55 protein-coding genes and 2 pseudogenes (1 of these 57 running past the window's edge) are annotated in these 55,940 nt (G+C 67.8%); 25 read left to right on the plus strand and 32 right to left on the minus strand.

All coding sequences use genetic code 11. The features are described from left to right. Window positions 1–224: pseudogene (locus ACN675_RS06795) on the minus strand (translation initiation factor); the annotation flags it as partial. A gap of 224 nt (window positions 225–448) precedes the next feature. On the opposite strand from ACN675_RS06795, the gene ACN675_RS06800 reads away from it, so the two are divergent. Continuing rightward, window positions 449–1,480: an adenylate/guanylate cyclase domain-containing protein gene (locus ACN675_RS06800; protein WP_420750193.1), complete on the plus strand. Its 1,032-nt coding sequence runs from the start codon at window positions 449–451 to the stop codon at window positions 1,478–1,480. On the opposite strand, the gene ACN675_RS06805 is transcribed toward ACN675_RS06800, so the two are convergent. Further along, window positions 1,428–2,132, minus strand: coding sequence for a TetR/AcrR family transcriptional regulator (locus ACN675_RS06805; RefSeq protein ID WP_420750194.1), 705 nt, complete (start codon window positions 2,130–2,132; stop codon window positions 1,428–1,430). The two genes, ACN675_RS06800 and ACN675_RS06805, sit on opposite strands and share 53 nt — an antisense overlap. A gap of 186 nt (window positions 2,133–2,318) precedes the next feature. On the opposite strand from ACN675_RS06805, the gene ACN675_RS06810 reads away from it, so the two are divergent. Then, window positions 2,319–3,827, plus strand: coding sequence for an MFS transporter (locus ACN675_RS06810; protein WP_420750195.1), 1,509 nt, complete (start codon window positions 2,319–2,321; stop codon window positions 3,825–3,827). A gap of 21 nt (window positions 3,828–3,848) precedes the next feature. Here the strand turns inward: ACN675_RS06810 and ACN675_RS06815 are convergent, their stop codons facing one another. Next, a complete protein-coding gene (locus ACN675_RS06815) occupies window positions 3,849–3,986 on the minus strand; it encodes a hypothetical protein (RefSeq protein WP_420750134.1) in 138 nt (45 codons plus the stop codon). 166 nt (window positions 3,987–4,152) lie between these two features. Between ACN675_RS06815 and ACN675_RS06820 the strand changes: the two genes are divergently transcribed. The 4 genes from ACN675_RS06820 (at window position 4,153) to ACN675_RS06835 (ending at window position 9,317) form a co-directional block, all read left to right on the plus strand. Further along, window positions 4,153–5,106 carry an AurF N-oxygenase family protein gene (locus tag ACN675_RS06820; RefSeq protein ID WP_420750135.1) on the plus strand — a complete coding sequence of 318 codons (954 nt, stop codon included), beginning with the start codon at window positions 4,153–4,155 and terminating at the stop codon, window positions 5,104–5,106. A gap of 218 nt (window positions 5,107–5,324) precedes the next feature. Continuing rightward, window positions 5,325–5,840 carry an OsmC family protein gene (locus ACN675_RS06825; protein ID WP_420750136.1) on the plus strand — a complete coding sequence of 172 codons (516 nt, stop codon included), beginning with the start codon at window positions 5,325–5,327 and terminating at the stop codon, window positions 5,838–5,840. A gap of 325 nt (window positions 5,841–6,165) precedes the next feature. Further along, the gene (locus ACN675_RS06830) at window positions 6,166–7,479 is read left to right on the plus strand and encodes a bifunctional o-acetylhomoserine/o-acetylserine sulfhydrylase (protein ID WP_420750137.1); all 1,314 of its coding nucleotides are present in this window, start codon (window positions 6,166–6,168) and stop codon (window positions 7,477–7,479) included. Window positions 7,480–7,652: 173 nt separating this feature from the next. Next, window positions 7,653–9,317, plus strand: coding sequence for a class I adenylate-forming enzyme family protein (locus ACN675_RS06835; protein ID WP_420750138.1), 1,665 nt, complete (start codon window positions 7,653–7,655; stop codon window positions 9,315–9,317). 41 nt (window positions 9,318–9,358) lie between these two features. On the opposite strand, the gene ACN675_RS06840 is transcribed toward ACN675_RS06835, so the two are convergent. Together ACN675_RS06840 and ACN675_RS06845 are read right to left on the minus strand one after the other, a co-directional pair. Further along, the gene (locus ACN675_RS06840; protein ID WP_420750139.1) at window positions 9,359–10,099 is read right to left on the minus strand and encodes an IclR family transcriptional regulator; all 741 of its coding nucleotides are present in this window, start codon (window positions 10,097–10,099) and stop codon (window positions 9,359–9,361) included. Between the two features lie 202 nt (window positions 10,100–10,301). Further along, window positions 10,302–11,177: an amidohydrolase family protein gene (locus ACN675_RS06845; protein ID WP_420750140.1), complete on the minus strand. Its 876-nt coding sequence runs from the start codon at window positions 11,175–11,177 to the stop codon at window positions 10,302–10,304. Between the two features lie 188 nt (window positions 11,178–11,365). Between ACN675_RS06845 and ACN675_RS06850 the strand changes: the two genes are divergently transcribed. From ACN675_RS06850 to ACN675_RS06865, 4 genes are all read left to right on the plus strand, one after another. Beyond that, window positions 11,366–12,361: a siderophore ABC transporter substrate-binding protein gene (locus ACN675_RS06850; protein WP_420750141.1), complete on the plus strand. Its 996-nt coding sequence runs from the start codon at window positions 11,366–11,368 to the stop codon at window positions 12,359–12,361. Between the two features lie 79 nt (window positions 12,362–12,440). Next, the gene (locus ACN675_RS06855; RefSeq protein WP_420750142.1) at window positions 12,441–13,421 is read left to right on the plus strand and encodes an ABC transporter permease; all 981 of its coding nucleotides are present in this window, start codon (window positions 12,441–12,443) and stop codon (window positions 13,419–13,421) included. Further along, window positions 13,414–14,472, plus strand: coding sequence for an iron chelate uptake ABC transporter family permease subunit (locus tag ACN675_RS06860; protein ID WP_420750143.1), 1,059 nt, complete (start codon window positions 13,414–13,416; stop codon window positions 14,470–14,472). Before ACN675_RS06855 ends, ACN675_RS06860 begins: the two co-directional genes overlap by 8 nt. Continuing rightward, window positions 14,469–15,227, plus strand: a complete 759-nt coding sequence (locus tag ACN675_RS06865; protein WP_420750144.1) for an ABC transporter ATP-binding protein — start codon at window positions 14,469–14,471, stop codon at window positions 15,225–15,227. The genes ACN675_RS06860 and ACN675_RS06865 overlap by 4 nt, the downstream gene beginning before the upstream one ends. 190 nt (window positions 15,228–15,417) lie before the next feature. Here the strand turns inward: ACN675_RS06865 and ACN675_RS06870 are convergent, their stop codons facing one another. Continuing rightward, the gene (locus ACN675_RS06870) at window positions 15,418–15,942 is read right to left on the minus strand and encodes a ribonuclease H family protein (protein WP_420750145.1); all 525 of its coding nucleotides are present in this window, start codon (window positions 15,940–15,942) and stop codon (window positions 15,418–15,420) included. Between the two features lie 72 nt (window positions 15,943–16,014). Here ACN675_RS06870 and ACN675_RS06875 point away from each other — a divergent pair, with 72 nt between their 5' ends. The 3 genes from ACN675_RS06875 to ACN675_RS06885 are packed head-to-tail and all read left to right on the plus strand — an operon-like array spanning window position 16,015 to window position 18,050. After that, complete coding sequence (locus tag ACN675_RS06875; RefSeq protein ID WP_420750146.1) at window positions 16,015–16,950, plus strand: DNA-3-methyladenine glycosylase family protein; 936 nt, start codon at window positions 16,015–16,017, stop codon at window positions 16,948–16,950. 39 nt (window positions 16,951–16,989) lie between these two features. Beyond that, a complete protein-coding gene (locus ACN675_RS06880) occupies window positions 16,990–17,484 on the plus strand; it encodes a MarR family winged helix-turn-helix transcriptional regulator (RefSeq protein WP_420750147.1) in 495 nt (164 codons plus the stop codon). Between the two features lie 56 nt (window positions 17,485–17,540). Then, window positions 17,541–18,050, plus strand: coding sequence for an acyl-CoA thioesterase (locus ACN675_RS06885; protein WP_197252812.1), 510 nt, complete (start codon window positions 17,541–17,543; stop codon window positions 18,048–18,050). A gap of 54 nt (window positions 18,051–18,104) precedes the next feature. On the opposite strand, the gene ACN675_RS06890 is transcribed toward ACN675_RS06885, so the two are convergent. The 4 genes from ACN675_RS06890 to ACN675_RS06905 form a co-directional block, all read right to left on the minus strand. Further along, window positions 18,105–19,256: an acyl-CoA dehydrogenase family protein gene (locus tag ACN675_RS06890; protein WP_420750148.1), complete on the minus strand. Its 1,152-nt coding sequence runs from the start codon at window positions 19,254–19,256 to the stop codon at window positions 18,105–18,107. A 64-nt stretch (window positions 19,257–19,320) separates the two neighbouring features. After that, on the minus strand, window positions 19,321–20,838 hold the full coding sequence (locus tag ACN675_RS06895) for an acyl-CoA synthetase (protein ID WP_420750149.1): 1,518 nt from the start codon (window positions 20,836–20,838) through the stop codon (window positions 19,321–19,323). 66 nt (window positions 20,839–20,904) lie between these two features. Further along, window positions 20,905–21,690 (minus strand): enoyl-CoA hydratase, encoded by a 786-nt coding sequence (locus tag ACN675_RS06900; RefSeq protein WP_420750150.1) that lies wholly within the window; start codon window positions 21,688–21,690, stop codon window positions 20,905–20,907. 52 nt (window positions 21,691–21,742) lie between these two features. Further along, window positions 21,743–22,633, minus strand: a complete 891-nt coding sequence (locus ACN675_RS06905) for a nuclear transport factor 2 family protein (RefSeq protein ID WP_420750151.1) — start codon at window positions 22,631–22,633, stop codon at window positions 21,743–21,745. A 133-nt stretch (window positions 22,634–22,766) separates the two neighbouring features. Between ACN675_RS06905 and ACN675_RS06910 the strand changes: the two genes are divergently transcribed. Beyond that, the gene (locus ACN675_RS06910; protein ID WP_420750152.1) at window positions 22,767–23,228 is read left to right on the plus strand and encodes a DUF6098 family protein; all 462 of its coding nucleotides are present in this window, start codon (window positions 22,767–22,769) and stop codon (window positions 23,226–23,228) included. On the opposite strand, the gene ACN675_RS06915 is transcribed toward ACN675_RS06910, so the two are convergent. The 3 genes from ACN675_RS06915 to ACN675_RS06925 form a co-directional block, all read right to left on the minus strand. Next, entirely contained in the window at window positions 23,229–24,155 is a 927-nt protein-coding gene (locus ACN675_RS06915) for an alpha/beta fold hydrolase (protein WP_420750153.1), read from the minus strand. A 77-nt stretch (window positions 24,156–24,232) separates the two neighbouring features. Next, complete coding sequence (locus ACN675_RS06920; RefSeq protein ID WP_420750154.1) at window positions 24,233–24,841, minus strand: pentapeptide repeat-containing protein; 609 nt, start codon at window positions 24,839–24,841, stop codon at window positions 24,233–24,235. Window positions 24,842–24,904: 63 nt separating this feature from the next. Next, window positions 24,905–25,798, minus strand: a complete 894-nt coding sequence (locus ACN675_RS06925) for a manganese catalase family protein (RefSeq protein WP_420750155.1) — start codon at window positions 25,796–25,798, stop codon at window positions 24,905–24,907. Between the two features lie 156 nt (window positions 25,799–25,954). On the opposite strand from ACN675_RS06925, the gene ACN675_RS06930 reads away from it, so the two are divergent. Continuing rightward, window positions 25,955–26,533 (plus strand): hemerythrin domain-containing protein, encoded by a 579-nt coding sequence (locus tag ACN675_RS06930; RefSeq protein ID WP_420750196.1) that lies wholly within the window; start codon window positions 25,955–25,957, stop codon window positions 26,531–26,533. Window positions 26,534–26,551: 18 nt separating this feature from the next. On the opposite strand, the gene ACN675_RS06935 is transcribed toward ACN675_RS06930, so the two are convergent. Next, a complete protein-coding gene (locus ACN675_RS06935; protein WP_420750156.1) occupies window positions 26,552–27,520 on the minus strand; it encodes an LLM class F420-dependent oxidoreductase in 969 nt (322 codons plus the stop codon). A 105-nt stretch (window positions 27,521–27,625) separates the two neighbouring features. Here ACN675_RS06935 and ACN675_RS06940 point away from each other — a divergent pair, with 105 nt between their 5' ends. Next, window positions 27,626–29,095, plus strand: a complete 1,470-nt coding sequence (locus ACN675_RS06940) for an Hsp70 family protein (protein WP_420750157.1) — start codon at window positions 27,626–27,628, stop codon at window positions 29,093–29,095. Window positions 29,096–29,280: 185 nt separating this feature from the next. On the opposite strand, the gene fahA is transcribed toward ACN675_RS06940, so the two are convergent. From fahA to ACN675_RS06960, 4 genes are all read right to left on the minus strand, one after another. Then, window positions 29,281–30,471 (minus strand): fumarylacetoacetase, encoded by a 1,191-nt coding sequence (gene fahA / locus ACN675_RS06945; protein WP_420750158.1) that lies wholly within the window; start codon window positions 30,469–30,471, stop codon window positions 29,281–29,283. After that, window positions 30,468–31,352, minus strand: a complete 885-nt coding sequence (locus ACN675_RS06950; protein WP_420750159.1) for a hypothetical protein — start codon at window positions 31,350–31,352, stop codon at window positions 30,468–30,470. Before ACN675_RS06950 ends, fahA begins: the two co-directional genes overlap by 4 nt. Then, window positions 31,349–32,557, minus strand: coding sequence for a homogentisate 1,2-dioxygenase (locus ACN675_RS06955; protein WP_420750160.1), 1,209 nt, complete (start codon window positions 32,555–32,557; stop codon window positions 31,349–31,351). The genes ACN675_RS06950 and ACN675_RS06955 overlap by 4 nt, the downstream gene beginning before the upstream one ends. A gap of 165 nt (window positions 32,558–32,722) precedes the next feature. Beyond that, window positions 32,723–33,274, minus strand: a complete 552-nt coding sequence (locus ACN675_RS06960) for a MarR family winged helix-turn-helix transcriptional regulator (RefSeq protein WP_420750161.1) — start codon at window positions 33,272–33,274, stop codon at window positions 32,723–32,725. A 227-nt stretch (window positions 33,275–33,501) separates the two neighbouring features. Here ACN675_RS06960 and ACN675_RS06965 point away from each other — a divergent pair, with 227 nt between their 5' ends. From ACN675_RS06965 to ACN675_RS06975, 3 genes are all read left to right on the plus strand, one after another. Continuing rightward, window positions 33,502–34,185, plus strand: coding sequence for an IclR family transcriptional regulator (locus ACN675_RS06965; RefSeq protein WP_420750162.1), 684 nt, complete (start codon window positions 33,502–33,504; stop codon window positions 34,183–34,185). 229 nt (window positions 34,186–34,414) lie between these two features. Then, complete coding sequence (locus tag ACN675_RS06970; protein WP_420750163.1) at window positions 34,415–36,721, plus strand: cytochrome P450/oxidoreductase; 2,307 nt, start codon at window positions 34,415–34,417, stop codon at window positions 36,719–36,721. A 38-nt stretch (window positions 36,722–36,759) separates the two neighbouring features. After that, complete coding sequence (locus tag ACN675_RS06975) at window positions 36,760–38,109, plus strand: MFS transporter (RefSeq protein ID WP_420750164.1); 1,350 nt, start codon at window positions 36,760–36,762, stop codon at window positions 38,107–38,109. A gap of 869 nt (window positions 38,110–38,978) precedes the next feature. Here the strand turns inward: ACN675_RS06975 and ACN675_RS06980 are convergent. The 7 genes and pseudogenes from ACN675_RS06980 to ACN675_RS07010 form a co-directional block, all read right to left on the minus strand. After that, window positions 38,979–39,239 (minus strand): annotated as a pseudogene (locus tag ACN675_RS06980) (permease prefix domain 1-containing protein); the annotation flags it as partial. Beyond that, entirely contained in the window at window positions 39,161–39,526 is a 366-nt protein-coding gene (locus ACN675_RS06985; RefSeq protein ID WP_420750165.1) for a PadR family transcriptional regulator, read from the minus strand. The pseudogene ACN675_RS06980 and the gene ACN675_RS06985, both read right to left, overlap by 79 nt. Window positions 39,527–39,594: 68 nt before the next feature. Next, window positions 39,595–41,151 (minus strand): polyamine aminopropyltransferase, encoded by a 1,557-nt coding sequence (locus ACN675_RS06990; RefSeq protein WP_420750197.1) that lies wholly within the window; start codon window positions 41,149–41,151, stop codon window positions 39,595–39,597. Window positions 41,152–41,153: 2 nt separating this feature from the next. Continuing rightward, window positions 41,154–41,624: a DUF350 domain-containing protein gene (locus tag ACN675_RS06995; RefSeq protein ID WP_420750198.1), complete on the minus strand. Its 471-nt coding sequence runs from the start codon at window positions 41,622–41,624 to the stop codon at window positions 41,154–41,156. A 29-nt stretch (window positions 41,625–41,653) separates the two neighbouring features. Continuing rightward, window positions 41,654–42,064, minus strand: coding sequence for a DUF4247 domain-containing protein (locus ACN675_RS07000; RefSeq protein WP_420750166.1), 411 nt, complete (start codon window positions 42,062–42,064; stop codon window positions 41,654–41,656). Next, window positions 42,052–42,558, minus strand: a complete 507-nt coding sequence (locus tag ACN675_RS07005; RefSeq protein WP_420750167.1) for a DUF2617 family protein — start codon at window positions 42,556–42,558, stop codon at window positions 42,052–42,054. Before ACN675_RS07005 ends, ACN675_RS07000 begins: the two co-directional genes overlap by 13 nt. Beyond that, complete coding sequence (locus ACN675_RS07010; protein ID WP_420750168.1) at window positions 42,555–43,145, minus strand: DUF4178 domain-containing protein; 591 nt, start codon at window positions 43,143–43,145, stop codon at window positions 42,555–42,557. Before ACN675_RS07010 ends, ACN675_RS07005 begins: the two co-directional genes overlap by 4 nt. A 225-nt stretch (window positions 43,146–43,370) precedes the next feature. Here ACN675_RS07010 and ACN675_RS07015 point away from each other — a divergent pair, with 225 nt between their 5' ends. The 3 genes from ACN675_RS07015 (at window position 43,371) to ACN675_RS07025 (ending at window position 48,656) form a co-directional block, all read left to right on the plus strand. Next, the gene (locus ACN675_RS07015) at window positions 43,371–44,690 is read left to right on the plus strand and encodes a YhgE/Pip domain-containing protein (RefSeq protein ID WP_420750169.1); all 1,320 of its coding nucleotides are present in this window, start codon (window positions 43,371–43,373) and stop codon (window positions 44,688–44,690) included. Between the two features lie 75 nt (window positions 44,691–44,765). Further along, entirely contained in the window at window positions 44,766–46,997 is a 2,232-nt protein-coding gene (locus ACN675_RS07020) for an MMPL family transporter (protein WP_420750170.1), read from the plus strand. A 69-nt stretch (window positions 46,998–47,066) separates the two neighbouring features. Further along, complete coding sequence (locus ACN675_RS07025; RefSeq protein WP_420750171.1) at window positions 47,067–48,656, plus strand: bifunctional 3'-5' exonuclease/DNA polymerase; 1,590 nt, start codon at window positions 47,067–47,069, stop codon at window positions 48,654–48,656. Here the strand turns inward: ACN675_RS07025 and ACN675_RS07030 are convergent. The 4 genes from ACN675_RS07030 to ACN675_RS07045 are packed head-to-tail and all read right to left on the minus strand — an operon-like array spanning window position 48,605 to window position 51,060. After that, window positions 48,605–49,495: a DNA-3-methyladenine glycosylase family protein gene (locus ACN675_RS07030; protein ID WP_420750172.1), complete on the minus strand. Its 891-nt coding sequence runs from the start codon at window positions 49,493–49,495 to the stop codon at window positions 48,605–48,607. The two genes, ACN675_RS07025 and ACN675_RS07030, sit on opposite strands and share 52 nt — an antisense overlap. Next, window positions 49,492–50,079 carry a methylated-DNA--[protein]-cysteine S-methyltransferase gene (locus ACN675_RS07035; RefSeq protein ID WP_420750173.1) on the minus strand — a complete coding sequence of 196 codons (588 nt, stop codon included), beginning with the start codon at window positions 50,077–50,079 and terminating at the stop codon, window positions 49,492–49,494. Before ACN675_RS07035 ends, ACN675_RS07030 begins: the two co-directional genes overlap by 4 nt. Beyond that, entirely contained in the window at window positions 50,076–50,576 is a 501-nt protein-coding gene (locus ACN675_RS07040) for an RNA polymerase sigma factor (protein ID WP_420750174.1), read from the minus strand. Before ACN675_RS07040 ends, ACN675_RS07035 begins: the two co-directional genes overlap by 4 nt. Then, entirely contained in the window at window positions 50,563–51,060 is a 498-nt protein-coding gene (locus ACN675_RS07045; protein ID WP_420750175.1) for a methylated-DNA--[protein]-cysteine S-methyltransferase, read from the minus strand. Before ACN675_RS07045 ends, ACN675_RS07040 begins: the two co-directional genes overlap by 14 nt. Window positions 51,061–51,367: 307 nt before the next feature. On the opposite strand from ACN675_RS07045, the gene ACN675_RS07050 reads away from it, so the two are divergent. The 3 genes from ACN675_RS07050 (at window position 51,368) to ACN675_RS07060 (ending at window position 53,507) form a co-directional block, all read left to right on the plus strand. After that, entirely contained in the window at window positions 51,368–52,129 is a 762-nt protein-coding gene (locus ACN675_RS07050) for a GNAT family N-acetyltransferase (protein WP_420750176.1), read from the plus strand. A 55-nt stretch (window positions 52,130–52,184) separates the two neighbouring features. Then, window positions 52,185–52,799, plus strand: a complete 615-nt coding sequence (locus ACN675_RS07055; protein WP_420750177.1) for a maleylpyruvate isomerase N-terminal domain-containing protein — start codon at window positions 52,185–52,187, stop codon at window positions 52,797–52,799. A 75-nt stretch (window positions 52,800–52,874) separates the two neighbouring features. Next, on the plus strand, window positions 52,875–53,507 hold the full coding sequence (locus ACN675_RS07060) for a ribulose 1,5-bisphosphate carboxylase large subunit (protein ID WP_420750178.1): 633 nt from the start codon (window positions 52,875–52,877) through the stop codon (window positions 53,505–53,507). Between the two features lie 48 nt (window positions 53,508–53,555). Here ACN675_RS07060 and ACN675_RS07065 read toward each other — a convergent pair whose 3' ends face one another. The 3 genes in view from ACN675_RS07065 to ACN675_RS07075 are tightly spaced (at most 14 nt apart) and all read right to left on the minus strand, a layout consistent with a single transcriptional unit that may run on beyond the window. After that, the gene (locus tag ACN675_RS07065; protein WP_420750199.1) at window positions 53,556–54,293 is read right to left on the minus strand and encodes an SDR family NAD(P)-dependent oxidoreductase; all 738 of its coding nucleotides are present in this window, start codon (window positions 54,291–54,293) and stop codon (window positions 53,556–53,558) included. A gap of 14 nt (window positions 54,294–54,307) precedes the next feature. Then, window positions 54,308–55,339 (minus strand): phosphotransferase family protein, encoded by a 1,032-nt coding sequence (locus ACN675_RS07070; protein WP_420750179.1) that lies wholly within the window; start codon window positions 55,337–55,339, stop codon window positions 54,308–54,310. Next, window positions 55,336–55,940: the 3' portion of an acyl-CoA dehydrogenase family protein gene (locus ACN675_RS07075; RefSeq protein WP_420750180.1), read on the minus strand. Its footprint extends 613 nt past the window's final position; the window shows 605 of its 1,218 coding nt (coding positions 614–1,218); its start codon lies off the right edge, out of view; its stop codon occupies window positions 55,336–55,338. Before ACN675_RS07075 ends, ACN675_RS07070 begins: the two co-directional genes overlap by 4 nt.

Here is a 55,940-nt window from a genome sequence, read left to right on the forward strand (position 1 = left end):
TCGTATTCGAAGGGCAGCTCGTCGTTGACGCCCTTGGGCCGGACCGTGACGGTGCGCCCGTCGATACCGATGACCTTCGCCGACGTCCCCGGCTCGATGCCCAAACTCGGAATACCCTCGATGAGATAGACGGTCGCGCGCCGGTCCTCAGCAAGTGCGGTGGTCAGCTCGGCAAGCTGTTCGTCGCTGAGGTGGTCTGCTCCGGCTCGTCTGCGGGGCGGCATGCCACGTCCTTCCTGGATTCGGGTGATTCGGTCCCGGGGTGGGTGGATCGCGAACACTGTCGCACACAGGTACGACATGCCCATGTGCGACTCTTCGAAGGTCACGTCGCGTCCGCGGCGTGAACGGTGGGTGTTCGCCGAGCAGGTGGTCGATCACGCCGGCGGCGGTGAGGAGGGCAGGCGTGGAGGCTTCGGATCGGCAGTCGGACGACCGCGGTTCGGCGGTGTCGGAGGCGGCGACGTCGCTCGACCCGGAGTTGCTGACCGGGGTGCAGCGCGCGTTCGAACGTTCCCTGCTCGGAGGCGACCGCCGCTACACCCAGCGACAGGCCGCGGAACTCGCCGGGGTTTCGACCGAGCGGGCCCAACGCCTTTGGCAGGCATTGGGTTTCGCCGTCGACCCGGATCCGGGTGCGGTGATGTTCACCGACGGGGACGTGCAGGCACTGCGGAACATCTCGGCGCTCGTCTCCAGCGGCGCGGTCTCCCCCGACATGGAGGTGCCCGCCGCGCGGTCGCTCGGCCAGTCGATGTCCCGCCTCGCCGAATGGCAGGTCTCGCTGCTCAACACCCATCTCCTCGACCGGCTCGACACGGCCTATGCGGGAACCGCCCCGGCACCCGCGGAGATCGACGAATTCGTCGGCACCCTGCTGCGCGACATCCTGCAACTCGTCGAGGAAACCCAGATGTTCGTGTGGCGCCGCCACCTGGTCGCGACGACCGAACGCAACATCGTGCGGGCCCGCGAGGAAGCGACGAGCCGCGATCTCGTCGTGGGTTTCGCCGACATGGTCGGCTACACGCGCCTGACGAGCCGCATCGAAGCCGACGAACTCAGCGACCTGCTCGAGGAATTCGAGTCCGCGGTCACCACCGTCATCGCACAAGGCCACGGATGGGTGATCAAGACCGTCGGCGACGAGGTGATGTTCGCAGCGGAGGATCCGGTCGACGGAGCCCGGATCGCGCTGGCCCTGCAGGAGTCGTTCGGGGCACGACCGGACGCCCCGGATCTACGGGTCGGACTGGCGTGGGGTCCGGCCCTGGCACGGTTCGGCGACCTGTTCGGCTCGGTCGTCAACATCGCGGCGCGCTTGACCGGTGTGGCCCGTCCCGGCACGATCCTCGTCGATTCGGCACTGGCCGACCGGCTCCACTCGTCCGACGAGTTCGAGGTGCGTTCGATCCGGAACCTGCGCGTCAAGGACTTTCATCGGTTGCGGCCCTCGGTACTGCGCGCGGCCCGTTCCTGACCGGGCGGCATCCCCGCGCGGCTAGGAAGTCGTCGACGATGCGCTCGCACGCCGCGTGATCGAGCGACGGCAGGGTCGCGAGTTTCGTGAACACGACAGGCCCGATCAGCTGCGCGAGCGCGAGGTCGTAGTCGAAGTCGCCGAGCTGTTCCCGCGCGGTCGGAGTGACGAAGACGCGGTCGAACGCCTCGCGGTACCGCTCGACGAGACGCTCGCGCAACGAGAGCAGTTCCGGGCGGTCGTGGCTCAGCGCCTCGGCGCTCGAGTAGTCCCCGAGCCCCGGTCCGAGTCCCATCCAGCACATCGCCGTCAGCGGGATCGGGATCTCGTCGAGGATCCGGGCCTGCGCGACGACCAGCGCCACCAGCTGATCGCGCAGGTCACCGTCCGGCACGGGCGGGATCGGGGGCAGCATTCGCGCGAAGGCCGCCGCGACGAGTTCCTCGCCGTTGGCGAAATGCCGGTAGAGGGTGGCCCGCGCGACGCGCGCCAGTCCGGTCACCGCGTCGATGGTGACCGCTTCCGCTCCGCCCTTCGCGAGCAGTGCGGTCGCGGCGTCGAGCAGCCGTGCCCGCGACCTCGCCTTGCGGGGGTCCTCGTCGCCGCGTCCTCCGGCAGCGGGGTCGGGACCGTCGTCGTGGGGGACGGGCAGGGGCTGGGTACTCACGTCCACAGTTGTATCCGTTCGGTTTCGCCCTTGCCTGTGATACCGACGGTTCGGTTACGATACCAACAGTCTCGTTTCTTCGTGACCCCGCTCCGGGAAGGCCGGCTCGTGTCCGAAACATCGGAAAAAAGCTCGACCAGCACCACCGCAACACTCGAACCCCCGTCACGCCTGACGCGGGCGCAGTGGTGGTTGCTGATCGTCGCCTGCGCGGCCGTGGCCCTCGTCGTCGCGGCGATGGCGTCGCTGAACATGGCGTTGCCCGACATCGCCGTCGACATCGGTGCGACCCAGAGCCAGCTGACCTGGATCGTGGACAGCTACACGCTCGTGCTCGCGGCGTTCCTGCTGCCGGCCGGCGCTCTCGGCGACCGCTACGGCCGCCGCGGCGTGCTGGTCGCGGGCCTGGCGGTCGTCGCCGTGTCGTCGGCATTGCCCCTCGTGCTCGACAGTCCGACATGGATCATCGCCGCGCGCGGCCTCGCCGGACTGGGTGCGGCCCTGGTCATGCCCGCGACCCTGTCGGTGATCACCGCCGGATTCCCGGAGGAGCGGCGCGCACGGGCGGTCGGCGTCTGGGCCGGTACCGCGGGCGCGGGATGCATCGCCGGCCTGCTCGTTTCCGGCGTCATCCTCGAATACAGCTCGTGGATCATGATTTTCGTGAGCTTCGCGGGGGCCGCCGTGGTGCTGCTCGTGGCGTCGCTGACGATCGCGTCGTCGCGGGCCCACGAACACTTCCCACCGGACCTGGTCGGCAGTGCGCTGTCGATCATCGCGGTGGGACTGTTCGTGTTCGGGCTCATGGAGGGACCGCACCGCGGCTGGACCGACGCGATGGTCCTCGCCTGCATCATCCTGGGTCTCGCTGCCGCAACGGGTTTCGTGCTCACCGAACTGCGGACGCCCGCTCCCCTGCTCGACGTCCGGTTGTTCACCGACCGCGCATTCGGTTCCGGGGCACTGACACTGCTGTTCCAGTTCGTCGCGATGTTCGGCGTCTTCTTCATCGTCGTGCAGTACCTGCAGCTGGTACTCGGCTACTCGCCGCTCGGCTCGTCGATCCAGTTGATCCCGCTCATCCTGCTGGTGATGACGGTGTCGGTGCTCATCCCACCGCTCGTCCCGCGAGTCGGGCTGCGTTTCCTCTTCACCGGCGGCCTCGCCGTCCTCACGGGCGCGTTCGTGCTGATCGGGGAACTCGATCCGCACTCGTCGACCGTTCTCATCAACGTGGCCCTGTTACTGCCGGGCGTCGGCCTGGGCATGGTCTCGGCGCCGGCGACACACGCGATCGTGTCGAGCACGCCCGACGACAAGCAGGGAGTGGCGTCCGCGGTCAACGACGCCACCCGCGAGCTCGGCGCGGCGATCGGCGTGGCGGTCGCGGGCAGCATGCTCGCCGCGATGTACGGACGGAAGATCGAACCGGTCGCGGCCGCGATTCCGGACCCGGCCGCCAGTACCGCCGTCTCGGATTCACTGGCGTCGGCACTGAAGGTTGCGGAGGCCGCGGGACCGCGCGGGGAGGAACTCGCCGACCTGGCCCGGTCGGCGTTCCTCGCCGGCATGCAGCAGGCGTCGTGGACGATCGCGGTGATCCTCGCGATCGGCGCCGTGGTCGCGGCGTTCCTCTCCCCGGGCCGCTCCCGGGTCACGAAGGTCCGCGAACCGCGCTGAACCCGGTTCGCGGCGCCGGCGTCAGCGTCCCGCGCCTGCCTGGTCGGCACACGTGCACCGCTCGGCGGCCGGGACGTCGCGCATCACGTCGTCGACGTGCTGGCCGCATCCTTCCCAGCCGGTCTTGCCACACACCGGGCAGGTCACGGGATAACACATGGCGATGTACCTCCAGATACTTCGGGTCTGTCGATTGTGCATGCGCGTCGGCGAGCCCGCTGCAGCGGCCCGGGGCCGCTCGACTGCACTTCACCCATTGTGCCGTGAGGACACTGACTGTAGCCTCGGGTTAACAGTTACTGTCCGTCACACTAAAGGTGGAGACATGACCGCATCGCTCACGCACTCCCAGGATGTTGCCGATACCGCCACCACCAGGGGATTCGTGCCGAACGTGGCCCTGTCGGACCGCGAGGACACGGCTCGGCGCCTGCTCGCATCGGTCGCCCGGAAGTCGTACGACCCGATGATCGAGGTCGACTGGGAGGCACCCATCCCCGCCGACAAGTACGGCATGACCCCCGAGTGGAGCACGCTGTACGGCACCGCCCTGTGGGACGAGATGACCGAAGAACAGCGCATCGAACTGACCAAGCACGAGGCCGCGAGCGTCTCCAGCGTCGGCCTGTGGTTCGAGATCCTGCTCATGCAGATGCTTCTGCGCGACGTGTACAACCGCAACAAGCACTCGCGTCACGTGCAGTTCGCGCTCACCGAGGTGGCCGACGAGTGCCGCCACTCGGTGATGTTCGCCCGTGCCGGCGAGCGCCTCGGCATGCCCGGCTACGGACCCGCGCCGTACATCCACCGCCTCGGCCGGCTGTGGGGTGGTTTCTTCCGCGGCGCGAACGCCTACGCCAGCGTCATGGCAGCCGAGGAGATCCTCGACATGATGCAGCGCGACTTCATGCGCGACGAACGCGTGCAACCGGTCACCCGTACGGTCAGCAAGATCCACGTCCTCGAAGAGGCCCGGCACATCCGGTTCGCCCGCGAGGAGGTCGCACGGCGACTGACCGGCGCGAGCAAGCTGCGCCTGCAGATCGAGCGGATCAATACGGCCGTAACGGTCTACTTCGTGGTCAAGAGCATGATCCGCGAAGAGGTCTACGCCAACGCCGGGCTGGACCGCGACCGCGCGGTGGCCGAGGCGAAGGCCAACACGCACTACCACGACCGGGTCCGCAAGTCCGGCGCGAAGCTCATGACGTTCCTCGACGGCGTCGGGCTGATCGGTGGACCGTCGAAGATCCTGTACAAGAAGGTCCACCTGCTCTGACCCCGGAGGCGGATCCGAAACACACTGCCGAGCAAACAGATTCACCCATATTCGCAACTCTCGCGCCGAGCGTCGATCCGTACGCTCGGCGCGAGGCGCGTCGGTGGCACCCCAACCTTCCGGCAGCGCAAATTCGTCCGCGCAATTACCTAGCGTATTGGTCGGAAATATGGTTCCGTCGCGATGTTCCAACCGGATTCACGCTTCGAAGGACCCCCATGACCACTGCACCCGTCTCCCACCTGCAGGCCGTCGTCGCGGCCAACCACGACGCCGTGAGCGAGGACCCGGCCAAGGCCGCGGTCGTGTTCCGCGCCGAGGCCCGAGCCCATTCCGCGGTCGCGAGCACCGTGGCCCTCGGCCGGTTCGAGGTCGAGGTCGACGAACCCCCGGCGCTCGGCGGCGAGAACACCGCCCCGAACCCCGTCGAGTACTACCTCGCCTCGCTGTTGTCCTGCCAGGTCGTGACGTACCGGGTATGGGCCGACAAGCTCGGCATCACCGTCGACGGAATCAGCGCCCGCGCCGAGGGCGATCTGGACGTGCGCGGCTTCTTCGGCTTCGACGACTCCGTCCGTGCGGGATTCGGCGAGGTCCGCGTCGTCGTGACCCTCACCGGACCGGAATCGCGGGAACGGTACCTGGAACTGCAGGAAGCGGTCGACGCACACTGCCCGGTGCTCGACCTGACCCGCAACGCGACGCCGGTCCGCACAGTCCTCGAAACTGCCTGATCCGCGCCCGCCGGGCCGACGCGACGCGCCCGCGAAGACCGGCGAGAACAGTGGTCGGGATCAGGTTCACGGGTTATTGTCGGGTCCGTGAGCAACACACGAGCATGGTCGACGGGTCGCCTGTCGATGCGTCGTCGTGCGCAGTACATGTGTATGTGCGGGTGTTCGGGTCGCTGAGCGTCCCCGCCCGATCCTCCCCAGCGTGGTGTCCGCGCCGGCCGACGAGTCGGCCGCAGCCGTCTGCCCGAACGCGGCGGCGTGCCGGAACACCACCGAGTTCCTTCCCCGAAATCCCAGAAATATCGAGTAGTACGGAGCAGCACCGATGAGCGAGACCACCCCCGACGCCGTCGATCCCACGGCGAGCTGGAGTTTCGAAACCAAGCAGATCCACGTCGGCCAGCCCGCCGGTGGCGACACCAAGGCCCGCGCCCTGCCGATCTACCAGACCACCAGCTACACCTTCGACAGCACCGATCACGCTGCCGCACTGTTCGGTCTCGCCGAGCCCGGCAACATCTACACGCGCATCATGAACCCCACCCAGGACGCGGTGGAGCAGCGCATCGCCGCGCTCGAGGGTGGCGTCGCGGCGCTGCTGCTGTCGTCCGGCCAGGCCGCCGAGACCTTCGCGATCCTCAACCTCGCCGAGGCAGGCGACCACATCGTCGCCAGCCCCTACCTGTACGGCGGCACCTACAACCTGCTGCACTACACGCTGCCGAAGCTCGGCATCGAGGTCACCTTCGTCGAGGATCCCGACGACCTCGAGCAGTGGGCCGCGGCGATCCGCCCGAACACCAAGGCGTTCTACGGCGAGACCATCGCGAACCCGAAGAACCACATCCTCGACATCCCCGGCATCTCGGGGGTCGCGCACGACAACGGCCTGCCGCTGATCGTCGACAACACGGTCGCCACCCCCTACCTGCTGCGTCCGCTCGAGCACGGCGCCGACATCGTCGTGCACTCGGCCACCAAGTACCTCGGCGGCCACGGCACCGCGATCGCCGGTGTGATCGTCGACGGCGGCAAGTTCGACTGGACGCAGGGACGTCACACCAACTTCACCACGCCCGATCCGAGCTACCACGGCGTCGTCTTCGCCGACCTCGGCGCGCCGGCCTACGCACTCAAGGCCCGCGTCCAGCTGCTGCGCGACCTCGGTTCCGCCGTCGCACCGTTCAACGCGTTCCTGATCGCCCAGGGCCTCGAGACCCTGTCGCTGCGCGTCGAGCGGCACGTCGCCAACGCCCAGCGCGTCGCCGAGTTCCTCGAGGCCCGGCCGGAGGTCGAGTCGGTGTCGTATGCCGGTCTGCCGTCGTCCCCGTGGTTCGAGCGCGGCAAGCAGCTCGCACCGCGCGGCACCGGCGCGATCGTCGTGTTCGAACTCGCGGGCGGTGTCGACGCCGGCAAGAAGTTCGTCGACGCCCTGACGCTGCACAGCCACGTCGCCAACATCGGTGACGTCCGTTCGCTGGTCATCCACCCCGCGTCGACGACGCATTCGCAGCTCACGGCCGAGGAGCAGCTCGCCGCGGGTGTTACGCCCGGCCTGGTGCGTCTGGCGGTCGGCATCGAGCACATCGACGACATCCTCGCCGATATCGAAAGCGGTCTGGCCGCAGCCGCCAACTGACGGCAGGTCCATCGCGAGGCCCGCTCCCGATTCCCCGGGGGGCGGGCCTCGTTGCCTGTTCACGCGCCGTCGCATGCACTCCCGTTCAGTGGTACAAGCCACATTTCGTACCGGTTCCGATGAGATGTTGTCAGCCGGCAACCGGGGCAGGTACTCGTCGGAAGGGCACGTCCATGTCAGCACCAGCAGATCTGCAGCAGATGGTTCAGCAGGTCGTCGCGACACTCACCGGGCCGGGAGGTCGCTTCGAGATCGCCCCGGAGGATGTGCGCGGCAATCGAATTCCCGTGGTGCGCAACCGCGACCGTCGGGTCGGCGACCTTGTTGCCGCATCGAAGGCCTGGGGCGACCGCGACTATCTCGTCACCGCGGACCGCCGCCTGTCCTTCGCCGAGCACGCCGATGCGGTCGCCGCCGTGGCCACCGTACTGCGCGAGGACCACGGCGTCGGCAAGGGTGACCGGGTCGGGATCCTCGCCGCGAACTCGCCCGAGTGGGTCGTCACGTTCTGGGCGGCACAGTGCCTGGGCGCGATCGCGGTCGGTCTCAACTCGTGGTGGACGCCGAAGGAGATCGAGTACGGCGTCGGCCTGGTACGACCGAAGGTGATCGTCGCCGACGCCAAACGCACTGCACTGCTTGCCAATTCGGGACTGTCCGGATTCACGTTGCTCACCGTCGAGGACGACCTGCCGCGCATCGTGGCCGACGGCGCCGGCGCGGAACTGCCCACGGCCGACGTGGACGAGGACGACCCGGCGGTCATCCTGTTCACCAGCGGCACGAGCGGACGTCCCAAGGGTGCCGTGCACTCGCAGCGGAATCTGCTGGCCGTCGTCGACTACCACCGGTTCTCCGACGCGCTGGTCGCGCACATGTACGGGCGCACCTACGACGACGCCGTGCCGAGCGACAGCCGCTACCTGCTGACGTCCCCGCTGTTCCACATCGCGAGCCTGCACAATCTCGCGGTCCCGCGGCTGGCGACGGGCAGCGCCGTGATCATGACCGAGGGCGGGTTCGACGTCGACAAGGTCTTCGGCCTGATCGAACGCGAACGGGTCACCAACTGGGGCGCGGTTCCGACGATGGCCGCGCGCATGCTCGAACACCAGGACACCGACCGTTACGACCTGTCGTCGCTGACCGCGTTCGCGCTGGCGTCGGCGCCGTCGTCGCCGGAGTTCAAGCAGCGACTCCGCGCGAAGTTCCCGTTCGCGCAGCAGGCACTGGTGGACAGCTACGGCCTGACCGAGTGCAGCACCGCCATCGCGGTCGCCACCGCACCCGAACTCGAGGCATTCCCAGGCACATTGGGCCGCCCGATCATGACCGTCGCACTCGAGATCCGCGATCCCTTCGGGGAGGTGGTGCCCGACGGTGTCGAGGGCGAGATCTGTGTCCGCAGCCCGTTCGTGATGCTGGGGTACTGGGAGGACGAGTCGGCGACCGCCGCCGCCCTCACGTCCGACGGATGGTTGCGCACCGGCGACTACGGCGTCGTCGAGGACGGCCGGTTGCGTTTGGCCGGCCGGCGTTCGGATCTGATCCTGCGCGGCGGAGAGAACGTGTATCCCACCGAGGTCGAACAGTGCCTCGAAGAACATCCCGCGGTGCACGAATGCGCGGTCATCGGTATCGATCACGAGGATCTGGGCCAGGAGGTCGCCGCGGTCGTGGTGCTGCGAGCCGGCCACGATGCGAGCGAGGACGACCTGCGCGAGTTCTGCCGCGAGCGCCTCTCCTACTACAAGGTTCCCTCGCAGTGGCGGATCACTCGTGACCTGCTGCCCCGCAACGCGACCGGAAAGGTCCTGCGTCGCAACGTGACCGCCTGACCGCCCCTCCCCTCGTGCGCGTTTTCGGTAGCCCCCGCTACCTACCGGAACCGCGCACGGCGGGCGGGGTCGCCCGACATCGGATACAGCGCTCGGGTGATCTCCCGGGCCGCCGCGGCCACGAGCGGACCGAGCCGGTCGGGATCGACGGCCTGCTCCGCGCCGCACAGCGAGATGCCCGCGACCGGACCGTCCGTACCGAGTACCGCGGCACCGACACACGCGACACCCGGCACCGCTTCACCGCTCTCGAACGCCAGTCCGCCCCGCTCCCGGATTCGCTCGAGTTCGCGGCGCAGAGCATCCGGATCCGTGATCGTGCGGTCCGTGCACGATCGGATCCCGCCCTCGAACAAACCGGCCAGGGATTCGTCGGGCAGCCACGCGAGTATCGCTTTCCCGCCGGCGTTGGCGTGGGCCGGCCGACGACCGCCGACGCGGGTCGGGAGGGCAGCGGCGAGCCGGCCGCCGACCTTGTCGAGGTAGACGCTGTCGGCTCCGTCGAGGACCGTCAGGTGCGCGACGTTACCGGTCTGCAGCGCCATGCGGTGCAACACCGGTGCCGCCGCGGCGCGGAGCCGATCGTGCCCCGGTACGACGTCGGTGCGTGTACTACGACGCCCGAGCCGGTAGCCGAGAGGGGCCCGGTCGACCCACTCGAGCCGGACGAGCTGGTCGAGAATGCGGTGCACGGTCGATCGCGGCAGCCCGGTACGCAGCTCCAGGTCTTCGAGGGACAGCTGGGCGGTCCGGCTGTCGAACGCGTCGAGGATCCACGTCATGCGCGCGATCATCGACTGGGGTCCGTCTCGCCTCGGCGCTGTCGACGACCCGACGGGCCGATCCACGACGGTCACACCCCCACCTCGCCTTCTGTGTTCCCCACCACACTGAAATTGATTCCTGCACGGTAGCGGGTGCGGCGGCGAAAGGGAATAGCGCCCGGTCGGGACCACTGCTCCCCGGTACCGGGCGGGACCGGCGTCAGACGGTGTCGAACAGGGCGGCCGCGTTGTCGTGACACACCGCGCGCAACCACGCGGAATCCGGGGCCACCCGCTCGAGCGATTCGAGCTGGTGCACGTACCCGTACGGGATGTTCGGAAAGTCGCTGCCCAGCAGAATCTTCGAACGCAACTCGCCGAGTCGCGGCAGCTCGTCCACCGGGAAGGGGGCGTCCTCCTCGGCGAAGTCGGTGAACGCCATGGTCGTATCCAGATACACCCGCGGATACCGCTCCGCGAGGTCGAGGAAATCGCCGTACTCGGGCATCCCCATGTGCGCGATGATCAGGGACAGATCCGGGAACCGTTGCAGCAGAGACACAATCGGTTTCGGTCCGGTGTGGGTTCCCGGCGCGGGGCCGGATCCGCAGTGGATGACCGTCGGCACACCCGAGTCGGCGAGCATCCCCCACACCTGGTCGAGCAGCGGGTCGTTCGGGTCGTAGTCGCCGACCTGGATGTGCGACTTGAACACCCGGACGCCGTCGGCGAGCGCGGCGGCTACGTAGTCCGCGGCACCCGGCTCCGGATAGAACGTCGCCGTGTGCAGGCAGTCGGGGGTACGGGCGGCGAACTGCGCGGACCACGCGTTGAGCCACGCCGCCATCTCCGGGCGATGCGGATACAGCATCGAGGTGAACCGGGAGACGCCGAACGACCGCAGTGTCGCCACCCGCTCGTCCTCGTCGTGCCGGTAGGTGATCGGCCAGGGACGGCCCACGAGCGGACCGGCCGCGTCGAAGTACTTCCACACCTTGTCCATCACGTTCGCAGGCATGAAGTGGGTGTGCACGTCGATGAGAGAGGCCAGCCCGTGTTCGCCCCGGAATCGACCGATCCGTTCCGCTTCGTCCATCCCCCGACCGTACCGATCCGCCGGGAACCGGCCGCGCGCACGCCCCACCGGGGAGACGGCGCCCGGAAAAATACAAGGTTGAACTTTTACTTGTAGTGTCCTGAACAAACAGATAGGTAAGCCTAGGGTAAACTCCCGTCCGCTGCGGCGCCCTGCCGCTCGCTGAAGCAGAATTCGAGGATGACCGAATGAAAGCCACCCGCATGTATCGGCGCGCCGCTGTCGGCGCGTTGGCTGTAGTCGCTCTGGCCGGCTGCTCGACCTCCACCACGGACTCGTCCGAGGACACCGCCTCGGCGACGACGATCACGGTCGAGGACAACTTCGGTGAGCAGACCGTGACCGTGCCGCCGAAGTCGGTCGTGGCCACCGACAACAGCACGTTCGAGACCCTCGACACCTGGGGTGTGAAGCTCTCGGCGGGCGCCGTGAGCCTGATGCCCAACACCATCGGCTTCACGCAGGACGAGAGCATCGTCAACCTGGGCAGCCACCGCGAGCCGAATCTCGAGGCCATCGTCGCCGTCGAGCCCGACCTGATCATCAACGGCGGTCGTTTCGCTCAGTTCCGCGAGGACTTCCAGCGGCTGGCACCGGACGCCGCAATCGTCGAGGTCGCCCCGCGCGACGACCAGCCCTTCGACGCCGAGCTCAAGCGCGGCACTACCGTGCTCGGCGAGATCTTCGGCAAGGAGTCCGAGGCGCAGGCCCTCAACGACGCATTCGACGCCTCGATCGCACGGGTGAAGGCCGCCTACTCCCCCGACACGAAGGTCATGGGCCTGATCACCTCGGGTGGCGAGATCGGCTACGTCGCGCCGAGCACCGGCCGCACCATCGGCCCCATGTTCGACATCTTCGGCCTCACCCCGGCTCTCGATGTTCCGGAAGGAACCGACAACCACCAGGGCGACGACATCTCGGTCGAGGCCATCGCGGCTTCCAACCCGGATCTGATCATCGTGATGGACCGTGATGCCGGCACCGCGACCGGCGCAGCGACCGAGGGCTACCGTCCCGCCGCGAACATCATCGAGACCACCGAAGCCCTGAAGTCGGTCACCGCGGTCAAGGAGGGCAAGGTGGTCTACCTGCCCACCGACACGTACACCAACGAGAGCATCCAGACGTACACGGAGTTCTTCAACGCTCTCGCGGACCTGCTCGAGCAGCAGAAGTCCTGATTCTCGTCTCGTCCTGACGCCCCGCGGGTCTGCCCGCGGGGCACAGGCATAAATGCACTACGGAAGACGACGGCACCACATGAGCGTTACGACAGCTCCCACCCGCGGCAAAGGGCACCTGTTCGACTGGAAACTCCTCCTGGGCATCCTCGGCGTCGGCGTCCTGCTGACCCTGTCGCTGTTCACGGGGGTCTACGACATCTTCGGCGGCGAACAGGGCTGGGAGATGTTCGAGATCACTCGCATCCCCCGCACCATCGCGCTGGTTCTCGCCGGTGCCGCGATGGCGATGTCCGGACTGGTGATGCAGTTGCTCACCCAGAACCGATTCGTGGAACCGACCACCGCCGGCACCACGGAATGGGCCGGTCTCGGCCTCATCCTCATGCTGATCCTCGTGCCCGACGCGGGTCTCATGCCCCGGATGATCGGCGCCATCGCCGCCGCGTTCGTCGGAACGATGATCTTCTTCCTGTTCCTGCGCCGGGTCGCGCTGTCGTCGTCCCTGATCGTGCCGATCGTCGGGATCATGCTCGGCGCCGTCGTCGGCTCCATCACCACCTACCTGGCCCTGGCCACCGACACGCTCCAGAGCCTCGGCGTGTGGTTCGCTGGCAGCTTCACCTCGATCCTGCGCGGGCAGTACGAGGTGCTGTGGATCGTGGCGCTGGTTGCGATCGCGATCTTCGTCGTCGCCGATCGCTTCACCGTCGCCGGCCTCGGTGAGGACGTGGCGACCAACGTCGGGTTGAACTACAACCGCCTCATCCTCCTGGGTACGGGCCTCATCGCGATCGCCACCGGCGTCGTGACGGTCGTCGTGGGGAACCTGCCGTTCATCGGGCTCATCGTGCCCAACATCGTCTCGATGTTCCGCGGCGACGACCTGCGCAGCAATCTGCCGTGGGTGTGCCTGCTGGGCATCGCCATCGTGACGGTGTGCGATCTCATCGGCCGGACGATCATCGCGCCGTTCGAGATTCCGGTGTCCCTCATCCTCGGCGTGGTCGGCGCCGTCGTGTTCATCGCCCTTCTGCTGCGGAGCCGCCGCCATGCTTGAAACCTCGATCCCGCACGCCGACATCACCGCGGCCACCGCGCCCGCGGGGGCCTCCACGTCCGACGCCTTTCCCGATACGAAGTCGCGGCGCCGCTACTGGATTCTGCTCGCCACGCTGGCCGTCCTCTCGTGCCTGTTCGCCGCGGGAACGCTGGTGTGGGACAACCCCATGCCGTTCGGCAGCGCCGGCTTCTGGCGGATCACCGAGATGCGAGCGACCAGCCTGATCGTCATCGCGATCGTCGTCGTGTGCCAGGCCACCGCCACCGTCGCGTTCCAGACCGCGACGAACAACCGGATCATCACGCCGTCGATCATGGGGTTCGAGTCGCTGTACGTGGCGATCTCCACCGCCGCCGTGTACTTCCTCGGCGCCACCGGTGTGGTTGCGCTCCAGGGCACCCCGCAGTTCATCCTGCAGATCGCCCTGATGGTCGTCTTCTCGCTGATGCTCTACGGGTGGCTGCTCTCGGGCAAGTACGGCAACCTGCAGGTAATGCTGCTCGTCGGCATCGTCCTCGGTGGCGGACTCGGCTCCGTCTCGACCTTCATGCAGCGACTGCTCACCCCGAGCGAGTTCGACGTCCTCACCGCCCGTCTCTTCGGGTCGGTGTCCAACGCGGACGTCGACTACCTGCCGATCGCGATTCCCCTGTGCGTCGCGGCCGCGGTCGCGTTGTGGTGGCGTGCACGCAGACTCAATCTCGTCGCGATGGGCCGGGACGTCACCACCAATCTCGGGCTCGACCATCGTCGCGAGATCATGATCGTGCTGTTCCTCGTGTCCGTCCTCATGGCGGTCTCGACCGCGCTCATCGGCCCCATGACCTTCCTGGGCTTCCTCGTCGCCACGCTGGCGTACCAGTTCGCGAACACCTACGACCACCGTTACGTGTTCCCCGTGGCGGTGCTCACGGGATTCACGGTTCTCACCGGGGCCTACTTCGTCCTGAAGAACATCTTCTACACCGAGGGCGCCGTGTCCATCATCATCGAGGCCGTCGGCGGATCGGTGTTCCTCTTCGTCATCCTCCGAAAGGGCAGACTGTGATCGAACTCAAGAGTGTCCGTAAGGATTACAACAGTGAGGTGTCGATCGGTCCGGTCGATCTGCAGATTCCGGCCGGGGGTATCACCGCGCTGGTCGGCCCCAACGGAGCAGGCAAGTCGACACTGCTGACGATCATCGGCCGACTGCTCGGCGCCGATTCCGGGTCCATCGAGATTGCCGGATACGACATCGCGCGGACCCCCTCGAAGGACCTGGCCAAGATCGTCTCCATTCTGCGTCAGGAGAACCACTTCGTCACCCGGCTGACGGTGCGCCAGCTCGTCGGGTTCGGCCGGTTCCCGCACTCGAAGGGGCGGATCACGCAGCGGGATCAGGAGATCATCACCCGCTCCATCGAGTTCTTCGACCTCGGCCCGCTGGAGAACCGGTACCTGGACCAGCTGTCCGGCGGGCAGCGTCAGCGCGCCTACGTCGCGATGGTGCTGTGCCAGGACACCGACTACGTCCTGCTCGACGAGCCGCTCAACAACCTGGACATGCGGCATTCGGTGCTCATGATGCAGCACCTGCGCAGGGCAGCCGACGAGCTCGGGCGCACGGTGGTCATCGTCCTGCACGACATCAACTTCGCGGCGCACTACGCGGACCGGATCTGCGCGGTGAAGGACGGCCGCGTCGTCGAGTTCGGCACCTCCGAGGAGATCATGGTCGACGACACGCTCTCACGCGTGTTCGACACCCCCGTCACCTGCGTCGACGGGCCCAACGGCCCGCTGGCGGTCTACTACCGCTAGGGCGTGTCTCCTAATCCTTCTCGGATGCACCTGGCGAAACAATCGTCGTCCTGCAAGGCGGAGGAGAAGCCGATACCGGGGTTGTATCGGCGCCGACGACAACGCAGCAGGGCGGCGATCGGGCGACGGGTGCGCCGAAATGGGGAGTGGGAGACATGCCCTGGAGCACCGGCCGGTGGTGCAGCCCGGATCAGAACAGCGTCAGCTCCGTGTCGTCCGTACCGCGCGCGGCGACGGGCTTGACGACGTGCCGCACCGACCTGGGCACCTCGATCGGACCCGGGCGGGCGGCGGCCTCCCGCGCGGCGGCACCGGCGAGCGTGTCGGCCACCTCGTTGAAATGGTTGCCGACGTGCCCGCGCACCCAGCGGAAGCGAACCGGACCCGATCGCTCCGCGATCTCCTGGTCGATGGCGCGCACGAGTTCGACGTTCTTCACCGGCGCTCCGGTGGAGGTCTTCCAGCCCTTGCGCTTCCAACCCGGAAGCCATTCCGAGGCGCACTTGATCGCGTACTGCGAATCGGATTCGATGATCATCGGTTCGGAACCGGGATGGGCACGCAGCGCCTCGAGCAACGCACGCAGTTCGGCGATCTGGTTCGTACCCGACCGCTCACCCCCCGATGCGCTGGGGCCCTCGTGGTTGACCCACGCCCACCCGATGGCGCCACCGGGATTCCGCAGGCAGGACCCGTCGGTGCTCACGATGATCATGTTGCAGACCATAGCCTTTCCGTCCGACACGGTGGAAACCGATGCGGTCGCCGTGCGAGGTACGGTGAACCGGTGACCGCGTACGTCGGTGAAGCCACCCCTTTCGACACCCGGGTCGAGCTGCCGTGGCCCGTCGACGTCGCTCAAACCCTACGCCCGTTGCAACGCGGACCGTATGACCCCTGTCACCGGCACGTCGCCGATGACGTCTGGCGCACGTCCCGGATGGAGTCCGGGCCCGTCACCTATCGCATCCGTCAGGACGGCACCACCGGTGCCCGGTGCCTCGCATGGGGCCCCGGCGCCGAGGAACTCCTCTCCGCGCTGCCCGTGCTGCTCGGGGCCGGCGACGACGCATCCGGGTTCGCCCCCGAGCATCCGCTGCTTGCCGACGCGCACCGGCGCCTGCCGGGGCTGCGCATCACCCGCACCGGCCGGGTGTTCGAGGCGCTCGTGCCGGCGATCCTCGAGCAGCGCGTGCACGGCGTCGCGGCGTTCGCGTCGTGGCGTCGTCTCGTGATGCGGTTCGGCGACCCCGCGCCCGGACCGGCACCGCGCGGCATGGCGGTGCCGCCGTCCGCCGACACGTGGCGGCGGGTCCCGTCGTGGGAGTTCCACAAGGCGAACGTCGACCCCGGCCGCGCCCGCACCGTCGTGCGCTGCGCGCAACTCGGCGACAGCCTCGAACGCCTCACCGCCGAATCCCCGCAGCAGGCGCAACGCAAGCTGCGGTCGGTGCCCGGCGTCGGCATCTGGACGGCGGCGGAGGTCGCCCAGCGCGCGTTCGGCGACGCCGATGCACTCTCGGTCGGCGACTACCATCTCGCGTCCGTCGTCGGATGGTCGCTGCTCGGACGGCCGCTGGACGACGCGGGCATGGTGGAACTTCTGGAACCGCTACGGCCACACCGCTATCGGGTGATCCGGCTGATCACCGAGACCGGTGGTTACCGCCGGGTGCCCCGGCGTGGTCCCCGCACCGCGATCACCGACCACCGCCACCACTGACATTTCGTTGGCTGCACCAACGATAGGTAGGATGGACCCGTGTCCGACCCCGACAACTACCCCGTGCCGACCCGGCTCGATCACCTCCCGAGCTTCCTGCTGATGCAGTCCGCACGGCACGTGCACCGCATGGTGTTCGATCGCCTCGACGCCGCCGACGCCCGCGGCCACCACTACCGCATCCTGGCCGCGCTCGGCGAGGGCGGCCCGTCCAGCCAGATCGAACTCGGTCGCCGGTGCGGACTCGACCGCAGCGACGTCGCCGCCGCCGTGGACGCCCTGTCCGACCGCCGCTTCGTCGAACGCGCCCCCGATCCGAAGGACCGCAGGCGCAACATCATCAGCCTCACCCGGAGGGGACGCCACCGCCTGTCGGAGCTCGACGACGTCCTCACCGCCGTGCAGGACGAGGCCTTCGCACCGCTCGACGCCGACGAACGCGCACAGCTGACCGCGATGCTCACGAAGATCATCGGCCATCACACCCGGGACCGTGCCCGGCACAACGGACACGCGGTCCCGCGCGAGTCGTAGGCTGGAAAGGGCCGTGCGACGGAGATCCCGCCGCACGCAACCCCGAAAGGACGATCGTGCAGCCGAAACCGTGCCGCGAATCCCGAGTTGTCAAGACCAGCAGGGTCTTTCCCAACGACGTCAACGACCACAACACGTTGTTCGGCGGGAAACTGATGAGCGACATCGACATGACCGCGTCGATCTCGGCGACCCGTCACAGCCGCGCATCGGTGGTCACGGCGTCGACGGATTCTGTGGCGTTCCTCGCACCCGTCCGCCCGTCGGATTCGGTGTGCCTCGAATCGTTCGTCACCCGGACCGGCCGCAGTTCGATGGAAGTGTTCGTGAAGGTCACCGCCGAGGATCTGCGCAGCGGTGACCGCCGCATCGCCGCGACCGCGTTCCTCACGTTCGTCGCGATCGACGACGCGGGACGGCCCACCGAGGTGCCCCCGGTGCTGCCCGAGTCCGAAGAGGAACGCCGGCTCAACAAGAGCGGCGACGAACGCGCCGAGCACCGGCGCATCCACCGCCGCCAGAGCCAGGAAATGGCCGAATATCTGTCCACCAGCCGTCCCTGGTGACTTCGCGCTTCGGGTGACGGGAACCGATACGAACGGTTCCCGTCACTCCGAGGTCTACAGCGACCGCGAGATGAGCATCTTCATCACTTCGTTGGCGCCGGCGTAGATCCGCTGCACCCGCGCGTCCTCGTACATCCGCGCGATCAGGTACTCGCGCATGTACCCGTAGCCGCCGTGCAACTGGACGCAGCGGTCGATGACCTCGCACTGCTTGTCGGTCAGCCAGTACTTGACCATCGCGGCGTCCGCGGGATCGAGCTGCCCCTTCAGGTGCTGTTCGATGCAGTGGTCCAGGAAGACCTGGCACGTGCGGGCGATCGTCTGGCACTCGGCGAGCTCGAAGGCGGTGTTCTGGAAGTCGAACAGCGTCTGCCCGAACGCCTGCCGCTGCTTGGTGTAGCGCACCGTCTCGTCGACCGCCCGCTGCATCGCACCGGCCGCCTGCGCGCCGATGATCAGCCGTTCCTGCACCAGCTGCGCCATCAACTGCGCGAAGCCCTGGCCTTCGCTGTCCCCCAGCAGGTTCGACACGGGAACCCGCACGTCGGTGAACGACAGCTCGGAGGTGTCGGCGGCGTGCTGGCCGACCTTGTCGAGCACCCGCCCGACGGCGAAGCCCGGGCAATCGCGCAGGTCGACGATGAGCAGCGAGATGCCCTTGGCGCCGGCCTTCGGGTCGGTCTTGACCGCCAGCACGATCATGTCGGCGGAGGCACCGTTGGTGATGAACGTCTTCGAACCGTTGACGACGTACTCGTCGCCGTCACGGATCGCCGTGGTCTTGATCGCCTTCAGATCCGACCCGGCACCGGGCTCGGTCATGCCGAGCGCACCGAGGATCTCGCCGGTGGCCATGCCCGGCAACCAGGTTCGCTTCTGCTCCTCGGTGCCGTACTCGAGGATGTAGTGCGCGACGATACCGCTGTGGATGGAGATACCGAACGCGAGATCACCCGCGTATCCCTGCGCCTCGAGGACCGCGAGGTCGTGCGCGAATGTGCCTCCGCCGCCGCCGTATTCCTCCGGAATCGAACACAGCAGCAGTCCGAGCTTGCCGGCCTCGAGCCACACCTGCCGGTCGATGCGGTGCTGCGCGTCCCACTTCTCGGCGTGCGCCATCACCTCGCGTTCGAAGAAGTCACCGGCCAGTTCCGACAGTGCCCGGACTTCGTCGTCGTGCCAGGACGGCACGTGCTTGATCCCCATTCGTTCCCTTTGCTTTTCGACGGCCGCTACCGACCGTGCATTCCCACCGGAGGTAGATTGCGGCTCACACCGCACGCAGTTCGCGCTTGAGCAGCTTGCCGCTCTGGTTGCGCGGGAGCGTGTCGACGAAGCGCACGATCTTGGGCACCTTGAACGGAGCAAGCCGTTCCTTGACGTGCACGATGAGATCGGACTCGGCGACCTCGTGGCCGTCCTTGAGCACGACGACGGCGGTGACCGCCTCGATCCACTTCTCGTCGGGCGTGCCGATCACCGCGACCTCCGCGACCGCGGGGTGCGTGTACAAGGCGTCCTCGACCTCGCGGGACGCGACGAGGATGCCACCGGTGTTGATGACGTCCTTGATGCGGTCGACGACGGTGATGTAGCCCTCCGCGTCGCGGGTGACGAGGTCGCCCGAGTGGAACCAGCCGTCACGGAACGCTTCGGCGGTGGCCTCCGGGTTGTCCCAATAGCCCAGGCACAGCTGCGGCGACCGGTAGAGGATCTCGCCGGGCTCGCCGTCGGGCACGTCGTTGCCGTCGGTGTCGACGACGCGGGTCTCGACGAACAGCACGGCCCGGCCGCACGAGGACGGACGATCGGCGTGCTCGTCGGGGCCGAGCACGCATGCGAGCGGGCCGATCTCGGACTGCCCGAAGCAGTTGTAGAACCCGAGGTCCGGGTAGCGCTCGCGCAGCCGGTTCAGCACCGTCACCGGCATGATCGACGCCCCGTACTGGGCCTTGCGCAGCGACGACAGGTCCCGGGTGTCGAGATCGGGATGGTTCGCGAGCGGCACCCACACGGTCGGGGCGAGGAACAGCGATCCGATGCGCTCGGATTCGATCAGCCGCAGGATCTCCGGGATGTCCGGGGACGGCAGCAGGGTGATCGTGGCGCCGACCGCGAGGTACGGCATGAGGAACACGTGCATGGCCGCCGAGTGGTACAGCGGCATGCAGATCAGCGGGTTGTCGTCGCCGGCAAGGTCGAGCGCGACGATCGACGATGTGTACTCGTGGACGAGCGCACCGTGGGTCATCATGGCGCCCTTGGGCTTCGACGTGGTGCCCGACGTGTAGAGCAGCTGAACCAGGTCGCCGCCGGACGAGCCGCCGTCCACCTCCGGGACCTCGCCCGTCGAGGCGACGGCGAGCAGCGAGTCGTCGGCGTCGCGCAGCGGCACCACGTGCTCGGCCGGCACGACGGGGAGGACGTCGTCGAGGTTGGTGCGCAGCGGCGGGTCGAAGAGCACGGCCTTCGCTCCGGACTGTCCGAGCAGATAGCTCAGTTCCTCGCCGCGCAGCGCGTAGTTGATCGGCACGTGCACGAGTCCGGCGCGCGCGGCACCGAGGTAGCCGAGCACGTAGGCATCGGAGTTGGTGCCGTATCCGGCGACGCGGTCGCCCTGCTCGAGCCCGAGGGATCGCAGGTGAGCCGCGGTGCGGGAGACCGCGGCGTCGAGTTCCCGGTAGGTGAACGCGCGGTCCGCGAAGCGCAGCGCGACGCGGTCGGGGAAGCGGGCGGCCGAGCGGTGCAGCACACCGTCGACGGTGTTCGAGCGAGGATCGAGACTCATGGAAGTCAGGCTATAGGACGTCCAACCTTTGGTCGAGACCCAAGATCACCGCTCTTCGTCCCCGGTTCAGCGTCCCTGCCAGACCGGCGAGCGCTTCTCGACGAACGCCGACATACCCTCCTGCGCATCGCAGATCACCGCATTCGCCGCCATCGTCTCGGCCATCGCCTCATACGCCTCGTCCTGCGGCAGATCGATCTGCCGGTAGAAGGCTTCCTTGCCGATCCGCACCGTCGCCGACGACGCCGAGACGATCTTCACCGCCAGTTCCGTCGTCCGGATCTCCAGCTCCTCGGGCGGCACCACGAAGTTCACCAGCCCCCAGTCGGCGGCCGTCTCGGCGTCGATCGTGTCGCCGGTCAGCAGCATCTGCAGCGCACGCTTGCGGCCGACGGCGCGGCTGACCGCGACCATCGGCGTCGAACAGAACAGGCCGATCCGCACCCCCGGAGTCCCGAACACGGCATCGGTGGCCGCGACCGCGAGATCGCACGACGCGACGAGCTGGCATCCCGCCGCGACGGCCGGGCCCTGCACCGATGCGATGACCGGCTGCGGGATCGACTGCACGGTGCGCATCATCTCGTTGCACACGTCGAAGATCGCGCGTTCCTCCTCGAGCGTGCGCCCGATCATCTCCCGCAGGTCGTGCCCGGCCGAGAACACCGGACCGTCCGCCCGGATCACGATCACCCGACTGTCCGCGGCCAGCGCACGCAGACCCCTGATCACCTCGCGCATCGTGTCCACCGACAGCGGGTTGCGCTGCTGCGGGCGGTTGAGGGTGAGGACGCCGATTCCGCTGGCGTCGTCGACGGCGATGAGTACGGGAGCAACACTGGTCTCGGTCATGGCCCCAGACTGCCGCACGAATACGTCCGGCACCACCGCAACGGCCGGCCTGTCAGCGCGGTTGCAGGACCCGGATGTCCCCCGCTGCATGACGTACGTCGAACAGCAACTCCGTGACCCGCCAGCCGTCCGCGGTTCGGTGCAGCGTGTGCCGGTAGACGCCGAAGCATTCGTACGGCTGGAGCGAGGCTCGCTCGCCGGCACCGAAGTGGCAGACGCGGGCCTTGCACGACGACCTGGCGACGTCCCCGTCGATCTCGACGACGAGATTGCCGAACAGGTGCTGTGACGGGCCGCAACCGTCGAGATTCGACCGGATCATCCGGACGATCTCGGCCCGCCCCGTCACCGGTGTGCTGCCCTCGCTGCCGTAGCGGGCCACCGCGTCCTCGGTGAAGAAGTCGTCCAGGCTCGCCCAGTCGCGGTCGTCGAGGGCATCCGAGTAGCGGTTGATCACCGCAGTGACATCCGCGCGGTCGGTAGGGAGACTGCGTGTGGTGCCGCGCAGATGTTCACCCGTGTTCCCCGGCAGGTCGAACAACGAGTAGTCACGGAACGCGAAGCGCCACTGCCCGTCCACTCGTTCGAACTCGTCGAGGTAGCGGCCGGCTGCGACGACCTGCAAGGGGAGATCCTCCGTGGCCTGCAACACGGTGTAGTACGACCGGCACGTTGCGCGGCCGGCCGCGGCATCGATGTCGAGCAGCGGATTCGCGACGACATGCTTCGTTCGCGGCGTCCCGCACCGATGGATCTTCACCGTCGAGCGCCACATGTCGGCCAGACCCGCTCCCCCGGCGATCTCGTGCTCGCCACCGAACCGCACCCGTGCGTGCGAGAACAACGACGCCGCCTCCTCGAACCTGCCCGCATCCATGTGCTCGGCGTAGCGGTAGAGCAGATTGGTGATCGCTGTGGCTTCGGCGCTCGACTCGGGAGTCATCGCACGAGGCTCGCACCGCACCGGCAGCCGGACAATCGCTCGTACCGCTGAGCGGACAAAGCGTGATTGAACGGCCCGGGCACCGGGCATCCTGCTTGCCGAAGGAGGTCGCCTTCCCGAAGGAGGTCGTCCCGTGAGCATCGATTCCAGCACCGACACCCATGCCAAGGAGTCCGATCTTCCTACGATCACAACGATCCAGGAGCTCACCGACCTCGTGACGTCGACTCCGCACATCATGCTGCGCTACTCCCGTGGCCCCTCCCACGATGCCGACGGCGGCGGCAGCCGCGACTACGAATCCGGGGTGGACATGCCCGGGGTTTCGGTGACGACGCTGGCACCGGAATCGTGGTGGCCGCGTCCGGCGGTGGACTGGGTGGCACGCCGGGTCTGCAAGTATCTGGAGTTGGAGGATTCGGACCGGTACCCGTGGGTTCTCACCGGCAACGTCGTCGGGCACGGTCCCGACCACGAACCGTTGGTCGCGGACTTCCGTCCGATCGCCCGGCTGGCGCCGTCGGTACTGGAGGACGCGAAAGCGCTGTATCGGTCACGATTCGACATGGGCAACGATTCGAGCAGCGAGGACTGATCAGACCGCGCTGCGCTGCAGCGGTCCGCCGACCGGGCGGAGAGTACCGAGCAACCGCCCCAGCGCAGACGCCACCTGATCAGGGCATTCGGCGAGGATCCGATGCCCGGCCCCCACGATCCGCACGAACTCGGCATGCGGCAGAAGATCGACGATCGCCTCCGAATGTGCGATGGGGACGTACCGATCCGCGGTTCCGGCGGCGACGACGACCGGCACGCTCGCAAGAGCGGCCAGCGCCGCGGATTCGTCGAGCACCGCGAACGCCGCGAGCAGGCGCGACCACGCCACCACCGACGTGGTGCTCGACAACACCAGTCCGGCGGTCCGCAGCCACGAGTCGCCGTCGCGGCCGCGCGACAGCAGTGAGCACAACCGGCCACCGGCCCGTTTCGACACCTCCATCGCCCGAGGTGCGCGCGCTACCGCCCCGTGCAGCATCGACGCCGCCGGGTGCCGCAGATAGCGACCCACCCCCTGTTCCGCGAGCCCCGACGCAGCGGTCGCGATGAGCGCCATCCCCACGATGCGGGCGCCGATCGCGGCGGGATACAGCCGCGCGTACGCCATCGCCACCATGCCGCCCATCGAGTACCCGGCGAGCACGACCGGGCCCGTCGGTACCAGCGTCCGCAATACGGCGTCGAGGTCGTGGGCGAGGCCGTCGAGCGTCAACGAGGAAACCTCACCGGATCCCGAACGTCCGTGTCCCCGTTGGTCGTAACGCACGAGTCGCACTTCGGACGCCATATGGATGCAGACGTCGTCCCAGCTGTCGGCGTCCTGACAGTGGCCGTGCACGAGGACGACGGTCAGCGCGGCGTCCCGCGGTCCCTCGATCGTCGCGGCCAGCGGCACCCCGTCGTCGGCCACTACTGTGACACGCGAGAGCCCGCTACGGGCGGGCCTCCTCGTTGGCTCGGACATGGGCACTCCTGCGATGAGGTCTGCCCGAATATTCGCCCGAGCGCCGAATGCCGTTAGCCGCTTTCACCGAATCGTGATCACTGCTCGACGATCAGCCCGAGCGCGGAGGCCATCGCGACCGCCTGCGTGAGGTCGATCTTCGCGCCCTCGAGCTTCGCCGTCGTCCACAGCGCCGGCCCGGCCTGTGCGCCGCGCAGGTCCGCGCCGTCGAGCCGAACCCCGCTCGTGCGAGCACCCGTGAGGTCGACGCCCCGCAACGTGGCGGTGCGCAGGTCCGCTTCGACGAGATTGGTCTCCCGCAGCCGGCAGCCGGTGAAGTCGACGCCGCGCAGATCGGCTCGCCCGAGCGAGGCCAGGGTCAGATCCACCTCGTCGAGCACCATCGGCCGCATCCGGCACTGCTCGAAGGTCGAACCCAGCAGGCTGGAGTATCGGAATTCACTGTGCCACAGAGTTGTTCGATCAAAGGTGCACGACCGGAAGGCGGTGGCCGTGTGCCGGGACCGGGACAGGTCCGCACCGGTGAAGTCGCAGTCGGTGAACACCACGTGATCAGTGACCAATCCACTGAGATCGGCATCGCGGAACGTGCAACCGGTGTAGGTGTGGTTCGTCCATTCCCGGCCGTCCAGCCGCGCATCCGAGAAATCCTCGCCGACGATCTCCACCGTGTCTTCCGTGCCCATGCACCCGATCCTGCCCGACGGCCGGGGCGGCACGGGCCCCGGCTCGCCGCGCAGTCGATCCCGTCAGTTGGCGGGCGTGTGGTGCTCGTGGGTGAACGGTTTCGTTCCGTGCACCTCGGGCCCGCCCTGCGGGTTGTTGTCCACGCCGTGGTTCTCCCGGATGTCGGTGCCGAGCCACTCCTCCGTCGGCGCTTCGACGTACTTCCACTCCATTCCCTGCGGCCACGGTCCCTGGCCTTCGTTCCAGGGTCCTCGCACCGAGTCCGCACCGTTGGACATGTTGAACGCAAGGTTCTGGAATCGGTCGTCACCGGCGAGAGCACCGGGCGGGAAGTTCACCGGCAGTTCGTTCAGGGCCGCGGTGAACTGCTGGTAGTGCGCAACCTCGCGCGTCATCAGGAAGGTGAGGGTCTCCTGCACGCCGGGGTCGTCGGTGAACTGCTTGAGGTACTCGTAGACGATCTTCGCCCGGGTTTCCGCGCCGAGATTGCTGCGCAGATCGACGGTCGGATCGCCGTTGGCGTTGACGTACGCACCCGTCCACGGGGTCCCGGCCGAGTTGCTCACGTCGGGACCGCCGCCGGTCAGCGCCAGGTACAGCGGATTGACGGCGACCTGATGGATCGCCTGTTCCTTACCGTCTGCGGTGGACACCAGGGGCATCCAGTCGCACCGCTCGTTCGCCATCTTCAGGTCGTCGTTGAGACCGTCCAGCAGCATCGTGATCATCGATCCCACCATCTCGAGGTGACTCAACTCCTCGGTGGCGATGTCCATGAACAAGTCGTACATCTTCGGGTTCTTGCGGCGCAGAATGAATGCCTGCGTGAAGTACTGCATCGCGGCTTTCAACTCGCCGTTGGCGCCACCGAACTGCTCCTGGAGCAACGTGGCGAATCGCGGATCGGGTCGGTCGACCCGCACCTCGAACTGCAGGTCCTTGTTGTGGATGAACATGTCACTCCCTCGTCTGTGTGTGGCACAGGGTCTGGAGGCGGGTACCCGGGACGCACGGAGGGAAACTGCCTCCGCCCGGACCCCGTGCGTCGTTTACCGCCGGACCGCGCCGGGTATCACGTCGCGACCACCACCGAACCGGAGGCGATGACAATGGTGGATGCGTTCACAGTCCTGAGAAACGACCACGAGAGCGTGCTGGGCATGTTCGAGGTTCTCGACGGCGCCCCGCAGGGCAGCGGTGCTCAGCTCAGCGGATTGGGCACCATGGTGACCGATCTGGTCGTCGCGGAGTCGAGACACGAAGCGATCGAACAACAATACTTCTGGCCCCTGGTACGGGAACGGCTCGAGGACGGCGACAAACTCGCCGACGACGCGATGTCACAGGAGAACTCGGGTAAGCATCTGCTTCAGAAGCTCGAGAACGGCAAGCCCGGCGAAGACGAATACCACGGTGCACTGGCCGCTTTCATCACAGCGGGCCGCAAACACATCGCGTACGAGCAGAACGTGGTCTGGCCTCGTCTGGCAGCCGAACTGAGCGAGAGCGAACTTCAGGAACTGGGGGCAACTCTCCTCAACGCCAAGAAGAAGGCGCCCACGCGCCCGCATCCGGACACACCGTCCGGACCGGGCGTACAGAAGACGATGGGCACGGCCGCCGCGACGCTCGACAAGATGCGCGATGCGGTCACCGGGCGCAGCCACCCACCGGATCCACCGACTCCGTGAGCGATCCGAGCGAGGCGATCAGCGCGGAGCCAGCGCGCGGATAGCCTCCGCGGGATCACCCGGGGTCGCCAGCGCGATCGCCGGCGTCGTCACGCCGGCCTCCGCGTAGCGCTCGATGTGCTCTCTGCAGGCGTCCGGGTGGCCGTGGATCACGAGGTCGTCGACGACGCTGTCCGGGATCGCGTCGAGCGCGCCATTGCGGTCGCCTTCCTCCCACAGCCGCCACATGGCCGCGAACTCGTCCGATCGTCCGAGGAACTCGTGGAACGCGCGGTAGACGGGGACGTTCATGTAGGCGGCGATCATGCGCCGGCCGAGCGCGCGGGCGGTGTCGGTGTCGAATCCCTGGAGCACGAAGATCCGCGCGACGATCTCCTTGTCGTCGCCGCCCTCGTGCACATAGGGCGCGACGGTGCGCACGTCGTCCGCGGACAGCCAGTTGACGATCGCCCCGTCCGCTTCCCGGCCGGCGAGCCGCAGCATGCCCGGGCGCAGCGCCGCGAGCAGCACCGGCGGCGCGGGATCGGCGACCAGTCCCGGACGGAACCCGTCGACCGTGAACGTGTCGTACTCCTGGCTCACCTTCTCCCCGGCGAGCGCGGACTTCAGGAATCGCAGGGTGTCACGGGCGCGCTTGAACGGCTCCTCGAACGGGATGCTGTTCCACTTCTCGACGATCACATTGGACGAGGTGCCCACACCGAGCACGAACCGTCCCGGCGCCGCGCTCGCGAGGGTCGCCGCGGACATCGCTAGGGTCGCGGGGCCGCGCGTGTAGACGGGGACGATCGCGGTACCCAGTCGCAGGGTCGGCGCCCACACGCTCGCGAGTGCGAGCGGGGTGAACGCATCGGCGACGTTCGCCTCCGAGGACCACACGTCCGTATAGCCGAGATCCGGGAGCTCCTCGATCAGTTTTCGCTGGTCCGCGAGCGGAATCCCGTCGAGGGGAATCGTCAGGCCCCATCGTCGTGTGGTGTGCGTCATGTTCGCCACCCTAACTGCACGGCGTCACCGACAACATCGCCGGCAGCACAGCGTCCGGCATGCTCGACGCGCGCGACCCGTGACCAAACCGTTATAGTCGGCGTCATGACGTCAGTTCTCGGTATGTCGGTCGGTGCCAGCGCTGTGCGGTTCGCGCGCCGCGACACCGAGCGCCTCGACGGCCCCATCTTCCGATCGCACTCGGTGACCGCACTGCTCGAACGGCCCGAAGAACCGGCCACAGGATCCATCGAAACGGTCCTCACCCAGACCGGCGAGATCGACGAGATTCAGGCCATCGGTGTCGCGTACCGGAACGAGGCGCAGGCCGATGCCGTCCAAACCGCGATGGCCCGACTGGACATCGACAACTTCCAACTGGTCCCCGAAGTGACCGCAGCGCTCGAAATGCTGGAAGCGTCAGGCAATCTCGGCGAACACGAGACGCTCGTGCTCTACGACCTCGGCAGCTCCGGCCTCACCATCACCGTCGTCGACCGCGCCACGAGATTCGTGCTGAGCACCGCACGCTCGAACGAGATCAGCGGCGACCTCGTCGACCGGCTGATCTACGACCACCACCTCGAACAGCACCGCCTCACCCGCCCCCTCGACACTGCAGCACACCTCGCCCTCGCCGCCAGATGCCGCGATGCGAAGGAACAGCTGTCCACCAGCGACGCGGTGTGCATGCCGGGCGAAGGCGGTCTGCTGCTGCTCTCACAGGACAGCTTCGGCTCGCTCATCGACGACCCCGTCAAGACGTCGGCCCGTCTCACCCGCGAAGTCATCCGCCGCTCGGGGCGCACCCCCGACGCCGCGGTACTCATCGGCGGCGGTGCCAACATCCCGCTGGTCACCTCCGTGATGGAGTCGTGGCTCAACATTCCGGTGATCGTGCCCGCACAACCCGAACTCGTCGCGGCGGACGGTGCGGCCCTGCTCGCGCAGCCGGCAACCGACACTCTCACCAGCGCGGTGGCGTCCCCGACGGAAACACCCGCACCCGGCCAGTCGAGCCACGACCTCGAGACCGTGGAATTCCGGACCGTCGAAATCCGGCCCACCACCGACGCGGCCGACACATCCGACACGACCGCACCGCCGTCGAAACGTCTGGGCTTCCTCTTCGCCGGCGGTATCGTCGCCACCGTCGCTGTCGTCGGCCTCGCCATCGGCCTGCTTCAGGGTTCCGACGACGACGCACAACCGGCCGTCACGCCGCAGAACACCCAGGCACCCTTGGCTACGCAGACAGTGGCGCCACAGCCCACCACGATCGCGGATGCGACGACGTCTCCGGAAGACGCTCCGCCGGTGATCGACAACCAGTCGGTGATCGAAGACCAGCCGAGGATCCCCGCACAGACCCGGGCGCCGGCCACCTATCAGTCTCCGACGCAGACGTACACCACCCCGCAAACGCAGGAAAGTGCGTCGGACGACGCGTCTGATCCGGAGGCCCCACCGCAACCAGGGGGGCTCCTTCCCAGCCTGCCGCAGTTCCAGCTGCCCGCACTTCCCCCGGCTCCGCAACTCCCGCTTCCCGAACTGCCCCGCAGACCCGGCTTCTGAATCCGGGTTCGATGCCGAGATCGATGTTGTTCGCGGAATCTGCGGGGAAGTCGCGAACAACACCGGTCTCGACCGACAAGTAATGCCCGGGACCTCGTGGGTCCCGGGCATCACTCTTGTGGTCCGACATTCGTTCCAGAGGCGCTCCGGTTACTGCGCGGACCTGGTCTCGATGAAGACCGGGTTCAGTTGCCGGCGCCGGTGGCGGGCAGGATCCGGGTGCGGACCTCGCCGAAGCCGATCCGGGTGCCGTTCGGGCCGGGCGCGGTCGCCGAGATCGAGATCTCGTCGCCGTCCTCGATGAACGTGCGGGTCTCGTCGCCGACCTGGACGGGTTCGGCTCCACCCCACGTGAGTTCGATGAACGCGCCGCGCTGATTCTTCTCCGGCCCGGAAATGGTGCCGGAGCCGAACAGATCACCGGTGCGGGTGGCGGCCCCGTTGACGGACGTATGCGCGAGCATCTGCGCCGGCGACCAGTACATCTGCGCGTACGGCGGACGGCTGACGACGTGACCGTTCCATTCGACCTCGAGGTCGATGTCCAGGCCCCATTTCTCGTTGCCCTGCAGGTACGGCAGCGGTTCCGGATCCTGCACCGGGGTGTCGATGCGGGCGGCTTCGAGCGCGGCGAGCGGCACGACCCACGGGGAGATCGACGTCGCGAACGACTTGCCGAGGTTCGGGCCGAGCGGCACGTACTCCCAGGCCTGGATGTCGCGGGCGGACCAGTCGTTGAGGATGACCGCGCCGAAGCAATGGTCGGCGAACTCGTCCGGGGCGATCTGCGAGCCCATCGGCGAGCCGACGCCGACGATGAAGCCCATCTCGGCTTCGATGTCGAGACGGACGGACGGCCCGAAGACCGGCGCCGGATCGTTCGGGCCCTTGCGCTGACCGCACGGGCGCACGATGTCGACACCCGACGTGACCACCGTCGACGACCGGCCGTGGTAGCCGACGGGAAGGTGCTTCCAGTTCGGCATCAGCGGATCGGGGTTCTGTGGGCGGAACAACCGTCCGAGGTTCGACGCGTGGTTCTCCGACGCGTAGAAGTCGACGTAGTCCGCGACCTCGACCGGAAGGTGCAGCGTCACGTCCGCGATCGGGAACACCGCGTCGTCGGCGACCTCCCCGGACACGAGTTCCTTGATGGCGGAACGCACTTCGTCCCAGCGACGGCGGCCCTGTGCCATGAAGGCATTGAGCGACGGCTCGGCGAAGACCACGTCGTCCTCGAAGACCCGGCTCAGGTCGAGCACCGTGTCGCCGACGCGGACGCCGACGCGCGGCTCGGAGTCCGCGGTGGAGAAGATGCCGTAGGGAAGATTGTCGATGCCGAAGAGCGAACCCTCGGGAATGTCGATGACGGTCATGCGGGTGATCCTTCGGTAATCGGGAGAACGGTTGCGGGCACCAGGCCGAGGTCGATCAGATCGACGAGCGGTTCGACGATGCTGCAGGTACCGAACGACCGGAACCGGTTGCGCACCTCGGCGATACGTGCCGACGACAGCGCGGAGAGCCGGGCGGCGACGGCAGCACCGTCGCGGTCGGCGAGCACCGTCGCGAGAGTCGCCACGTCCGCGCCATCCAATGCGGCATCGACCGCGGCGAGCACGTTGAGGAAGCCGTGCTGCTCGAAACCGGTGTGCGGGTCCGTGTTCCGGATCGCATGGTGCAGGCCCGCGGTCGCCTTGAACGGCACTTCGGCGGTGACCGCGGATCGGATGGCTTCGGCCAGTTCGGTCTCGTCCGGGTAGGCCTCGGCGACGATTCCACCGGTGCGGAACTTGGCCGCGTGCGGCGTCCCGGCGAGCCCGGCCAGGAGAGCGGGTCGGCGGTCGTCGCGGGGGACCTCGACGAACAGTGCGACGCCGGGGAGTTCGGCGGCGACAACGTCGAGCGCAGCGAGGAATTCGTCGGCGCTGTTGTCGGCGGGAACCGCGATCTCCGCCGCTTCGACGGTGACGCCGTCGAGTTCACGCAGCCGAGCCACCGCGGCGGTCACGGTCTCGGGCCCACCCGGAGCCGTGATGATCAGGGCGAGTTCGCCGCCGAGCGGACGGGATTCGAGCGTCTCGGCCAGTTCCTCGATGCGAGGAACGGGAAAGACGAACAGCCCCACCAGATCCGAGTAGTCGGAGATGCGGTGTCCGGCGTGCGCGGGCAGCGCCTGCTCCAGCGGGGCATTTCCCGGCGGGAACAGAGCGGCGTCGTCGCACAGTCCGGTGAACAGGGGTCCGAGAGTGGTCACTTGCCTGCACCTCGATTGCGATTCCAGCTTCCGGCGTAAGTGGTGTCCTCGCATGCGAACGCACCTTCGCCGAGTTCGAGCGGGCGGAACGTATCGACCATGACGGCGAGTTCGTCGAAGAACTCCACGCCGATGCTGCGCTCGTATGCGCCGGGCTGGGGGCCGTGCGCGTGCCCACCCGGGTGGACCGAGATGGAGCCCTGCCCGATGCCGGATCCCTTGCGGGCCTCGTAGTCTCCGCCGCAGTAGAACATGATCTCGTCGGAGTCGACGTTGGAGTGGTAGTACGGCACCGGGACGGCGAGCGGGTGGTAGTCCACCTTGCGCGGCACGAAGTTGCAGATGACGAAGTTGTTGCCCTCGAACGCCTGGTGCGCCGGCGGCGGCTGGTGCACACGGCCGGTGATGGGCTCGTAGTCGTGGATGGAGAACGTGTACGGGTAGAGGCAGCCGTCCCAGCCGACCACGTCGAACGGGTGCGTGGGCACGACGTAGCGGGTACCGACGATGCCGTGCGACGTGCGGTGCTTGACGAGCACCTCGACCTCACCCTCGAGGTTCTCGACCTCGACGAGTGCGGTCGGGCCGTGCAGGTCGCGCTCGCAGAACGGGGCGTTCTCGAGGAACTGGCCGAACCGCGACAGGTAACGCTTCGGCGGCACGATGTGGCTGTTGGCCTCGATGACGTAGGCGCGCAGCGGCTCGTCGCCGGTGGGGATCCAGCGGTGCGTCGTCGCCATCGGCAGCAGCACGTAGTCGCCGGACTTCGCCTCGAGCGTGCCGAAGACGGTTTCGACTGTGGCCGTGCCGGATTCGACGTAGACCATCTCGTCGCCGACGACGTTGCGGTACAGCGGCGATTCCTTCTTCGACACCACGTACGAGATGCGCACGTCGGCGTTGCCGAGGATCAGACGGCGGCCGGTGACGACGTCGGTGTCCGCCCACACGTTCTCGGGGAACAGGGCGTGGAGCTCGAGGTGCCGCGGCTTGAGCGGATGGTTCGGCGTGGTCGTCTGGTCCGGCAGCTCCCACACGGTCGCGTCGACGATCGCCGACGGGATGTGCCGGTGGTACAGCAGCGACGAGTCGGACGAGAAGCCCTCCTCGCCCATCAGCTCCTCGTAGTAGAGGTTGCCGTTCTCGTCGCGGTGCTGGGTATGACGCTTCGGCGGGATGACGCCGAGCTGTCGGTAGAACGCCATGGGGGTTCAGCTCCTCGCAGGTTCCTCAGGCCGATTCGGGGCACCGAAGCCCCGGCATTAATAAACACATTAACTAGTTTTGTCGGACGAAAGCAACCACGGAACGGTCACGAGGTCGTGACGATCGGAGCATCCACCCCTCGCCCGGGCACGGAGCTGCGGCGATCAGTTGCGTCCGCGCACGTCGAACTGGCTGCGGTTCGTGATCAGCTTGTTCAGGAGCATCACGAGGATCTGCTGTTCTGCCTCCGTGAGCACCTCGACCCACGCCGCTTCGCGCTCGTTCTGCGCGCGGAACGCCTCGGCGATCTCACGCTCCCCCGCCTCGGTGAGTGACAGCTGCACCGAACGGCCGTCGTGACTCGCCGGGGTCCGTTCCAGCAAACCCGCCTCGACCAGTGGTTTTGCCAGGTTCGACACGGCCGCACGGCTCATGCCGGTCAGCCTCGCGGCGCCCTTCGGCTCGATCGGTCCGGCCAGCCATACGACGAACAGCAGGCGGTACGCGGACCACGACCGGCCGTTGGGCCGGTGCACAGTGGATTCGAGGTCGTAGGTGACGACGTCCGACGCCCGGTTCAGGGTGAGCAGCACCTCGGTGGCGTTGCGGTGGTAGTCGCCGTATCTGCTGCCCAGCCGGCTTTTCGCGAGTTCGACGAACGACCAGTAGTCGAGCGAGTCCGGCGATGCCGGTCCCTCACTCCTCCCCCCGTCCATGGGCCCCACACTATCGCGGCCACTGGCGGAGGTATGCGACGCCGACGGTTCCTGGGAGTTCACCAAGAAAGTATATCCATTAATTACTTTGTCGATCGACATTCCGGCCGGGCGACCGCACCCGCGCGCCGCGATGACCACCGCACTACAACAGTTACCGCTCCACTCGGAAAATTCTGTAGAAAGGACTCGGACAGACAGCCCCGGACGGCCCGAGAAGGACCCACATGAGCACCCTGCAGACGCTCGATCGTGGGCTGCGCGCACTCGACATCGTGTCCCAGTCGCCGTTCGGGATCTCGGTAGCGGACCTATCCCGCGAACTCGAGGTACACCGTGCCATCTGCTATCGAATCGTCGCCACCCTCGAGGAGCATTCGCTGGTCGCCCGCACCGGGGACGGCCGGATCCGCCTGGGCGCCGCTGTGGCAGTACTCTCGTCGAGATTCGAACCGCAGTTTGCGGTCGAGGTCCTTCCGGTACTGCACGCACTCGCCGATGAGACTCGCGCGACGGCATTCGTGTCCGTCGCTCAGGGACAGAACTGTGTCGTGGTCCTGGTTGCAGAGCCGGAAGGCACGCTGCTGCGAGTGGGCTATCGCGTCGGCAGCAGCCACCCGATCGACCGCGGCGCCGCCGGCATCGCAATCCTTGCCCTGCGACCCGAATCGCCGGGTGACTCCGAGGCGGTGCGCCGAGCTCGGGCCGACGGCTACAGCCTCACCCGCGGCCAGCTCGAGCACGGCGCAGTCGGTATCGCGTCCGGCATCGCATTGCCGCAGGGAGTCGGGCCGGGCGCCGGCCTCGAACGGAGCGTCGGCGTCGTTGCAATAGACGGCCTCGACACCGATCGCGCGGCGCAGGCGGTCATGCGCACCGCCCGCGAAGTCGAGCGCCTCGTCAACGTCTGACGCTCCCCACAACCGCTTCCTTTCGCGCAGCTGCGCACTCACACCGCAGCAACGTCCGCATCGTGGCACCCGCCTCCCCGCGGCAGCCCCGTCCATCGTTCCCTGGGCCGCACTTGACCGCGAATGTGACCGCGCTTACCCTGATCCAAGTTCGCTCACAGTTACATGTTGTGCGTTATTAGTAACTTCGCAGCTCAGTGCGAGTTCAACACAGACGGAGATGCAAGCCATGAGCGCATGCCCGATCGATCACACGGCCCTTCAGACCGCGGGCTGTCCGGTTTCGGCGAATGCCGCCGCCTTCGATCCCTTCACCGGTCCGTACCAGGTGGACCCTGCGGCGTCGCTGCGCTGGTCGCGCGATGAGGAGCCGGTGTTCTACAGCCCGGAACTCGGATACTGGGTCGTGACCAGGTACGAAGACGTCAAGGCCGTCTTCCGGGACAACATCCTGTTCTCGCCGTCGATCGCACTCGAGAAGATCACTCCGGTCTCGGACGAGGCGACCGCGACACTCGCGAAATACGACTACGCGATGGCGCGCACTCTCGTGAACGAGGACGAACCCGCGCACATGCCGCGACGACGGGCGTTGATGGACCCGTTCACCCCCAAGGAACTCGTCCACCACGAGCCGATGGTTCGCCGGCTCACCCGCGAGTACGTCGATCGCTTCATCGAGTCCGGCAAGGCCGACCTCGTCGACGAAATGCTGTGGGAGGTCCCGCTCACCGTGGCGCTGCACTTCCTCGGCGTGCCGGAGGAAGACATGGATACGATGCGCAAGTACTCGATCGCGCACACCGTGAACACCTGGGGCCGGCCGGCACCCGAGCAGCAGGTTGCCGTCGCCGAGGCCGTCGGCAAATTCTGGCAGTACGCAGGCCAGGTCCTCGAGAAGATGCGCAAGGACCCGTCCGGCCACGGCTGGATGCCGTTCGGAATCCGGGTCCAGCAGGAGCAGCCCGACGTCGTCACCGACTCCTATCTGCACTCGATGATGATGGCGGGAATCGTTGCGGCACATGAGACTACAGCCAATGCATCCGCGAACGCCTTCCGCCTGCTGCTCGAGAACCGCAGCGTGTGGGAGGAGATCTGCGCCGACCCGAGCCTGATCCCCAATGCCGTCGAGGAGTGCCTGCGACACTCGGGTTCGGTCGCCGCGTGGCGCCGCTTGGTCACCGCCGACACCACGATCGGTGGCATCGCGATTCCCGAAGGCTCGAAGTTGCTGATCGTGACGTCGTCCGCGAACCACGACGAGCGCCATTTCGACAACGCCGACGACTTCGACATCCGCCGGGAGAACTCGAGCGATCACCTGACCTTCGGGTACGGCAGTCACCAGTGCATGGGTAAGAACCTGGCCCGCATGGAGATGCAGATCTTCCTCGAAGAGTTCACCAAGCGCCTCCCCCACATGGAACTGGTCCCGGATCAGGAGTTCACCTACCTGCCTAACACGTCGTTCCGCGGCCCCGATCACGTGTGGGTGCAGTGGGACCCGGAGAAGAATCCCGAACGTGCCGATCCGTCGATCCTCGACGATCGCCGTCCGGTGAAGATCGGAGAACCGTCGAAGACCGGCACTTCACGCACCGTGTCGGTCGACGCCATCACCCCCGCCGCCGACGGCGTCGTGCGCGTGCGCCTGTCCGATCCGTCGGGCAGGCCGCTGCCCAAGTGGACTCCGGGATCGCATATCGATGTCGAACTCGGCGACCTGTCCCGGCAGTACTCGCTGTGTAGCAACCCGGACGACCTGTCGCACTATGAAATCGCCGTGCTCGAGGAACCCGCAAGCCGCGGCGGCTCCCGCTACGTGCACCACACACTGCGTGCCGGCGACACCCTGAAGATGCGCGGTCCGCGCAACCACTTCAAGCTCGACCCGGATGCCCGGCGCTACATCTTCGTGGCGGGCGGAATCGGCGTCACCCCGATCATCGCGATGGCCGACCATGTCAAGGCCGCTGACAAGGACTACGAGATCCATTACTGCGGAAGAGATGTCGCAACAATGGCTCTGCTCGACCGACTCACGGCCGAGCACGGCGACAGACTCGAGGTGCACTCGAATGCGGCAGGCAACCGCCTCGACATCCGAGCCCTGCTCGCGACGCCGGTCGAGGACACCCAGATCTACTCGTGCGGCCCGGAGCGCATGCTCACCGCTCTCGAGGACGCGACGTCGCACTGGCCCGACGACTCCCTGCACGTCGAACGCTTCACATCGAACCTCGCCACGCTCGACCCGGCCGACGAGCATGCCTTCGAAGTCGAACTGCGCGACTCCGGTCTGACCATTCAGGTGGCGGCCGACCAGACGGTGCTCGACGCCTTGCGCGCGTCGAACATCGACATCCAGAGCGACTGCGAAGAGGGACTGTGTGGATCGTGCGAAGCCACCGTCCTCGACGGCGAAATCGATCATCGCGACTTGGTTCTCACCAAAACCGAACGAGCTCAGAATAAGTCGATGATGACGTGTTGCTCACGCGCGTGCGGCAAGAAGATCACCCTCGCGCTCTGACCACCCCTCCGGAATCTCCAGCCTCGAAAGGATCCGTCATGGGATCACCGACCATCACCGGGACCGACGTGCCGCCGGGCTCGACCGTCACCGACCAGCCACCCAGATCCAGCTTCAAGCGAGTCCTCACCGGCAGTATGGCCGGTGCCGTGCTCGAGTGGTACGACTTCGCGATCTACGGCATCCTCGCCGCGACCGTCCTCGGTCCACTGTTCTTCCCAGGGGACAGCGGCGTCGCCAAACTGCTGCTGGCGCTGGCCACGCAGGGTCTCGGCTTCGTCGCCCGCCCGTTGGGCGGCATCGTCTTCGGACACCTCGGTGACAGGTTCGGCCGCAAGCCGATGTTGGTTGCCACGTTCCTCATGCTGGGCACCGCGACCGCGGCGATCGGCCTGCTGCCCACCTACGACCGAATCGGCATCTGGGCAACGGTTCTGCTGGTCGTGCTGCGCATGATCCAGGGCTTCGCGCTCGGCGGCGAGTTCGGTGCCGCGGTGCTGCTGGTCAGCGAATACGGCGAACCGAGGAAACGCGGCTTCTGGGCCTCGTGGCCACAGGCAGGTGCCCCAATGGGCACCGTCCTTGCGACCGTCGTGGTGTCGACGATCGGCTTCTTCCTCTCGGACCAAGCATTCGACCAGTGGGGCTGGCGCGTCGCCTTCCTCTTCGCGATCCCGCTGTTGATCATCGGATTCTGGGTGCGCCGCGGCGTCGAAGAGTCGCCCGTATTCAAGGCCGCACAGGAACAGGCCGCGAAGGCTCCGACTGCGCAGGAGCGGTCATCGATCCTCGAGGCGTTGTCGCGTCCGCGTGCCGTCCTCACAGGTCTGGGCATGCGCCTCGGCGAGAACATCGCGTTCTACGTCTACACGGTCTTCGTCATCGCGTACGCCACCACGTACTTCGACTTCCACCGCGGCGACATCATCATGGCGGTGACGTTCGCGTCGCTGTTCCAGTTCGTCGGCATGATCGGCGGCGGTGCATGGTCCGATCGGGTGGGTCGCAAGACCGCGATGCTCGTGCCGGCGATCGTCCTCGTCGTATGGGCTCCGGTGTTCTTCTGGCTGGTCCAGCTCGAGAGTTTGCCGATGCTGTGGATCGGTGTGTGCGTGGGTGCGCTCTTCCATGGCATGCTCGCCGGCCCGGAGGCCGCGTGGATCACCGAACTGTTCCCGACGCGCTACCGCTACGCCGGATCGTCACTGGTCTTCCAGGGCTCTTCGATCATCGCCGGTGCTCCGGCACCGTTCATCGCGGTCTGGCTGATCGAGAACTTCGGTGTCGGCATGGTTGTCGGCTACCTGGTGGTCACGATGGCGATCACGGTGATTGCCCTTACCCTGAGCCGGGAGACCAAGGGCGTGGATCTCGACAAAGTCGCGTGACCTTTCGAAATTCTTCCGACGAACTGATTCCTCGAGACCGGACCGCGAAATTCGGTTCCGGCCTCGAGGAGCAGTTTCACAGACTCGGCCGTGTCCTAGCAGGATCCAGTTTCCCTGTCCCGCAGCGCCTTCACCCAACTCTCGCCGATGTCCCACACGGTGACCAGGGCGACGACCACGATCACCGCCGTCGAAGCGGCGTTTGCCGAGTCCGCCGATTCACCGAACGCGGCGACGAGATAGTCGGGATTGAACAGTTCGTCGCTGGCCGCCAGCCAGATGACCGGCAACGCGAACAGCAAGCTGAGAACCGTGTTGATCACGGCCATAGGAATCGTCCATCCCCCGATGGCGTACAGGACGACCTCGAAGATGGCGCTGAGCACCAGCAGGACGAGCAACGCCGGGATCCAGAACGACCAGAGATCGGGTTCGAGGATCGCAATCGCCGATCCGTCGTCGGACCGGAATCCGGAATAGGTCCGCTGGAGGATCAGGAACACGAACAGGAAGACGTAGATCGCAACCGTGAACACGGTGTCGGACAACGGTACTCGACGTGATTCGTCCACCTGCGGTAGCCGGTCGACAGTCCACGCGCCCGTCGGATTCGTGACGGAAGCGCCGGTGCGTTCGAGCGCGGCGAAGACGACGGTCGTCCAGAAGGCGATGTGCAGCGCGACCGTCCCCGCCGTCCAGATTCCGGACCCGAGTGCCGAGATCGCCGAGGCTCCGTCGAGGACATCGAGCACCAGTACGACGACCCCGGGGATCGGCGCGATCCACAGGAGAACCGACAGCAGCCGCCGCCAGTCCAGATACAGTTCCGGCCCGATGAGGTAGAGCGGCCGCTCCGAGTATTCGGCGGCGAGACGGGCCGGGTCACCGAGTTCGGTGAGCACCTTCTCTTCGGCTTCGGCCGGGTCGGAACCGGACTCGACCCGCGCGTCGACCGCGTCGGTTATCGACGCACGCAGTTCGCGGTCGATGTCGGCGCGCTTGTCCACCGGGATACTGCGCAAGGTCGCGGCGACATAGCGATCGGTGAGAGTCATGGTGCGCCTCCTTCGGTGGTGGGTGGGGCGGTGCCGCGATCGAGCGCGTCGAGACTGCGACCGAGTGCCGTCCATTCCCGCAGCAACGACGTCGCAAGTTCTTCGCCCGCGGCGGACGTTCGATAGAACTTGCGCGGTCGCGATTCGTCGGTGTTCCACTCGCTGACGAGCAGCCCTTGCTTCTCGAGGCGCCGGAGCAGCGGATACAGCGTGTTCGCCTCGACCGCGAAGCCCGCATCGGCCAACGCTTCGAGCAGTCCGTAGCCGTACCCGGGCGTGCGCAGCATCAACAAGCTGGCAACCACGACGGATCCGCGGCGCACTTCCTGTCCGTGTACGGCGACGACCTCGGGATCGAGCATGACCAACACGATAGTGTGTGTCACACACTATTACAACGGACACAGGTGGCTCGGGTCCTGCAGGCGACTCAGCGTTCGTAGCCGCGCCGCATGTCGTCGACGATGCGCGGCCGGTCCAATGTCGAGGGCTCGAGGAAGCGCCGCTCGCGGTCCAGCGGGAACACCGCCGCCGCGGCGAGGGTCGCGGGATCGAGGAAGCGCCGCGGCGCGGCCGACGGCGACAACGCGAGTTCCGGTGCGGTGCCCGGCTGCGCCAGGGTGAAGCCCCAGTCTCCGAAGCTCGGCACGTACACGTGATAGGGGGTGACGCCCAGGCCCGCTGCTTCGACACTGGCCACCGTCCGCCAGAACGCATCCGGCGTCGAATACGGGCTGCCCGATTGCACGACGAGCAGGCCGCCCGGATTCAGGGCCGAGGCGGCAAGCCCGTAGAACTCCGTGGAGTAGAGGCGGCCCAGCGCCGGGGTGTCCGGGTCGGGCAGGTCCGCGATCACCGCATCGAACCCGCCGCCGCCTCGTTCGCGCAGCCACCGGAACGCATCGTCGATCACGAGGGTGACCCGATCGTCCTGCAGCGCAGCCGCATTGAGATCCCGCAGGCGGGTGTTCGCCAGATCGACGACCGCGGGATCCAGTTCGATCTGCACGATCTCGCGAACAGTGTCGTGGCGCAACACCTCTCGCGCCGCGAGACCGTCACCGCCGCCGAGGATCAGAACCCGCTCGGGGTTCCGCGCCAGCACCGGATACACCAGCGCCTCGGTGTAGCGGTGTTCGTCACGACTCGAGAACTGCAGGTCCCCGTCGAGGTACAACCGCACGTCGCCGGCACGATCGGTGACGACGATCTCCTGGTACTGGGAACGCTGCGCGAACACTACCGGATCGGGGTACAACCGCTGCCGCGAAGTCGTCTCGATGTCGGCGGCGCGCACCAACAGCCACCCCAGCACGGCGGCCGCGAGCAGCAGCGCGGCGACCGCCAGTATCCGTGCCGCCGGCCGCAACTGCCCGCGCAGCAGGAACAGCGCCGCGACCGCCGCGGCACCCAGGTTCACCATCCCGGTCAGCGCGGCACCGCGGATCAGCCCGGCCATCGGCAGCAGGATCAGCGGCCACACCAGCCCGCCGAGCAGCGCGCCCGCATAGTCGGCGGCATTGAGATTCGCCAGTACCTTCCCGGTTTCGCGGGCGTCGGAGTCCCGACCGGTCTGCAGCAACGTCATCAGCAGCGGCACCTCGGCGCCGACGAGCATGCCGATCGCCGCGGTCGCGACGACGAGCACCCACGTCGACGAGCCGACGAACGTGAACGCGACGTACAGCGCCGCCGCGCTGAGCCCACCGACGAGCCCGAGCACCACCTCGACGCCGACGAAGGCCTGCGCCGCGTACGGCAGCAGCGGCTTGGCGAGCAGCGCTCCGGCGCCGAGAGCCGCAACGAAGCCGGCGACGATCAACGATGTTTCGGTGATGCCGCCACCGGTCAGGCTCACCGACAGGGTGAGCAGCGCCAGTTCGTACACCAGACCGCACGCCGCGCACGCCGCCACCGCGGCGAGCAGCACCACCCGTGCCCGGCGACCGAGGGGCCGCGCCGGGGTGATCGGTTCCGGGTCGAGAATCGTCACGACAATGCGGCGGCGTTGACCAGGCCCACGGAGACGAGCGTGACCGCGACGGCCCATGCCGCCCCACTCATGTGGGGTTCGCCGACCAGCGACACGAGACGCCCGGGCAGCGCCCGGTTCATGATCACCAGTGCCACCGCCTGCAGTACGATCCCGACGAGTCCGTACACGGCCGAATCCACCAGGCCCTGCGCGAATCCGTCGGAGCTGGTGAGGATCGCGGTGACCACGATGATGGCGAGCGCGAGATGGTTGGCGCCGAGCAGCAACGCCGCGTTCGGGTTTCGGTCCACGTACACCTGGTGACGCAGATTACCGGGGGTCAGTGCGTCGAGAACGGCGAATCCTGCTGCCAGGACCCCGATTCCGACGACGAAGTAGGCGAGCGTCGCGAGGACACCGCCGACCAGCAGAGCCGGGTCGACGGTGCCGACCTCGATGTCCGCAGCCAACCAGGTGACGGTCATGTTCTGTACTCCCGAATAGGTGTGTGCGGTCATTTCGCGTCTCCCGATCCGCCCGAGGTGTTACCGGAGGCCGGCGAACCGGGGGTGAAACCCGGTCCGAGATAGGCGTATCCGCCGCTGCTGTAGCGGCCGCCGAGGTCTTCGACGGTGATGGTGCTGCCGCCGCCGGCGGCCGCGCCGACGGTGACGATGTCGTCGTCGTACCGCAGGTACTCGCGACCACCGTCCGCGCTGCGTGCCGCCGGTTCCATCTCGTCGACGATGTTCGCCACCGTGATGCCCACAGGATCCGGGCTGTAGTACGTGGCGATGTCACCGTTCCTGTCGCGCAGTTCGTAGGTGTCCGCGAGCCAGTCCCGGACCGGTGCACCACAGCCGGCGACCGCCAGTGCCATCGCGCCGAGCACGATCATGGCGAACATCCGCTTCACGGCTGCCACCTGCTCTCGGTCTCGACGATCACCGACTCGTCCCGGTAGGGATACAGATGCCAGGTGCGCCAATGCCAGTGCCCTCCGGTCGCGGCGGCGGTCAGGACGGTGAGCGCGTCGCGGTCGCCGGGGAACTCGGCGCACAGCCAGCCGGACCGTCCGGCGGCCTCGGTGCGCAACATCTCGGCGCGGCGGCCGAGCGCTTGGCGGGAGACCGTCTCGATGTGACTGGCGAACCGGTAACCCTGCCGGTGCTCGACGTCGGGCAACGGCCGGCCACCCGCTGCGATCGCGTCGCACGAAACCTGCTCGGTGAGGGTGCGGCCACGCGCGGACGCGGTGACGACGTGCGAGGCACCGAGCACTCCGAGGGTCAGCTCACCCGCGGCGGGATCGGTCAGATTCAGTTCCACGAGCGGACGAGGCGCCGGAGCATCGACGACGAGACCCAGTTGCCCCGCGGACACGTCCCGGGACTCGACGTCGAGCAGATGCACACTCATTGCGCGGGACCGGCGTGGATGACGGTGAGCTCGCTGCGGGTGACGGCGCGCCCGGTGGACACCTCCCACGACGCGGTGCGCGCCCACCGTTCGAACGAGAGCAGGCCGGTGCGGTCGGCGGTCGCGTAGTCGGCGTAGTCGACGGTGCCCGTCGGCGCGGTGCCGGTCGTTCCCTCCGCGGTGAACCGCGCGGTGCCGCGTTCGATCTGCCGGTACACGCGGTCGTCCAGGATCACATCGCCACCCGGTTCCAGCCCGGTGCCCTCGCGACGCATCCACAGCGTCATCTCGAGTTCACCCTCGTCGTTCTCCACGGTCAGCCAGCGACGGCCGGTCGAGCCGTCGAGCAGGTGCTCGTGCCAGCGGTATCCCTCCTCGTCGAGGGTGATGGTGCCGCGCACGACGTGGTCGATGCCCGCGTAGGTGATGATGTCGCCCACCCCGATGGTGTACGGGTCCCACACCTCCGGGTAGTCGGCGAGCGGATCGACCCGTGCGGCCGGCGCCTTCTTGCGTGTCCGGACCACGACGACGACCGTCGCCACCACGACGACCGCGATCAGAACAGCGATCAATATCTCGGTCACAGCTGAAAATCCCCCTCGGATGTATGTCCGGGGCCGACCCTACCGGGGCGAAGTGAGGCATCTCGCGTCATGGGTTGCACCGTGGTTCTCGACACCAGCGGTTCGCCGGACGTCGGTTTCGCGGGGGTAGGTGTGCACAATCGATGGGCCGGACCAACGGCCCGGTACACGTGGACGAAGGACCTCGCCACACGCTGTTCGCCGCCCGTCCCCCGGAAGGCCGGAATGAGTTCCACCGAGAGCATCGTCGATCCGCACCACGGCACACTGCGCAGTCCGCGCTTCTGGGTCGGACCGATCGTCGTCGTGACCGCCTTGATGGCGGCGCTCGCCTATCTGTACCTCGGCAGCATGATCAGCCCCGCCGATCATCTGAGGAAGTTCCCGATGGCAATTGTCAATCAGGACGTCGGCGACGTAATGCCCGGATCGGACGCCCGCCGGAACCTCGGTGAGGAGATCACCGCCGGGATCCTCGACGGCATCGACCCCGAGCGCATCGACATGCAGCCGATGGGTATCTCGGCGATGAATTCCGGGCTCGACAACGGCACCCTGTACGGCGCGATCGTCATCCCCAGCGATTTCACCAAGCGCACCTCGATCCTCGCGCAGGCCAGCGTCGTACCCGGCGACATCGAGAAACCGATCATCACGGTCTACACCAACCCGCGTACCGGCACGTTCGGCACGAACATCACGCAGACCATCGCCGACCAGGCCATGACCACGGTGAACACCACGATCGGCGAGCAGCTCACCCGCACGGTCGAGGACACCCTCGCGACCTCGGCACCGGACCTGCAACTGTCCGGTGGCAGCCGGATCACGCTGGCCGACCCCATCAACGTGCTCACCGTCCCGCACAAGCCGCTGCCCGACAACACCGGTGCCGGTCTGTCCGCCTTCTACTACACGCTGCTGCTGATCCTCGCCGGTTTCACCGGCGGCATGATCGTCAACGCGATGGTCGACCAGTCGCTCGGTTTCCAGCCCGCCGAGTACGGCCCGCGGTTCATCGCCCGCGAGACCACCCACCTGTCCCGGATGCGGGTGCTGCTCGTCAAGTGGGGAATCATGTTCGTCGTCGCGATGATCGTCTCGGCCCTGTATCTGGGGATCGGCACCGCGCTCGGCATGCCGTTCCCGCGCGCGCTGCTGATGTGGGAGTACGGCACCCTCGCGATCACCGCCGTCGGGGTGACCGCACTGGCAGTGGTCTCGATCTTCGGCCAGGCCGGTCTGCTCGTGAATCTGTTGCTGTTCGTCGTGCTCGGCCTGCCGTCATCCGGCGGCACGGTGCCGCTCGAGGCGATGCCGCCGCTGTTCGAGTGGCTCTCGACGTTCGAGCCGATGCACCAGATGTACATCGCGACCCGCGCGATCCTGTACTTCGACGGCCGCGGCGCCGCCGGGCTGACGCACGGTGTGTGGATGACGCTGTTGGGCCTGGCGATCGGGCTGGTGCTCGGCGCGGTGATCACGATGATCTACGACAAGCGCGGATTCCACCGGCGCCCGGACGCCGCGCCCCTGCCCCAGTAGCAACCCTGGTTCCGGTCGGCCCGGCGTGTTGTACTGATGCGACGCGTCTACCGACCGGACGATTCAGGGGGCCCAATGGCCGAATCGGTATCGACGGAAGCACGGAGCGACGACGGATCGATTCCGCCGCCGCGGCGAAAGCTGCCGATCTTCACGATCGTCGCACTCGCGATCGTCGCGTTCTTCGCCGGTGGGATCGGCGGGTCGTTCCAGGGGAAACTCACCGAGGTCCAGAAGAACGACAACGCCTCGTTCCTGTCGCGAACCGCGGAATCGACGCAGGTCGCCGACGAGTCCGAGCGGTTCCTGCCCGTCCAGTACGTGCCGGGGTTCGTGCTGTTCCACCGCGACAGCGGACTGACCGACGCGGATCGCGCGGCCGTCGAGCAGGCACGGACCGCGATCGCCGGGGTGGAAGGTGTCGACGCCGAGGGCATGACCCCGACCGAGTTCTCCTCCGACGGCACCACCGCCGCGGTGTCCGTGCCGTTGCTCGCCACCCGCGACGGCACCGACGTGACCGGCGATCAACTCGTCGCCAGCGAGGAGGCCGTGCTCGACGTCGCGCGCGATGCCGCCGGAGACACCGGGCTGGAGGTGTATCCGGCCGGGGTCGGTGGCTTGCTCACCGCGTTCATCGGCGCGTTCGAAGGCATCGACAGTTCGCTGCTGTTCACGGCGCTCGGGGTGGTCGTGCTGATCCTGCTCGTCGTGTACCGGTCGCCGGTGCTGTGGGTGTTCCCGCTGCTGTCGGCGCTGCTCGCCCTGGGCACGGCGTCGATGATCGTGTACTTCCTCGCCGACGCCGGCATCATCACCCTCAACGGGCAGAGCCAGGGCATTCTGTTCGTCCTGGTGATCGGTGCCGGGACCGACTACGCCCTGCTGCTGGTGTCGCGTTACCGCGAGGAACTGCACACCTATCCGAACCGGTTCGACGCGATGATCCGCGCGTGGCGGGAGTCGGTGGGGGCGATCACGGCCTCGGCGGTGACCGTGACCGTGGCGCTGCTGTGCCTGATGTTCTCCGAGCTCAATTCCAACAAGGGGCTCGGGCCGGTCGCGGCGATCGGCATCGCCTGCACCTACCTGGTGATGATGACGTTCCTGCCGGTGTCGCTGGCGGTCGCGGGCCGGTGGGTGTTCTGGCCGCGCCGGCCGATGCCCGATCACGCCGTCGACCTCGCCACGCACGGGATGTGGGGGCGGATCGCGTCGTGGGTGGGCCGGCACGACCGGCAGGCGTGGATCGGCACCACACTCGCGTTGCTCGTGTTGTTCGCCGCGGGCATCGGCAGCCTGCACACCGACGGGCTCACGACCACCGAAAGTTTCACGACGAAACCGGACGCCGTCACCGGCCAGGAGCTCTACGCCCAGAAGTTCTCCCCCGGCGCCGGCGCACCCGCCGTCGTCACCGCGAACGCCGACACCGCCGATGCCGTGATCGCGGCGATCTCCGGGGTCGAGGGCATCGCGCCCGGGCCGGGCGCGGTGTGCCCGCAGATCGACTACGCGAAGGCGCAGGCCCTGCTCGCCGCGAATCCGAGTCTGGCGACCTCGCCGGTCGCAGGGTGCCCACCCGCAGCACTGACGGTCGCGCCGATCGACGGCCGCACCATGATCAACGCCGAGCTCGCCGACTCCTACGATTCGCCCGAGGCTCTCGCCACGATCGAGCGGCTGCGCGATGCCGTGCACGCGGTACCCGGCGCCGATGCGCGGGTCGGCGGCAACACGGCCGCGACTCTGGACGTGCAGCAGTCCTCGGTGCGCGACCGGAACCTCATCATCCCGATCGTTCTCGTCGTCATCTTCGTGGTGCTGGCCGTGCTGCTCCGGTCGCTGCTCGCGCCGCTGCTGCTCATCGCGACCGTGGTGCTGTCGTTCGCGACGGCCCTCGGTGTGAGCGGATTCTTCTTCACCCACGTCTTCGGATTCGCCGGCGCCGATCCGGCGTTCCCGCTGTTCGCCTTCGTGTTCCTCGTGGCGCTCGGCATCGACTACAACATCTTCCTGATGACGCGGGTTCGCGAGGAAACCGTCGTGCACGGCACCCGATCCGGGGTGCTGCGCGGGCTGGCCGTGACCGGCGGTGTCATCACCTCCGCGGGTGTGGTGCTGGCCGCGACCTTCTCGGTGCTCGGGATCCTGCCGCTGGTGTTCCTCGCCGAGATCGGTTTCACGGTCGCGTTCGGGGTGCTGCTCGACACCATCGTGGTGCGCAGCATTCTCGTCCCGGCCCTGTCCCACGACCTCGGCCGGATCATCTGGTGGCCGTCCGCGCTGGCACGCGGACGTCCGTAGTCCGCACGCGGCGATCGCACCCCACCGCCCACCGACCGGGGTGTCGGAGGGTGCGCGCACACTGGACCGATGCGAATGGTCGTGGTCCCCGACGCCGCTGCGGGCGGTGAGACGCCGGGCGCGAGCATCGTCGCCGTCGACGACACCGGCCGTCCGCTGGGCACGGTGACCCGGCATCGCGATCTCGCCGAGGCCGTGCGCGCCATCGAGGCCGCGGATCGTCCGCGATGGGTCTGGTCGAACACCGCCACCGTGTATCCGGCGCTGTTGCGCGCCGGCGTACGGGTGCAGCGGTGCCACGACCTCGCGACCACCCGCGCGATCCTGGGTATGCGCGCGGGTGTCCCGGTTCCGCTGGGCGACGAGCCGATCGACGACCGTCCCGGCCTGTTCGACGCGGCGCCGGCAGCCGACCCGGACGCGGTGGTCGCCGAGTTCGCCGAGCAACGTACGGCACTGGCCGGCAACGGTCGGCTCGAGCTGCTCGTGGCAGCGGAATCGGCGGGCACCCTCGCGGCCGCCGAGATGGGATTCGACGGACTGCCGTTCTCCGCCGACGCGCACCGGCGGCTCCTCGAGGACGCGCTGGGGCCACGACCGCTCGGATATGACCTGCCCGTGCGGATCGCGGAGTTGAACGAGCGGATCGGCGACGCGTTCGGGCGTCGGCTCAATCCCGCCTCCCCCGCCGAGGTGATCGACGCGTTCCGGCGCACCGGAATCGAACTGACGTCGACCCGCAAGTGGGTGCTGCGGGAAATCGACCATCCCGCGGTGCCGCTGCTGCTGCAACACCGCGACCTGTCGAAGCTCTTCAGCGCCAACGGATGGCAGTGGCTCGACACCTGGGTGCGCGGTTCACGGTTCCGGCCCGTGTACGTGCCGGGCGCGGTGGTGTCCGGCCGGTGGGCCAGCCGCGGTGGCGGCGCATTGCAGATCCCGAAATCGTTACGGTCCAGCGTGATTGCCGAACCCGGACACACGTTCGTGATCGCCGACGCCGGGCAGCTCGAGCCGCGGATCCTCGCGGCGATCTCGGGTGATCCCCGGATGGTCGCGGCGGCCGGCGCCGACGATCTGTATGCGCCGGTCGCGGCGGACGTGTTCGGCGGCGACCGCGGCAAAGCGAAGGTCGCGATTCTCGCCGTCCTGTACGGCGGGACATCCGGCGACGCGCGCCCGCTGTTGCCCTTGCTGCGCAGTCGTTTTCCGATCGCCGTCGACTATGTGGAGCGTGCTGCCCGTGCCGGTGAACGCGGCGAGGTGGTGTACTCGTGGCTGGGGCGGGCGTGCCCGCCGCCGGAGGACGGTTTCCACGCGCACGGTGATGCCCGGGCGCGCGGCCGCTTCACCCGCAACTTCGTCGTTCAGGCCACCGCCGCCGAGTGGGCACTGTGCGTGCTCGCGGAACTGCGCCGACGACTCATGACGGACCCGGATCGCACCGTCGGCGAACTGGTGTTCTTCCAGCACGACGAGCTGGTGGTGCACACCCGCAACCCGGATGCTGCAGCCGCGCACCTCGAGGCGTCGGTCGCGGTGGCGACGCGATTGTTGTTCGGCGACACCGCCGTCCGATTCCCGATGAAGATGTCGGCGCGGACCTCCTACGCCGAGGGCGACGAACCGGCACCGGACGATACCGAGGACGCCGAGTAGACGGCTTCGGTCCACAGGTGTGTCGCGGCGTATGCACGCCACGGGCTCCACGATTCGGCGCGGGCTTCGGCTTCACGGGCCGTCGCGACTCCGAGCGCGCGTCGCAACACCAGGTCGCCGGACGGATAGGCGTCACGGTCGCCGAGGGCACGCACCGACAGGTAGTCGACGGTCCACGGCCCGATTCCCGGCAGCGCAAGCAACTCGGCGCGGAACTCCGGCAACGTCGGGTGCAGGCCGTCGACGGCCGCACGAGCCAGGACCTGCACGGTCCGTGCGCGAGACCGGGTCAGTCCCACCGCGGCGCGCAGCTCGTCGGGGTCGGCGTCGGCGAGCCGGTGCGGCAGCGGGAAACACGTGTATCCCTGCGGCGCGGGGTCGCCGTAGGCCGCGACGAGCCGCGCGGTGAACGTGCACCCGGCCGCGACGCTGACCTGCTGCCCGATCACCGTCTGCACCGCCGTGTCGAACCAGTGGGTGGAGCCGAGCACCCGCAAACCGGGGCGGGCCGCCACCAACGGTGCGAGCAGCGGGTCGACGCTCAGAGCGGCGTCGACGGCGACCGGGTCGGTGTCGAGATCGAGCCAGCGGCGCACCGTCTGTTCGAGTGCCGGGACATCGCCGCGGTGGGTCGCATCGATCTCCGCCCGCACGATCTCGGTGCCGTCCAGCGTGACGGTGACGACGGCCGAACCGTGGTCGCCGCGCACGGCCCGCGTGTGGGTACCGAGGGTCGCGTCGTGTCGTTCGAGACCGGGCACGGTGTGCCCGCGCAGCGCCGCGAGCAGCGGCGCCGTCGCGAACGGCCCGGTCACCGGAAGATCGACGACGGTACTCACGCCGACGACTCCAGCTGCAGCAGTGCGCGTTTGGCGTCGACACCGCCGACGTACTGTCCGATCCCGCCGTCGCTGCGCACCACCCGGTGACACGGAACGATGACCGGCAGAGGGTTTTTCGCGCACGCGGTGCCCACGGCCCGGACCGCGCGGGGACTCCCCGAGGCTGCGGCGATCTCCGCATAGCTCGCCGTGTGCCCGTAGCCGATGGTCGGTAGGTGCACGATGACATCGCGTCGGAAACCGGTGGCGAGCCGTAGATCCAGCGGAAGGTCGAAGGTGTGACGACGGCCGTGGAAGTACTCGTCGAGCTGTCGTGCCGCGGCGTCGAGCCGCGCGGGCGCTTCGAGGATGCGCGGACTGATCCGGCCGGCGAGGTCGTCGAGGATGTCGTCGTATCCTTCGGCTGCGAACGCGACCCGTACTATTCCGGCGTCGGTCGCGGCGACGAGGAGGGGGCCCACGGGCGAATCGACGACTCGATAGGCGAGGTCGAGCAGGCCGGCGGCTTCGGCGTCGACGACGAGGCGGGTGTGCAGCCACGCGAGATCCGTCGTGGGCGCTTGGGGGCGGGGAAGGTTCATCGCCGGGTTCCTGTCTCGAGCTGGTACTGACGGCGCAGCGCGGCCCGTCCGTCCGCTGCGGCACGGCGGGCCGCGTCGGTGCTGTTCCCGAGGATCTCGGCGATCTCCGCGTACGGCAGACCCGCGACGTGGTGGTAGACGACGGCGGCGCGCTGGGTGAACGGCAGTGCCGCGACCGCCTGCCACAGTTCGTCGTCGCCGGAGCCGGGGATACCGGTGGAAGCCGGCCGCTCCGGCAGGGTCTCGGTGGGCACCGGAGTACGGGCGCGGACGCGATGCACGTCGATCGCCTTGCGGTGCGCGATGGTGACGAGCCACGCCTCGACATTGCGGCCGGGCTCGAGGTTCGGGTACGCCCGCAACGCCGCGAGGAACGTTTCGGACCAGGCATCGTCCGCGTCGACCGGCCCGAGCAGTGCCCGACACACCCGCAGCACGGTCGCGCCGTGCGTCGCGACCACCCGTTCGAACGGCGGTAGCCGGTCAGGCCGGGGCATGAACGGTCCGGGACTCGCGGTCGAGAAGGAACCGTTTGCGATCGAGCCCACCCGCGTAGCCGGTAAGGGTGCCGTCGCTGCCGACGACACGGTGGCACGGCACCACGATGCTCACCGGGTTCCGACCATTGGCCGCGGCGACCGCGCGGATCGCCGTGGGGCGACCGATCGCCGCGGCCAGTTCCGCATACGTGCAGGTGGAGCCGTACTCGATCGCACGCAGCGCGGCCCAGACGCTGCGCTGGAACTCCGTTCCCACGAGCGTGAGCGGCATCGTGAACTCGGTGCGGTCGCCGGCGAAATACTCGTCGAGTTGCTCGCGGGCCTGCTCGAAGCCACGGTCGGCCTGCGAACCGAAGGTCGCCGGGTCGGGACGATGCCGATGCTCGGCGAGGTACAGGCCGCTGAGTGCTCCGTCCGTCTGCACCAGCGTCAGCGGTCCGATCGGTGAGTCGATGAACGTGTGGGTTCGCGTCGCCGTCACGGTTTCGATCCTTCCATCAGTCGTCTACCGGGTAGACGCATCGACGAACGCAAACGTGAGACTTCCGGTCGATTCTCGAGCTCTCCCCGAGCCGCCCTTCGGCTGCGGGCGCATTGTGCGCAGCCTGAACAGAACCGGTGACAGGCGGAAATCCCCCGTGGTCGAGTATCGACCGAGTACGTCGCCGGCGGAAACGGCGACCTCTCGAACGCCCGTGAACCACCAGACCGAAAGGGGAGGCACACCCGATGTCGTACGGCCCTGTCGAAATCCCGAATGCCACGGTCGAGGCTGCCCGGTGCCCGAGGTGACCACAGGTTCTTCACCCGCGGTTTCTTCACATACGTTCGACACGACGGCGGTCGACGAGGACGTCCACCCGCTCGACGATCCCATCCGGCAGTCGCTACGCGGAGTACATGCGCATTTCGCACGGTGGTCGGGCCGGATCGGCGGCTACCACCCGGACGTCGCGGGACACATCGGACACCCCTCGGTGATGCAGGACGAGGACTGGGCGGACCTCGCCGCGCTCGTCGGACCGAGCACCGAGGTGGCGGTACGCGAACCGGGACACGAGCCGCCCCCGGGCTGGGAGACGCTCGGCTCGTTCGGTCTCGTCCAGATGGACGGCACGGACCTGGTCGTCGAACCGGATCCGGACCTCGTGGTCCTCGGCACCGCCGACGTCCCGGAGATCCTCGACCTGGTGGCCCGCACCCGGCCGGGGCCGTACCTTCCGCGGACCGTCGAGATGGGCACCTATCTGGGCATCCGGGTAAATGGGCGCCTGGTCGCGATGGCCGGGGAGCGTCTGCATCCGCCGGGGTGGTCCGAGATCAGCGCTGTGTGCACGGATGCCGAGTTCCGCGGGTGCGGGTACGGCACCCGTCTCGTGAAGGCCGTCGGTGCCGGTATCCGCGCACGCGGCGAGATCCCGTTCCTGCACGCATCGGCGGCGAACACGACCGCGATCCGACTCTACGAGACACTGGGGTTCACCCTGCGCAAACGATCCGTGCTGACGCGGGTGCGCACGCCGCCGGAGCGGCCGGTCGTCCCCCGGTAGAAGACATGCGTGGTTTCATTCTTCCGTCGGGTTCGATCTGTTCGACGGAGAAGACATGGAATCACCGGTAGCGACGTATGTGTCTGCGGTACGCAGCTTCTCGGCGTTGGTCCGCACCGTTCCGGAGAACCGCTGGGACGGACCGGGGCTGGGCGAGTGGGACCTCCGCGCCCTGATCGGCCACACCTCACGCTCGTTGACGACGGTCCTGACCTACCTCGACAGCCCTGCCGGTACCGAGGACATCGCGAGCCCGGAGCAGTACTACGTGTACGTGAGGGAGCTGATGTCGGTTCTCGGCTCGGACGAGGTACTCGAACGCGGCCGTCGGGCAGGTGCCGATCTCGGGGCCGACCCGGTGGCGTCCGTCGATACTTTGGCGGCGGCGGTGATCGAACGGCTCGGTTCCGGCGAGGATCAACTGATCCGGGTGATCGGCGGGTCGGGGATCCGGCTGCATTCCTATCTCCCGACGCGAACCTTCGAGCTCGCCGTCCACGGCCTCGATATCGCTGCCGCCGCGGAGGTCTCCTACACACCTCCCGACGATGTCCTGGTGGAGTCCACGCTGCTGGCGGCGAGAACCGCGGTGGCGTTCGGGGACGGGGCGACAGTGCTGAGGGCGCTGACGGGCCGGATATCCCTGCCCGAAGGCTATTCCGTCGTGTGAAGGCGCACAGTCCCCGAAAGCTCTTCCCCGACTCCTCCGGACGGACCGCGACAGCCCGTCCGGCAGGATGAGCGCATGCTGTCGCTTTTCGCCGTTCCTCTCGGTGCCGCCCGCATCGTTCTGGACAGGACCGTGGAGGTCGCCGAGTTCGCGGTGTCCGTCCCGGGCCGCGTCGTAAATCTGCTCGAAACGACCGAGGCCCTGGTGGGACGCATCGACGCCATCGCCACCGACGCCCGCGAGATCGTTGCCCGGATCGACGATGTGGTCACCGACGCCCGCGCGACCGTCGGTCGGGTCGACGCGGTCGTCGACCGCAGCTCCGCGGTGGTCGTGGAGGTGACCGCCGTCGCGGACAGTGCGCAGGAGGTGGTGGCCTCCGTTGCCCGTACGTCCGAAACGGCGAGCGAGCTGCTCGACACCTACGCGCCGGTGGCCCGGCAGGCGGCTCCGCTCGCCACACAGTTCATCGACGAGCTCAGCGCCGAGGAAGTGCACGCCGCGGTCGTGCTGCTCGATCAGCTGCCTGAGCTCGCGGATCGGATGACGGCACTGATGCCCATCCTCGGCACCCTCGAGACCGTCGCCCCGGAAATCCACGAACTGCTCGGGGTCGCGAAGGACGTGCGGCAGGCGATCGTCGGCGTGCCGGGATTCAACTTTCTGCGCCGACGCGGCGAGGAGAAGGAGAACGGCAACGACGCCTGACCGTGTGCGCGGTCAGGCGTCGTTGAAGTTCACCGTCGGTACAGGGACCTATGCCCGGTAGCCGTCCGTCCCGGCCCGGCTGAGCACGAGCCGCGACAGGACCGCTCGCGAGGACAGCTTGAGCAACGCGTCGACGATCTCGACGACGTCGTTCACCTCGAGCATCTCGTTCGCGGGGATCTTCTCCTTGATCCAGTCCGACATGTCGGTGTCGACGTAGGCCGGGGCGATCGCCGACGCGCTGATCCCGTTGCCCGATTCCTCGGCGTTCAGGGTCTCGACGAGGGAGATCAGCGCGGCCTTCGTCGCACCGTAGACGGACAGCCCCGGTTCCGAGTACACGCCGGTAATCGACGACAGTGCAATCACTTTCGCACCACGGTCCGGCTGGGCAGCGGCGGCGGCACGCAGCAGCGGCAGCGATGCCTGCAGCAGCGCGAAGGGTGCGGCCAGATTCACCGCGAGGGTCTTGTCGAAGCGCCGCATCGGGAACTCGGCGATGTTGCCGGCGGTGCCCACACCCGCGTTGAGCACGAGAGCCCGCATGGTCCCGAAGGTTTCCTCGTGGGCTTCGACGACCTGGACGGCTGCGGCCGGGTCGGCGAGATCGACTGCGACGGCCCGCACCTCGGGCGCTCCCGCCTCGAGCAGTTGCGCGGCGACCTTGTCGAGCCGCTCCGGGTCGCGGGCGCTGATGGTCAGGCCGTAGCCCTGCTCGGCGAGGCGGATGGCGACCCCGAGTCCGATTCCGCGGGAAGCGCCGGTGATCAGCGCGCTGCGGTTCAGCTTGCTATCGGAGCTCACGACGTCTGTCCTTTCAGCGCAGCTAGGCCGGCGGCCACGAACGCGGGGACGGAGTCCCCGGCCTTGTCGAATCCGTCTCCGATGGTCGCGCCGGCGCGCCAACGGTGGTCGATGCCCTGGGCGATCACTGCGAGTTTGAAGTTTGCAAGGGCGAGATAGAAATTCCAGTGCGGGATGTCCCGTCCGGTCGCGACCGCGTACTTCTGGACGAGGTCGTCGGTGGACGGCAGCCGCGGACTGGTCCACGCGGCGGGCATGCCGAGCACCAGATCGAGCGCGGGATTGCGGTACACGCACATCAGCGCGAGGTCGGTAAACGGGTCTCCGAGCGTCGCCAGCTCCCAGTCGACCACGGCCACAACCTTTCCCACGTCGTCGCGGGAGAGGATGGTGTTGTCGATGCGGTAGTCGCCGTGAACGATGGACGGCGCGGGCGATTCGGGGATCGAGTCGGCCAACGCCGCGTGCAGCCGGTCGATGTCGGGCAGGTCGCGGGACTTGACGCGCTCCCACTGCCCGGCCCACAGCTTCACCTGCCGGGTCACGTAGCCGTCCGGGCGACCGAACTCACCCAGCCCGGCGGCGCGGTAGTCGACATTGTGCAGTGCGACGAGCACGCGCACGAGTTCGTCGGTGCACGACTCGATTTCGGCATCGCTGAGGGCGTCGAGATCGTCCTTGCTGCGGATCACCTGGCCATCGACACGCTCTACGACGGTGAACGGCGCGCCCATCACCGCGTCGTCCTCGCACAGCGCGACCGTACGCGCGACCGGGACGGCGGAATTCTGCAGCGCGTCCGCGACCCGGTATTCGCGGGCGACGTCGTGCGCCGACGGGGTGAGTCCCGCGGTGGGGGGACGACGCAGCACCCATTCGGACACACCGTCCGAGATGCCGTAGGTGAGGTTCGACTTGCCGCCGGAGATCAGTTCGGCGCGCAACTCGCCGTCGACCGGGACTCCGGAGGATTCGAGGAAACGTTGGAGGGCAGGAAGATCCAGTCCCTCGTGCTTGACGGCCCTCACGACTTCGCCGCCTTCGCAGCGGCAGCCTTGCGGGCGGCACCGACGGTGCGCTTCGCGATGGCCCAGCGGTGCACCTCGGACGGTCCGTCGTACACGCGGAACGGGCGAACCTCGCGGGACAGGCGCGCGAGCGGCAGGTCCTCGGACACGCCCAGACCGCCGCACATCTGCACCGACCGGTCCACGATGCGGAAGATGGCCTCGGCCGCGAAGGTCTTGGCGATGGAGGTCTCGTTCCCCGCGTGCGATCCGCCGTCGAGCGCCCAGCACGCCTGCACGAGCAGAGCGCGAGTGGCGGCGATGTCGATCTCGTTGTCGGCGATCATCTTCTGGATCATGCCGAGGTCGCCGAGACGGGAACCGAAACCCTCGCGTTCGGCGACGTAGCCGACGGCGACGTCGTGGCCGCGACGGGCGGCGCCGAGCCAGCGCATCACGTGCGTCATGCGGGCGGGGCCGAGGCGGACCTGCGCGTAGGCGAAGCCCTGGTCGACCTCACCGAGCACCGCGGAATCCGGAACGAAGAGGTCCTCGAAGAAGACCTCGCAGTGGCCGCCGATCATCGACTTGTCGAGGGTGCTGATGTGCCGGCCGACCTTCA

It is taken from the genome of Rhodococcus sp. O3 (genome assembly GCF_048897285.1).
Taxonomy (GTDB): Bacteria; Actinomycetota; Actinomycetes; order Mycobacteriales; family Mycobacteriaceae; genus Rhodococcus.

What these genes read in the sequence shown, in the direction of transcription:
- ACN675_RS06895 (WP_420750149.1), bottom strand. Translation starts at nt 20,838, where the DNA reads ATGAGTCTCGATCCTCGCTCGAACACCGTCGACGGTGTGCTGCACCGC.
- ACN675_RS06815 (WP_420750134.1), bottom strand. Translation starts at nt 3,986, where the DNA reads ATGTGTTATCCCGTGACCTGCCCGGTGTGTGGCAAGACCGGCTGGGAA.
- ACN675_RS06935 (WP_420750156.1), bottom strand. Translation starts at nt 27,520, where the DNA reads ATGACGCACACCACACGACGATGGGGCCTGACGATTCCCCTCGACGGG.
- ACN675_RS06915 (WP_420750153.1), bottom strand. Translation starts at nt 24,155, where the DNA reads ATGTCCGAGCCAACGAGGAGGCCCGCCCGTAGCGGGCTCTCGCGTGTC.
- ACN675_RS06870 (WP_420750145.1), bottom strand. Translation starts at nt 15,942, where the DNA reads ATGATCATCGTGAGCACCGACGGGTCCTGCCTGCGGAATCCCGGTGGC.
- ACN675_RS06975 (WP_420750164.1), top strand. Translation starts at nt 36,760, where the DNA reads ATGGGATCACCGACCATCACCGGGACCGACGTGCCGCCGGGCTCGACC.
- ACN675_RS06925 (WP_420750155.1), bottom strand. Translation starts at nt 25,798, where the DNA reads ATGTTCATCCACAACAAGGACCTGCAGTTCGAGGTGCGGGTCGACCGA.
- ACN675_RS06855 (WP_420750142.1), top strand. Translation starts at nt 12,441, where the DNA reads ATGAGCGTTACGACAGCTCCCACCCGCGGCAAAGGGCACCTGTTCGAC.
- ACN675_RS06845 (WP_420750140.1), bottom strand. Translation starts at nt 11,177, where the DNA reads ATGGACGAAGCGGAACGGATCGGTCGATTCCGGGGCGAACACGGGCTG.
- ACN675_RS07060 (WP_420750178.1), top strand. Translation starts at nt 52,875, where the DNA reads ATGCTGTCGCTTTTCGCCGTTCCTCTCGGTGCCGCCCGCATCGTTCTG.
- ACN675_RS06860 (WP_420750143.1), top strand. Translation starts at nt 13,414, where the DNA reads ATGCTTGAAACCTCGATCCCGCACGCCGACATCACCGCGGCCACCGCG.
- ACN675_RS07040 (WP_420750174.1), bottom strand. Translation starts at nt 50,576, where the DNA reads ATGCCCCGGCCTGACCGGCTACCGCCGTTCGAACGGGTGGTCGCGACG.
- ACN675_RS06965 (WP_420750162.1), top strand. Translation starts at nt 33,502, where the DNA reads ATGAGCACCCTGCAGACGCTCGATCGTGGGCTGCGCGCACTCGACATC.
- fahA (WP_420750158.1), bottom strand. Translation starts at nt 30,471, where the DNA reads ATGACCGTCATCGACATTCCCGAGGGTTCGCTCTTCGGCATCGACAAT.
- ACN675_RS06920 (WP_420750154.1), bottom strand. Translation starts at nt 24,841, where the DNA reads ATGGGCACGGAAGACACGGTGGAGATCGTCGGCGAGGATTTCTCGGAT.
- ACN675_RS07035 (WP_420750173.1), bottom strand. Translation starts at nt 50,079, where the DNA reads ATGAACCTTCCCCGCCCCCAAGCGCCCACGACGGATCTCGCGTGGCTG.
- ACN675_RS06940 (WP_420750157.1), top strand. Translation starts at nt 27,626, where the DNA reads ATGACGTCAGTTCTCGGTATGTCGGTCGGTGCCAGCGCTGTGCGGTTC.
- ACN675_RS06820 (WP_420750135.1), top strand. Translation starts at nt 4,153, where the DNA reads ATGACCGCATCGCTCACGCACTCCCAGGATGTTGCCGATACCGCCACC.
- ACN675_RS06960 (WP_420750161.1), bottom strand. Translation starts at nt 33,274, where the DNA reads ATGGACGGGGGGAGGAGTGAGGGACCGGCATCGCCGGACTCGCTCGAC.
- ACN675_RS06840 (WP_420750139.1), bottom strand. Translation starts at nt 10,099, where the DNA reads ATGACGTGGATCCTCGACGCGTTCGACAGCCGGACCGCCCAGCTGTCC.
- ACN675_RS07025 (WP_420750171.1), top strand. Translation starts at nt 47,067, where the DNA reads ATGCGAATGGTCGTGGTCCCCGACGCCGCTGCGGGCGGTGAGACGCCG.
- ACN675_RS07015 (WP_420750169.1), top strand. Translation starts at nt 43,371, where the DNA reads ATGAGTTCCACCGAGAGCATCGTCGATCCGCACCACGGCACACTGCGC.
- ACN675_RS06970 (WP_420750163.1), top strand. Translation starts at nt 34,415, where the DNA reads ATGAGCGCATGCCCGATCGATCACACGGCCCTTCAGACCGCGGGCTGT.
- ACN675_RS06890 (WP_420750148.1), bottom strand. Translation starts at nt 19,256, where the DNA reads ATGGGGATCAAGCACGTGCCGTCCTGGCACGACGACGAAGTCCGGGCA.
- ACN675_RS06955 (WP_420750160.1), bottom strand. Translation starts at nt 32,557, where the DNA reads ATGGCGTTCTACCGACAGCTCGGCGTCATCCCGCCGAAGCGTCATACC.
- ACN675_RS06995 (WP_420750198.1), bottom strand. Translation starts at nt 41,624, where the DNA reads ATGACCGTCACCTGGTTGGCTGCGGACATCGAGGTCGGCACCGTCGAC.
- ACN675_RS06900 (WP_420750150.1), bottom strand. Translation starts at nt 21,690, where the DNA reads ATGACCGAGACCAGTGTTGCTCCCGTACTCATCGCCGTCGACGACGCC.
- ACN675_RS06905 (WP_420750151.1), bottom strand. Translation starts at nt 22,633, where the DNA reads ATGACTCCCGAGTCGAGCGCCGAAGCCACAGCGATCACCAATCTGCTC.
- ACN675_RS06830 (WP_420750137.1), top strand. Translation starts at nt 6,166, where the DNA reads ATGAGCGAGACCACCCCCGACGCCGTCGATCCCACGGCGAGCTGGAGT.
- ACN675_RS07055 (WP_420750177.1), top strand. Translation starts at nt 52,185, where the DNA reads ATGGAATCACCGGTAGCGACGTATGTGTCTGCGGTACGCAGCTTCTCG.
- ACN675_RS06835 (WP_420750138.1), top strand. Translation starts at nt 7,653, where the DNA reads ATGTCAGCACCAGCAGATCTGCAGCAGATGGTTCAGCAGGTCGTCGCG.
- ACN675_RS06825 (WP_420750136.1), top strand. Translation starts at nt 5,325, where the DNA reads ATGACCACTGCACCCGTCTCCCACCTGCAGGCCGTCGTCGCGGCCAAC.
- ACN675_RS06850 (WP_420750141.1), top strand. Translation starts at nt 11,366, where the DNA reads ATGAAAGCCACCCGCATGTATCGGCGCGCCGCTGTCGGCGCGTTGGCT.
- ACN675_RS07020 (WP_420750170.1), top strand. Translation starts at nt 44,766, where the DNA reads ATGGCCGAATCGGTATCGACGGAAGCACGGAGCGACGACGGATCGATT.
- ACN675_RS06985 (WP_420750165.1), bottom strand. Translation starts at nt 39,526, where the DNA reads ATGCTCGATCCCGAGGTCGTCGCCGTACACGGACAGGAAGTGCGCCGC.
- ACN675_RS07005 (WP_420750167.1), bottom strand. Translation starts at nt 42,558, where the DNA reads ATGAGTGTGCATCTGCTCGACGTCGAGTCCCGGGACGTGTCCGCGGGG.